The sequence below is a fragment of the Proteiniclasticum sediminis genome, assembly GCF_018128025.1.
In the GTDB taxonomy this organism is placed as follows: Bacteria; Bacillota; Clostridia; order Clostridiales; family Clostridiaceae; genus Proteiniclasticum; species Proteiniclasticum sediminis.
Genome location: NZ_JAGSCS010000001.1, coordinates 292,268 through 347,418 on the forward strand (window position 1 = coordinate 292,268; position 55,151 = coordinate 347,418).

A 55,151-nucleotide genomic window follows, 5' to 3' on the forward strand; every position below is an offset into this window, starting at 1 on the left:
GTGGGCATCAAGGAGATTCCGGTCACGGATAAAGATGTATACACCTTTGAAGTCAAAGGCTTCTAGCCTTTCCGTCTGGGACATTGTCCTCATTCCGCTCTTAAGCGCCACCCTCACCTCGGGAAAGATGATCCTTTCCTTCATCCCCAATGTGGAAATCGTCACCCTGCTCTTCATGGTCTATACCGTGGTCTTCGGCCCACGACGGACATTTCTCATCGCTGTGATTTTTTCCACGACGGAAATCTTCTTTTATGGGGTGCACACGTGGCTCTTGGTCTACTATGTCATCTGGCCGCTGCTCATCCTGCTCACCACCCTGCTCATGAAAACCCGCACATCGGAATGGGCTTTTGCCCTTCTGGCACTGGTTTACGGCCTCTCCTTTGGTCTGGTCTTTGCGGTCTTCGAGTCCTTTTTCTACGGCATCGCCTACGGCGTCGTGTACTGGGTCCGCGGAATCCCCTTTGATCTCATCCATGGCGTGTCCAACTTTGTGGTGGTGCTCTTCCTCTATGCCCCTCTCAAGAAGCTTCTTACGGGGCTTCGGGACAAGTACTTTGCCCATCAGGGGTAATGGAATAACGAAAAAATCCATATACCGCAAGGAGACCGCCCCCAAAAAGGAGCGGTCTCCGTTTTTTAGCCCGTTACGGCAGCATCTGAGGAACGGTCTTAAAGACATAGCCCCGGGCTTTCAGCGTCTCAATCATACGAGGCAGCGCATCCACAGTTTTCTGGAAAGCGACGTGCATGAGCACAATATCCTTGTCCGTGGCACCGCTTAGGACCCGGTCCGTAATGGTGGTGGACGTTACCGGAACACCGCCAGATGTTTCCGCCCAGTCCGCCGTGTCAATGGACCAGAGTACCGTGTAGCGGTAGCCCTGTTCCAGGGCGATGCGGAGTACCCGATCGTCATATTCGCCATAAGGCGGCCGAAAGAGCGTCGGGGTGATGCCCAGCACACTCTGGAAAATCCTGGTGGACTCGGTGAACTCATACCGAATCTGGCTTTCTGTCATGGTCTTCATATGGGGATGGGTCAGCGAATGATTTTGAATGGCGTGACCCCGGCGCTGAATTTCCTTGGCCAGATCTGCGTGATCCCGCACCCAGTAGGCCCGGAGGAAGAACGTGGCTTTAACGCCGTAATGGTCCAGCATATCCAGGAGCGGTCCCACGGTGGAATACTCCCAACCCGCATCAAAGGTAAGGGCAATCTGTTTCGTGCTGGCCGTCAGGATTCCTTTGTACACCTTGGTGGACAGTCCCGTGGTCACCTTGACCAGATAACCCGTGTGGGCATAGCCGGTGAGGGACTGGTAGACCACCTTTGCCCAAACGCCGGAGACGCTGAGCACCTTCACCTGGGCTCCCTTCGGCATCACAGTCAAAATGGAATAGCTGGTGCCCGGACCGCTGCGAAGATTCAGCGTCGTCGTCGTGATCCGCAGATCCTCCACGGGTTGCGTGCTGCCTTTGACGACCAAGTAGCTTCTCGACGCATAGCCGGTCATCGTTCCATAGCGAACCTGAGCCCAGTTACCAGAAATACTTAGCTGAACCACTTCCGTCCCCTTGGGCATGACGGCGATGACCGGGTATGTGGTACCCGGACCGCTGCGCAGATTAAGCGCTGCCGTGGTCACCAGAATCACCGAGGATGGAGCCGTCAGATAGGCCGTATGAACATAACCGGTTTTTCCGCTGTAGGTGACCTTCGCCCAAGATCCGCTGACACTTTGCACCGAAAGCACTGTTCCTTTGGGAATCACAGCAAGAATGGCATAACCCGTACCCGGTCCGCTGCGCAGATTGAGGTTCGCCGTGGTGGTCCGAAGATCCTCCAGGGCCTCCACCTGCAGCACATCTTCCTGCATCCCGGTAAGCGGGTTTAAAACTAACCCATGGAATACCATCGAAAAGAGCATCACAAACGCTGCGACGATCACAGAAGGACGAAGCCATCTTCTTCTCATGATCTTCCCCTCCTTAAAGAGAAGTCGCAAAATGAATATCCTTGCATCCTGAGTATACGGCGGCTTAACCCGAAGAGGATTTCAACCCGTATACAAAACGGAAAAGAATTGATGACAAGGCGCGACGCTTGTGAACTGGAGATTTCCATGATGGCTAAATGGTGTATAATCTACACAAAACGATGAATGTACTGGGAGGTATCCGATGATTCCCTTAACGTTGAAGCTCCATTCTCCCCGCTATGCTGTGGTGCAGCTTGACCCGAAGGCTGCCATTCCCCCCTGGGCTTTTCAGGGAGAGTTCTTCTCCCTCACCGTCACCCCTGAGGAAATGTCCCTCATCGCCGAGGAGACACTCCTGCCCGCCGATCTTCCCGCAGAACGGAACTGGCGAATCCTCCAGGTGGTGGGCCCCCTGGATTTCGCCCTGATTGGGATCCTGTCCTCCTTAAGCACGACCCTGGCGAATCGAAAGATCAGCATTTTTGCCGTATCCACCTACGACACGGACTATCTTCTGGTGAAAGAGGATAAGCTTCCCCTTGCGCTGGAGGCGCTCACCGAGGAAGGCCATGAGATCCTTCAGCCCTAAACAAAAAAACTGCCGGAGAAGCCTTGAAAGGCCCATCGGCAGTTTTTTTCCGTTTCTAGGAATTCCTCCTAAGGAACTTCTTTACCGCGAAGCCAGGTAATCCCGGAGATCCTGCTGACTTCGATGGGGATAGTTTTCCTGGAGCCCCTCCTGGAGGATACTCAGATAACGGTAGCCCGAAGGATTTTTGGCCAGCACCCGGCCATTGGTCACCGTCATCCAGGGAATGCCATGAAGGGTGCCCAGACTCACCTGATGACTGTACCAGGAGGAACCTGGAGAGGGGATCCTCCCCCCGTTTTCTTCCCGCCACAGGTGGTCAAATTGCTCCCGGGTGATGAGGTAGGCCACACCATAGGCTTTCCCCGGTTTTGTCCCATCCAGAAATGCCACGCCACGCCCTTCCCAGGAAGAAGAAGTCTGGGCAAAATAGACGTCATGGGGGATCCGGCAAAGCATCTTTGCCCGGGGTATAGAAGGATCGCTGCAGGACTCAGGGGCTCTTCCCTGGCCGCGAAAGGCCGTGCCCTGAAGATAACAGAGAAAGCGCTCTTCCAGGAGATTGGAGCCATAGGCAGCATACCAGACGAGATTCTCCCGCTCCTGCCGAGGTCTTCCCCAGGGCTGATCCGCCAAACTTACTCGGCGGCTTTCCTCCACCCCTTTGGCATACTCGTAAACCCCCACCTCCGGTAAAAGATGCCCCAAGGAAAGCACCGCCCTTTTCCGGTAATGGTAGAGCTCCCCTTCCCCTTCCAGGCCATGGATCCGCTGCAGGGTTTCGTCATCCACCCCATAGATCTCCCCCATGACCTTCCCTCCCGGGCAAGGCTTCACCCCGGGATAGGACCCCAGATCATACAGGGCATAGTCTGGTAAAATCCCGTCCCCCAGATAGGTGCTCCCCTGGAGATAGTGTTCATGATTCCGGTTGCCCTGGAGCAGGGTGCCATAGACAAAGATCTGGTGTTTCCATGGGCTCTTCTGCAAAAGGGCCTGGACGGCTTCTGCCTGGCGGGTGTAGTCTTCCCTCCATTCATTCTGAACTTTCCTCCGGGCCAGCAGGGTGTCCAGCTCTTCCATAGACGCCTGAAGAAGATCCGTGAAGGTTCTGCAAAAGTCCGGATACTGCCGGCAAAATTCCGGAAGCCCCCCCTGGGCAAAGATTTCCAGGGCCTGCAGGCGCCCGTCCAGAGTATCGGCACCAGCGCCCAGGAAGCTTCGTCCCGTGGCCCCATGAAGACCCTTTTTCAGCGTCTCTTCCAGTCCGGGAAGAGTCTGGAGCAAGGAAGGATCCCGAAGAACCCCCAAGGCCAGAATCGCCACCGCCAGATAGGTGGGCCGATAGAAGTAGCGCACCCGACCGTCGGCGGGCATGGTGTCCGGCTCCGCAATTCCCCAGAAAACCCGCTGAGGGTCCTTGGGAAACGGCTTCCCCTCGTCCAGAAGATTTTGGAACAGTTCTTTCTGGGCTTCAGGCGAAAGATTTCCCTGCGCCAGCTCCTCCAGCGCATCCCGAAGATCCCGCAGGATTTTGTCGAGGACGGGAAAGTCCCACAGTTCCGGCCGATAAAATGTCTTGGTCATGATTTATCCCTCCGCATCATTTTGTTTGATGATGCTTTCAGCATACCCCACCGGAAGGAGCGGATCCATGAAGCCGGGTTTCAATCTACAGGAGCTCCTCTGCAAAGTAGGCGCTGCGAAGGATCCGCTTAAGGTTCAGGGTCTTCCTTCCCTGATCGGAGAAGACCTCCACCGTCTCCCCCCTGTATGACTGGGGAATAAACCGGCACTGGGTGTAGAAGGCCACCGTGTCATCCTCTTCCAGGTATTCCACCAGGCAGGCTTTCTCATTCTTTATGCAGTCCATGAGGACGCCAGCCCCTTCTCGGCGGCTGTAATCCCGCTCCGTTTGAAAGAGAGCCCCCGAGAGTTCCTCCAGGCTCCGATACCAGGAGCTGTCCTCGGCAAGAAGATGTTCCGTGACATGGAGGATCCGGTTCTTTCCATAGGGGGTCAGCTGCTCCCAAAGGGCGGCGGCGCTGCCTTCAGCATAGGCCGTGAGGGCAGGATCCTTGGCCATGTGCTTCAGTCCTTTCAGCAGGGTCAGGACCTGGGTGAGATTGAAAGTGAGAAAGAAGGGATGCACCGTGGAGGCAAAGTGAAACCGCCCGTCCACCCGGGTGGTTTCCGGAACCACAAAGGGCTTTCCGCAGATTTGGATGGGATCCTCCGTCATGCCCCGAAGTCGGGCCAAGTCCTCCTCCAGGGTCCGCTCGCTGATCCACAGCTCCTCGGACAGGTCTTTCACCGTGACCTCAGACTCCTGGAGGGTTTTGGCCAAATACATCTGCCGTTCAAAGGAACTGCTGCTGTCCACGGGAGGAAATGCCACCTGGGGGAAAAATCCGTAGGCCTTCCCCAGAAACTCCAGGAACTTTCGAAGAATCGCCAGGGCACTTTTTTTACTGCTTTTATAGGCCATGACGGCAGACTTCATGGCTTCCGCCATCTCGTCCTCCTCCCAGTCCAGGGCATGATAATTTTCCTCTAGGAGCTTCAGGAGATTGGCCACCGTGGCCAAGGAATAGGCCCGATCGGGAAAGGTTTGCTGAAAGGTCTTCGCTGACAAAAATTCGGCGATGGCACGACGTAGTTGATCCATGAGTCCTCCCCTTGATCCCCCATAGGGAGATCGATTTTTCGGAAAGCTTTTCTTCCCGGTTTTCTCCAGTATAGCGGATCCTTCGAAGAAAATGGGACGATTTTCCAAAATAACAGTGTCAAAAGCACCTTCCTAGGCGGTATTCCCGCCCCTTTGGAGACTTCGACGCACGATAATTTCGAGCATAAAAAACCCCTTGGAAAAAGCGCATTGCGCTTTCGCCAAGGGGTTTCCTCATGATTTAGCTGTCTTTCTTCTTTTCCCGGTATTCGATTTTCAGACCCGTCCCTTCGAAATCAAAGGAATCCCGGAGCTGATTTTCAATGTAGCGGGAGTAGGAGAAGTGGAGTGCTTCCGTATCATTGATAAAGAAGACGAAGGTGGGAGGCTTTACGCCGGTCTGGGTTCCATAGTAAACCTTCAGCCGTCTTGTGCCCACCATGGGGGGCTCCTTCTGGAGAAGGGCCTTGCCGATGACGTCGTTCAGGACGCCAGTCCCAATCTTCTTGTTGTAGTTGTCATAACACTTGCGAACCAGGGACAGTACCTTGTGGGTACGCTGTCCGGTTTTCGCCGAGATGAAGAGGAACGGTGCATACTGGAGGAACTTCAGGCTCATCTTCAGTTCCTTCAGATACTTGTCCATGGTCTTGTCATCTTTCTCGATGAGGTCCCACTTGTTCACAATCACCATGATAGCTTTGTTCATCTCATGGGCATAGCCGATGATCTTCTCATCCTGTTCGGCGATGCCTTCCTCGGCATCCAGCATGAGGACCACCACATCGGCCCGTTCAATGGCCGTGAGGGTTCGAACCACGGAATAGCGTTCGATTTCTGCCTTCACCTTGGATTTTCGGCGAAGTCCGGCGGTATCCACCAGCACGAACTTTCCTTCTTCCGTTTCCAGATAGCTGTCCACCGCATCCCGGGTGGTGCCCGGAATATCGGAAACGATGGAGCGCTCTTCGCCCAGGAGTCGGTTAATCAGAGACGATTTTCCCACGTTGGGCCGACCTACGAAGGCCACCCGGATAAACTCGTCTTCTTCTTCCACGTCGTAATCGGTGAAATGGCTCACCACTTCATCGAGGAGATCCCCCAGTCCCAGCCCCTGTCCGGCAGAGATGGCGATGGGATCGCCAATGCCTAAGTTGTAGAACTCATAGGCGTTGGGTTCATCCTTGAAATTATCCACTTTATTCACCGCCAGGACCACGGGCTTCTTGCTGACGCGCAGCATATTGGCCACTTCGTGATCGGAGTCGGTGAGTCCTTGTTTTCCATCCACCAGGAAGATAATGACATCGGCGGTATCGATGGCGATCTGTGCCTGACGCTTCATCTGCGCCAATATGATGTCATCGGATTTGGGCTCAATGCCCCCGGTGTCGATGAGTTTGAAATCATATTTGAGCCATTCGGCATCGGCATATATGCGGTCTCTCGTTACGCCCGGTGTATCTTCCACGATGGCAATTCTGTGTCCGGCAAGTTTATTAAACAAAGTTGACTTCCCCACATTGGGTCGGCCGACAATGGCGACAATCGGTTTTGCCATACTTTCACCTCTATTTCTTCACATTTGCATTTCTGTACATCATAACAGTTTACTGGAAAAACTCCAGAGTGTCAAATGATTTCTCCCCGCGGCAACAGGCATGGCGCCGGGAAACCGGAAGCATTTCCTGCCCTTAACCGTTTTGTTTTTCTTTTCCTGTCTGATCCCGTATAATAAGGATAGCAACAAAAGACACGAAAGGAAACACCATGAGAAGAAAACGACGAAGAACGAAATCTAAAGGCTGGATCGCCCTACTGCTCCTGATCCTCCTTCCGCTGATCTTTTACGGATGTCAGGCTTTGTATCTCCTCTGGAACGCGGATCCCTCGCCCATAGGCGAAGTTCCGGAAACCCCCGTGGCCACCCCCGCCGAAACTCCAGCAGAGACTCCCGTGGAGACCCCCCAGGAACCCGTGGATACTTCCGTGACCTTCGTGGCGGCGGGCGATGTCATGGTCCATCAGACCCAGTATCTGGCCCAGCGCGTGGGCGACGGCACCTATGACTTTGCGAATAATTTTATTCATGTGAAAGATATCGTTTCCCAGGCAGACTTTGCCCTGGCCAATCTGGAGACGGTGATTCTCCCCGGGAAGGCCCTTTCTGCCTATCCCCGGTTCAATTCCCCGGCAGAGATCCTCGATGGGTTAACCTACGCGGGATTTGACATCCTCTCCACCATCAACAATCACTCCCTGGATCAGGGAAAAAATGGTGTCCTTTCCACCTTAAAAGAACTGGAGGACCGAAAACTCCAGGTCTTGGGCACCTACAAGACCCCGGAAGAACCCAAATACGTCATCAAGGAAGTCAATGGCATCCGCATCGGCATGACGGCCTTTGCCTCCGGGGTGATCACCGGAACAGAAGCCTCCCTCAACGGCCTCCCCTCCAACGGCATCGGCACCCAGCTCAATGTCATGGAGATGACCGATGTGAGTAAAGCCTTCTCTGCCATGAAGGTACAGCTGGATGCCCTGAAGGAAGCCGGTGCGGAATATCTCCTGGTCTTCCTCCACTGGGGCAACGAATATCAGTTCACCCCCAGCACCTTCCAGACCAAACTGGCGCAGCTTCTGGTGGATGAAGGGGTAGACCTCATTTTAGGTTCTCACCCCCATGTGGTTCAGCCCGTGGAGTATCTCTCCTCCACTGACGGAACCCGGGAAGCCCTGGTCGTTTACTCCATGGGAAACTTCCTCTCCAATCAGCGCCGGGAGATTCTGAACAAAACCCACACCGAGGATGGCCTCATGGTGGAAATCACCATCGATCGCACATCCGGCGGGGAGGTGAAGCTCACCAAAGCCACCGTCATTCCCACCTGGGTGAACCTCTACAAGAAAGATGGCAAGGACACTTACGAGATCGTCCCCATTGGACCGGATCCCAAGGCCTCGGCCTTGAAGTATCAGGCTCCGGAAGGACGCCTCACCGAGTCGCTGAAGCGAACGAAAACCATCATCACCGAACCTCGACTCGCCTGGTTCTCCGGCGAATAAGAAAAACCGATTTCCCCTGGCTACTCCCCGAAAAAGGGAAAAGGCCGGCGGAAACCGGTTTATTTCATTTCATCCCCTACCCTACGATTCCCTAGAAACGCGCTGCCAAGTCCTCCACGAGACGGTTGATCTTTTTCTCCCGGCCAAAACCCTTCCAGTCCACAATTCCCGTGGCCACGACCTGGGCGCCTTTGGCTTCCACCGCAGCGCGCATTTGGCGGATGGCCGATTCTCCACCTAAGAAAGAGAATGGGAAGAAGTGCGTGACAAAAAGGATCATCTTTCGCCCCTTCAGGGACTCCACATGGGAAACATAGGCCTTCAGCACGGGCGACATGGAAAATCCCCGTACGGGTCCCGCCAGGACGACGTTGTCAAACCCCTGAAGATCCAAGGCTGGACGCAGGACAATCTTTGTGGGGTCCACCATATTTTTGTCTTCCCCGCCCACGGGTTCCAGCTTCTCCAGCGCAACCTCATGGCCTTTTGCCTGGAGCTGATCCTTCAGCTTCTGGGCCACATAGAGTGTATTTCCCGTCATGGAATGAACAAGAATTGCAGTTTTCATCTTTCCCTCCTCAGGGCCCGGTGAGGGCCTCTTCTATGGCTTTCAAAATCACGATGCTGCTGTAGGTGGCCCCGGACACCAGATCCACCTGAAGGCTCTGGCCCTCCACCACTTTTTGCGGAAGGGCTTCCGCCGCTTTCCCCTGGCCGTTTCGGTGTTCCAGAAGAATAATCTTAGTGATCTGGTGATCCTTGATCTCCACACGGACCTTTGCACTGACGATTTTCGCATCGAAATCCCCTTCATAGGAACCATCTTCCAAAGCAAGAAGATCCGGCTCCTGAAGCACTTCCTGCCGGAGCCCCTCCAGTTCCTTATTCAGGGCCAGATACACGCCCACCAGCCCCATGAGGGCCAGGAGGACCACTCCAGCTACGATTTGCCATCCCCTTCTTTTCTTCACGGACTTCCCTCCTCTGAGGCCTACCTCGCGAAAACTTTTATGCTCTTTCCGCACCATATCAGCTTTATTATACGCTTTTGATATTCCCTCACAAGTCCTGGGTTAAAATTTACTGAATATTCCAATTCTCCCATGAAGAAATAACAGAGCGTCAAAATAGAATGGATTTCTCCCTTCCATGCTCATAAACTGTCAATATCACGCAAAAACAAAAGCAAAAGATCACCCCTCCAAGGGATGACCTTTGCTTTTGTATGTCAAGGATATTACTCTGCCACAACGAACTCTTCCTTTGGTGCCCCGCAAATGGGGCAGGCCCAGTCCTCCGGCAGATCTTCGAATCGGGTGGGCGGATGAATGGCATTTTCAGGATCCCCCACCTCCGGATCATAGATATAACCACAAACAGAGCAGATATAACGGATCATCGGATGGCCTCCTTCCCACAGTCGTCATGTTTTCTTGAGTATACGCCATCACGGACTCCTGCTCAAGGGAAGTGCCTGTAAATTCTTAAAAATGCCTCATTGGTTAAAAAAGGTTCATGTTTTCTAGTTCAGTTCCTTGAACTGACCTGTGACAATATACACGGTCCATTCGCAGATGTTGGTGGCATGGTCGCCATTGCGCTCCAGATACTTCAGTACAAACTGCAGCTGGCCGGCCCAGCGCAGAAGCTCCGGATTGTCGCTGGCCTTTTCGTAGAGTTTCAGGATAGATTCCTTCGTCATCTTGTCGATCTCATCGTCTAAAGCGGTGAGCTCCAGGGCGGTCTCCTGATCCTTGGCCACAAAGGAGTCAATGGCTTTGCCGATGAAGGCGACGACCAGCTCCGTCATCTTCAAGAGATCCCCATTGATGAGATCCGTATTGATCTCGTTGTTCTTCAACGCGATGGTGGCGATATCCTTGGCATGATCCCCCATGCGCTCCAAATCCGTGACGATCTTGATGATGGTGAAGATGTTCCGTAAATCTGAAGCCACAGGCCCCTGAGTTGCAATCAGGCGAATGGCCTCATCTTCAATGACTCGCATGAGGTTGTTGATCTGGATGTCCTCCTGGAGCACAAACTGTGCCAGCTCCAGGTCCTTGTTCACCAGGGCTTTGATGGACCGCTTGATTTGGGTTTCCACCAGGAAGCCCATACGAAGAAGGTTGTTGTTCATATGCTTGATCGTGATCTCGATGTTGTTCATCGTCATGACGTTTTCCTCCTTTTAGCCGAATCGTCCGGTGATATAGTCTTCTGTCCGCTTATCCCGGGGTGCATGGAATATTTCCTTCGTGTCCCCCACTTCGATGAGATCGCCCAGCAGGAAGAAGGCGGTTTTGTCCGAAATTCGGGCAGCCTGCTGCATGGAATGGGTGACGATGATGATGGTGTACTCATTCTTCAGCTCTTCAATGAGTTCCTCCACCTTGGCCGTGGCAATGGGATCCAGTGCAGAAGTCGGTTCATCCAGAAGAATCACTTCCGGATCCAGGGCAATGGCCCGGGCGATGCAAAGACGCTGCTGCTGGCCGCCGGAAAGCTTCAGGGCATTGCTGTTTAACCGGTCCTTCACTTCTTCATAGAGCGCAGCTTTCTTCAGGGAGGTGATGACCACGTCATCCAGGATCTTCTTGTCCTTGATGCCCTGGCAGCGAAGGCCATAGGCCACATTGTCATAGATGCTCATGGGGAAAGGATTGGGTTTCTGGAACACCATGCCCACCTTGGTCCGAAGATCCACCACGTCCACATCGTTGTCGTAGATGTTCTTTCCTTCAAAGGTCATGGTTCCCTCGATCTTCACATCCTCAATGAGATCGTTCATCCGGTTGAAACAGCGGATGAAGGTGGACTTGCCGCAGCCGGAGGGTCCGATAAATGCGGTGACTTTATTCTTTTCAATAGTAATGTTGATCTTCTTCAGGGCCTGGACCTTTCCGTAGTAAAGATTCAGGTCCTTTACTTCAAATGCACTCATATTCTTATACGCTCCATTTTCGATTTAGACGGCTGCTGACTAGCTTGACGCCGATGTTGAGAATCAGGACAATGACGAGAACAATGATGGAAATGGCACTGGCCAGTTCAAAATTCGGCTGTTCTCCGCTCATGACGGACCAGATCTGCACCGCCAGTGAGGTGGCGCCCTGCTTCAGGGAGGGATTGTCATTGACAAAGGTTCCCATGGTGTAGATGAGGGCGGCCGATTCTCCGATGATTCGGGAAACGGAAAGCAAGGTGGCGGAGAGAATTCCCGGCAGTGCGCTGGGAAGGATCACCTTGAAGATGGTCTGGGTCTCCGTGGCGCCCAGGGAAAGGCTCGCCGAGCGAAGTCCCATGGGCACCACGATGAGGGCCTCTTCCGTCTGGCGGATGATCACGGGCAAAAGAATCACCGACAGGGTCATGGCACCCAGAAGGATGCTGGGGCCCGTGGCCCCCATAAGCGCCGTGATGGGGAAAAATACCGTCATGCCCATGAGACCGAAGATGATGCTGGGAACGCCCGACAGCATTTCGATGGAAGAGCGAACAAGGCCGGTTAACGCATTCTTCTTGGCGATCTCATTGAGATAAATGGCGGCAAAGATGCCCACGGGAAGAGCAATGACGAGGGACATGCCGATGAGCATGAAGGTGGCTTTCAGGGAACCAAAGACGCCGCCGCCGGCGGTTTTGTAGTACACCCCCGCCAGACGCACAGCACTGGTATCCACGGTCTTCACCATGGTTTCGGCATCCATGTTCACAATGACCCCAGCGCTTCGTTTCACGGCTTTGGCATTGAGAAACTCAAACTTCTGAATCTCCGAACCCACTTCCACGGGATGGGGCTTGTGAAAATCTGCCCCTGCAGTTTCAATGATGGCGGAGCGCAAAGGTGACTTCTCGTCTACATAGGTGATGAGGATCTGCTTGGCTTTATCGTGGCTTAGGGCATCCTTCGCCGCAAAGCCGAACTTTTCACTGAAGTACTCCCCTTCCGGCAAGGTTCCTGGGTAGGTAAAACTTCCTGCTTCCGTTTCCTGGAAAGTCAGGTTGTAGTTCTTTGCCCAGTAATCACTTTTCACCATGTCCCAGCTCAGGGTGGAAGCCCCTTTCTGGAAGACATAGATGAAGATGGAAAGGAGGACTAGAACGGCGATGGCCGTGCTGAGGTAGGTTAAACTGTTTTTGATTCCGTCTTCAAGACGTCGTTTTCTATTCATTGGTTACACTTCCAATTCTGCGCTTGACGTAGTGGATAAGAAAATTCGTGGCAAAGATGACCAGCATGAGGACAATGCCGACACTGAAACGAATATCATAATCCAGCCCCGTGGTTTCCTTTAAACCGGAAAGCATGGTCGATGTCAGCGTTCGGGTAATATCAAAGAGATTGGTGGTGGGGCCATAAAACTTGTTGCCCGCCACCATGGAAACCGCGGTGGCTTCGCCGAAGGCCCGACCTAACCCCAGGATCAGTCCGGCGAATATTCCGGACTTGGCCGAGGCCAGCACCACTTTGAAATTCGTCTGGGTCTTGGACGCCCCCAAAGCCAGGGATCCCAGCTCAATCTCCGTTTCCACGGACTCGATGGCCACGATGGCGATGGAGGTCATGGTGGGGAAGATCATGATGGCCAGAAGGATAATCACCGCCAGCAGAGAGTTTCCGCCGAAGGTATCAGCGCCAACAAGGGCGGCAATCCGTTCTACCCCTTTGACAATAACCCCCGCGGCAAAGACACCATAGACCACGGAGGGTATGGCGGCCAGAAGCTCCACCACGGTGGTGAAGAACACCTTCAGTTTCTTCGGGGCGATCTTCACTACAAACAGTGCCGTAAGCACCGAGACGGGGAAGGACAAGATGGCTGCTCCCACGGCAGAGACCAGGGTATTGATCACAATAAAGAGTACCCCATACTTCTGCTGATCCTGACGCCACACGAGGCCTGTGAGGAATTCTTTCAGACTGACCTGGCCAAACTCGTAGTTGGGTAAAAAGACCCGAACCCCCTTCAAGGCAATGAACACAAAAATCAAGACAATTAGGGATGCCGAAATAACTCCGGCAGCCCTAAACAGCATCTTTCCTATGGTGTCCAAGATTTTCTTGCGTTTTTGATAATCTTTGGAAATGTTTGATCGTATGGACACTGTTTTTCTCCTTCCAAAGGGCACCCTCGCGGGCGCCCTCTGTTGGCTATTGTAATCTTATTTCTACTTCAGGTCTTCCCAGTTTTTGATCTCACCCTTGAAGATGCTGGCTACCTGAGCCTGGGTCAGATCGGTTACTGCCGTGTTAGCCTTATTGACGACCACGACCACAGCATCCTTGGCATAGACGCCGGAGAGCATTCCAGCAGATACGGTCTCTTCTGCCTTGAAGGCACGGGAGGCGAATCCGATGTCAGCCTTGTTGGCGCCATCCTTCTCGGATCCCAGAACACGCTTGAATCCATCTCCGGATCCGGTGTGGTTCATGTTGATCTTGAAGTTTCCAGCCATGGGCACGAAGGATTCCAGCGCAGCCTTCAGGGTCTTCTCCACGGAAGTGGATCCGCCGGTGTAGAGGGTAATGCCGCTGTTGTCCTTATCCACGATGGGGTGATTCTTCTTCAGTTCATCCCATGGAGTTCCAGCGTCCACATCCACGATGCCATGGGCACCCAGGACCACTTCACGGCCTTCCACGGAATTTTCCATGTAGTCGATGAATGCGGCCACCAGTTCTTCCTTCTCCTTGGAATCGAAGTCTCCGGCTGCACGGGTCACATAGCTGAAGGGACGGTTCAGTTTGTAGGTTCCATCCACAACGGTTTCGATGGTGGCTTCTACGCCTTCATATTTTACGGGGATCAGATTGTTGGCTTCAAAATCGGTGGTCAGGGATGCATAGCCGATACCATTCTTTTCAGCACCAACTTTGGTCGCCATGTCGCCATTGGAGGAAACTTCAAAGGCGTCGTTGGACAGCTCATCGGCAAATCCGACGATGGATTCGAAAGCTTCACGAGTTCCGGATGTGGCATCACGGGTAAATATTTTGATGGGACCGGTTAATCCTTCTGCAGGGGTCTCGACGGGGGTCTCTGTGGGAGTCTCGGCCGGGGTTTCTGCGGGAGCTTTGGTACCGCATGCTGCGAGCATGGCCACCATGACGAGGGATGATACGAGTCCAATTAATTTCTTGTTCATTTCTTCCTCCTAATTGAGTAGATCTTCTTTTCTTATTTTGTCTACATTACGAATTATAGAGAGAGTTTGTTTAAACAAGATTGCGGGAATGTTATGTCCGTGTTAACTTGAAAAACCCATGTAAACGTTGGGAAACCCTGAAAGATCCACAGGTTCAAGGCTCTTTCCAAACCTACGATGAAACACCCAATGATGCATTTCATCGGTTCAATGTCATCATAGCACCAAAACCCCCGGAGAAGTTCCGTTCCAGGGAAGTGTCACAGAACATTTACGATCAGGATAAATAACAGATTTGAATCTTCTATAATTTAGATTTTTTCGCTTTGTCTTCTCCCCAGCCGGAATGTCACCGCCAGATTTTCATGAGCCTGGCTCAAATTGGCCACAGCTCAGGAATCGATACCCTCAATGGCCTCCTGTTTGGCTTAACCTGCTGGCTGGAAATCGCCCATCCCTCTTCACGATAAAAAGAAGAGATCATCTGCTGCACTAAGCGTACAGCGAGATGATCTCTTTTAGCGTTTCCACATATTTTTCCTTCACATGGTCCGGTGACACCACCCGTACCTTGTCCCCGTACATGGCCAGCCAGGAAAAGAAGGTTCCGCTGATGGTCACCACCGTGCGGATTTTGAAGGTCTGCTCGTCGGCTCTTTCCAGAACCGTCTCTGAACCAAATCGGTCCAGCACCTGATTTACCAGGCTATTGTCGAACTGGAGGTTCACCACTTCGTCCTCTCCGCCGAACATGTTGAAGGTTTTCTTCGTATAGTCCGCCACATCAAAGCGCTGATCCTCCGGAAGAGCATCCCGCAGCTGATCCAGCACCTCAATGTCACTCATGCGGTCGACCCGGTAATGGACAAAGTTATCATACTTCCCGTAGTAGACGATGAGGTAGTAGTTCTCGTCATCCCAGGAGAGGGCATAGGGGCTTCCGTAGTAGATCTCCCCTTTTTTTCGAAAGACCTTCTCTTTTTGCACATTATAATCAAAATACTTGAAGGCCACCTTTTTGTTTTGCGCAATCGCCGTATGGAGCTTGTCCACATTATAGTAGATACTCTCATTGACGGACTTCACCCGATTGGCCACATACACCTGACGCTGCAGGGACAAGGCCTGCTTCTTGCTGGCTAACCCCTCCAGTTTCTTGATCAGTTCGTGACTCTTGCGATGGGTGACAAACTTGGAACATTGTATGGCATCCACGAGAAGCTTCAGCTCCGCCAGCTCAAAGTCCCGACTCGCCAGATAGTACTCCGTTCCCCGGGTCTTCTTCACCCCAATGTCGAGACCGAAGGTCTTCAAAGTCTCGATGTCATGGTAAAGGGATTTCCGTTCCGAACTGATGCCATAGCGCTCCAGCTCCATCTGCATATCCGCGATGGTGATGCTGTGCTCCTCGTCAGTCTGTTCCAAAAAAAAGCGCATGAGATAGAGAATTTTCAGCTTCTGATTAGGTTTCCTGGCCATGGATTCCTCCTAAGACACTTATTTGCCTAAAATGCAGTCCCGGGAATGATCATCTTCCCATAGTGTTCATCTATCTTCCTATTATAGCATCAGAAATTAGCTTTGGGCATGGATCAGGGGAATTTCCTCCTGATGCTCAAGGTTTTTCCTTCCCGAGGCGACGACGCAGTTTTTCCCGCTGCGCTTGGCCTCATAGAGGGCATCGTCCACCCGCTGATACCATCGGGTAAAGCTTTCCCCTTCAGCCATCTGGGCCACGCCAAAACTGGCCGTGACCACTCCTGCCACAGGATGGGGGGTGGTCTCCAGTTTCCTGCGGATTATCTCCGCCAGGGCCACGGCCCCTTCCTCCCCGGTCCGTGGCAGAAGAATGGCGAACTCCTCTCCCCCAAAGCGGACCAGGACATCGGATTCCCGGATCATGAGGGACGCCAGCTCCGCCGCCAGATGAAGCACCTCATCCCCCGTATAGTGCCCAAAGCGGTCATTGACGCTCTTAAAGCTGTCCAAATCAAATAGAACCATGGAGAGCGGCTGCTTTCCCCGGCTGGCCGTGCGCATCTCATCCTCCAGGATATGGTCGAAGTAATGTCGGTTGTAGACACCCGTGAGCCGATCCCGGATGGCGATATTCTCCAGGGTCTTCGCCCGAAGGACTTCCTCCGTCACGTCCCGGGCTGAGGAAAATAAGAACTTTTCCCCTGTGGGCTCCGAGTTCCACTCCAGATACCGGTATTCACCGTTCTTGGTTCGGTAGCGGTTGATGTAGTTGTGGACGGCTTCGCCGTCTTTCAGCGCCTGCCGTTTTTCAAGGGTGGCGCCCACGTCATCCGGATGGATTAACTCCAGATAGGGCCTTCCCTGAAGCTCTTCACTGTCATAGCCCAGGACGGACTCAAACCGGTGATTCACCTTGTAGAAGCGTCCCTCTTCATCGGTGACACAGAGCATATCCAGATTCATGCGGAGAAATCCACGGATTTCCCGGTCCTGAAGAAGTTCCCGGGTAATGTCCTTAAAGGACAGGAGAACGCCCCCGGGCACTTGACCCCGAGGGAGAATCGGATTGGCGCTGAGGGAGAAAAACGTCTCTTCTCCTTGGGAACTTCTGCGCACAAAGGTTTCTTCCGGATTATAGACCCGTTCCCCCGTGAGCTCTCTTTCCAGAATTTTCCCCAGGGGTTCCTGGGTGGAAATCGTATGGAAAAGACAAACCTCATACAGCGGTTTAGCCAAAGCTACTTCAGTCGATAAGTTGAGATATTTTGCTGCTGCCGGGTTCATGAGGGTGATCTTCAGGTTCTCATCGGTGACCACGATTCCCTCATTCATGGATTGCAGGGTCGTTTCCAGAAGCTGCATGGTCCTTCGCTGCTCCTCCAGTGCCCTGTCCTTGGCTTCATGGGCTTTCTCCAGCTCCTCCCGGATGATCTGCTGCTCTTTCTCATAGGCCATTCTCCGGTTTACCCGAAGGGCCATGGTGTTGATGAGTCGCTGACCATTTTCCATGAAGGACATGCCGCTGAGCAGCACCGGAATCCGGGTCCCGTCGGTATGGGAGAACTCCAGATAGAGTTCTTCCACTTGGCTTTCCGTCTGGAGGGGCTGAAGAAAGTAGCTGTGAAAAATTATCTTGTTCACCCGGTCGAGAAGCACCTCCACCGGGCTTCCCACCAGTTTTTCTTCCGGGTAGCCCGTATAGGCACAAAGCATGGTGTTAACTTCCCTCACCATCCCCCGGTGATCCAGCTGGAGATAGGCGCAGGGGGCATTCTTTAGTCGAAGATCCATGATTTTTTCTCCTCTCCCGTGGACAACTCCACGTGCTTCAAATATTGCCGGATCACCGCTGCCGTTTGCTCCGGGGCCACCAGATGGGGATAATGACCGGTCACTGGCAAATGAACCAGCTGACTTCCCGCTAAATGGGCATGAAGGTATTCCCCCACTTCCCGGGGAACCACGCTATCCTCCGCACACTGCAGGATCAGGGCCGGAACCGGGCACCGGGATAGATCCTTCCGATGGTCGGAGAAGAAAGTAGCTTCTGCAAATTGCCGCATGAGCCGGGGATCCTCACGCAGAAATACGCCCCGCAGATGTTCCTCTTCTGCCGGAAAATTCGGCTGGTTTAGAAAGACTCCCGCATGGGCCGTGGCCCATCCGGTAAAGTTCATCTCCATCATCCGCAGAAGCCCATGGATCTCCTCTTCCTCAAAGCCGCCGAAATAATCCCCATCATTGAGATACCGAGGCGAAGGACCGATCATGACCAACGACTTGAACCGTTCCGGCAGGTCCACGGCGGCCAAAAGGCCAATCATGGCACTGACGGAGTGCCCCACGAAGGTAATGTCCCAGAGGTCAAGGGTTTCAATGAGAAGCTTCAGATCCTCCCCATGACCCTGGAGCGTTTTGTACCTTTTAAGATCATATGCTCCATGGTCCGATAGCCCGGAACCCACATAATCAAAAAGGACCATCCGGTACTCTTCTTCGAAGTAGGGGAGGATTCTTGACCATATCCTCTGGTCACATGCCAGTCCATGCCCGAACACCAGGATTTTATCTCCCTTTCCCCGAATGGTAATATTGTGTTTCTTCCCGTTCTCCATCATTCGCTTCCTCCGCCACTGCATGCTTAATCTTCTTCTCTATCGGCAGATTTCCATTGATTTCTAGTGCCGCAGATACCCAAAGCAAAATAAAAGACCATGCATCAGCACAGTCTTCTCAACGGTTCCGCTTATTTTAGTTTGTTGTCCGATTCTCCCATGACCGTTAACCCGAAACATACCGTTTAAGTCGAGTAAAGGGACGCCACCGGGAAGTGTTCAATCCCGTCACCCGGCTATTCGTCGGAAAGAGATCTGCCCCTTCCCCCTTGAAACGAACGTCTTTCTTTCGCAATTCCTGCCAGAGAGGCAGCTCCTCACGGGGAGAAAAGGAAAGTAGCCAATCCTCCTCCAAAGGGAGCAGCATGGCTTTCCACTGCTCCGGGATCTGGGGAATGCCATAATAGAGGGCAGCTAATCCTCCCGCCAGGCTACCCGTATCCACCGTATTCCCGCCTAAATTCACGACTTTCAGCACGCAGGATTCAAAATCCGTGGTGTTGACGAGACACCAAAGGGCAGCTTCCAGGGTTTCCACCACATCGCCATTACTGCGAATCTCGGTTTCCGGAAGGTCCAAAAAAGACTCCTGACTGAGCCGATGAAACCGGTGAAGCGCCTGACGGTAAGCCCGATGGGGCGCATAATGGGCCATGGCCCGAGATACGCCCAAGGCGATGGTTTCCTGTAAAGGGAGCCTTTCCGGGAGGAGCGCTGCTGTACAGAGAAGAACACCCGCCGCCAGTTCCTGGAGGGGATCCCCCAAAGGCTGCGGCAAAAACTCGCCGATGCGCTGAAAGGCCTCTTTGCGCTGAGAAAAATCCTCCCCGAAGCGAAGCCGAAGATCCAGTACCAGGGGGAGAAGCACGGCCAAAGCCATCCCCATATCTCCGAAGCTCGATGCTTTGCGATGATTTTCTCCCCGCAGAGCCCATTCTTGGCTCCAGCTCACTCTTCGGCTTTCTGCGAGTAGCCCAAACCAAGGCAGCTCCTTCACCCAGGCTTCCTGAAGTTCCAAGGTAAGGGCCCGCTGTCTTTCCGAAACTTCTCCATGAAGGAACTCTTTCTGAATTGTCTCCACGGGATCCAGCCTTCGGCTCATGCGGGATTCCAGCTGTACCGGCTTCCCCAGAGCTTCTCCCACAGCGGTCCCCCAATAAATATTGCGTAAGATCATAAACACCGTCTTCCCTCCTCCCTGCTCCATGGACAGCATCCACGGCGATTCGTCAGCTTTAGGACAAGCATAACAAGGGAGATGTCCCATAAACCGGACAACAAAAAGCGCTGACCGAAATCAGCGCTTTTTCTGGAGCAAGTAAAGGGAATCGAACCCTCAATGTCTGGTTGGGAACCAGATGTTATACCATTTAACTATACCTGCAGGGGACTTCATTGAACTTCAGGTACCTAAACCCTACGTTAAAATCATACCACCTTTCAGAAAAGAGTCAACCTACTTTTCAGGAAAAAAACCTTGGTAAGCCTTAATTGGCGTCACTTTTCGCAGAATGTCCCCTCCATTCCGACCGCCGGAGGCGATAAACGATTTCTTCCACCGCTTCATCCTCAAGGAGTACCTCCTCCATCGGGCGGAACCCTAACTTTTGGAGAAGTTTCCGGGACCTGACATTTTGCGGATCCGTCGAGGCAACCAGTGACTGAAGACCCTGGTGAAGAAACAGGTAGTCCACCATGGCGCATACGGCCTCCCAGGCGAAGCCCTGCCTCTGCGATGAAGGACTGATCGTATACCCCATCTCGGCTTCTTCCCCGGTTTCCAGAAAATGAATCCCCAGATCTCCAATGAGTTCTCCCGTATCGATCTTGAAGATCCCCAGCTGGAACCACGTACCCCGTTCTCCAAAATCTTTCGGAAGCTCCGCGATAAAGGCCTCGGCATCCCGGAGATCTCGAAATCGGAGGGACTGGAACTGTTCCACAAGAGGATGCGTCCGATAGCAAAATAATGCTTCGGCATCCTTCAATGCCAGTGGTGCAAGAAAAATTCTGGAACAGAAAATCGGTGTAAACTCAGCCATGGCGTACTCCTTCCCTATTCATCAGCAAAGCGATACCCAATGCCGACTTCCGTAAAAACGTAGCGGGGTTTCGTGGGATCTTTTTCCAGTTTTCTCCGGATGTTGGCCATGAAGACCCGTACAGACTGCAGGTCGCTTTCAAACTCCGATCCCCAGACTTCCTTCAGGATAAACTTATGCGTCAGGACTTTCCCGGGGTTTTGGACCAGCAAGCTCACGATATCAAACTCCATGGGGGTTAAGTGGATCTCTTTCCCCTCCAGGGTCACCCGGTGTTTATCCAAATCCAGCTCCAGGTCACCCACTTGCCGAATCCTCGCCTTATCCTCCGGCTGAAAGGTTTGATGGCGCAAGACCACACGAATTCTCGCCAGGAGCTCTTTCATGCTGAAAGGTTTGGTCAGGTAATCATCGGCCCCCATATCCAGGGCCTCCACCTTATCCCGATCCTGATCATGGGCAGAGACGACAATGATGGGCACTGCAGAGAATCCGCGGACTTTTTTGATGATCTCCAGCCCGTGGAGATCGGGAAGACCCAAGTCCAAAATGATCGCCGACAAGGCGTTCATGGCGATCTGGGCCATGGCTTCCTTCCCCGTTTCGGCCTCAATACAGCCATAGCCTTGAGATTTCAGCGCGAAGCTGATGAAATTGCGAATTTGCGCATCATCTTCCACGACTAAGATTTCCGTGTTCATCCTCATCCCTCCTGGTTTTTTAGATAAAACTTCACCATGGCGCCCCCCTCTGCCCGATTCCCTGCCATGATTTCTCCCCCGTGAAATTCCACGATGGCTTTACAGATGGCTAATCCCAGCCCTAGTCCATGCCGGGTGGTGGGACGTGACTCCTGGGAAGTGAAAAACAGATCGAAGATTCTCGGGAGGTCCTGGGGCACAAAACCGGAGCCTTGGTCATCCATTTCAAACCAGATTTTATCCCCTTCCAGCCACACATGAAGGACAATTTCGCTTTGCTCCGGGCTATGCTCCGCGGCATTTCCCGCCAAGTTAATGAGAACCTGTTCCATGAGCTTGCCGTTCATGGGGATAAAGAGGACCTCATCGGGGATAAGGATTCGAAACTGATGTTTCGGAAAATACTTTCCCATATAGTCCACTACGGCAGAAAGCACCTCATCGACGGCCTCCAGCTGGATCTTGATGGCCAGATTCCCTTCGTGGACGCGGGTAAAGCTGAGGATGTTTTCCACCAGCCGGGTGAGCCAGTCGGCGTCCTCATGGATTCCCTGAATCACTTCTTTCCACTGGGGATCATCGATCCCCTGGAGGAGCATTTCCGAGGTCCCCATGATCCGCGTCAAGGGGGTCCTTATATCATGGGAAATCGCCCGGAGAAGATTGCTCTTAAAACGCTCCAGTTCCACCTCTGCCCGGGCATTCTCCTTATCCCGGATGAGGAGTACCCTTTCCATGGATATGGTCACCTGCATCAGGATGGAATAAAGAAGAAATTTCCGATCCTTGTCCATGTCCGCTGCTTCCTTGGGAAAGCAAAAATGACACAGAACATGCCCCTTCACTTCCACCGGAATGGTGTAGGACTGGGCGATAAAAAAATCCCGATGCTCCAGAGGCACCTGCGGAATGACTTTGGAAACCTGACCTTTACTGCTGACTCGAATCTGCGCCATGTTCCCATCTTCTTCCATAAAAAAGCATGTCACATCACAGTCCATGAAGTTGGACAGCCATTCTGCCGAAACCACAGCCGTTTCACTGATCTCGCTGGTTTTTGCCAAACTTCCCGTGATTTTCGCCAGAAGATGAGACTGCTTCTCCCGTTCCATGGACAGGGTATGGGATTTTAAAAGCTTGCTGGTCAGGGCGCTGGTGAACATTGCGGAGATAAACATGATGATGAACGTAAAAATATACGACGTATCATCCACTTTAAAGTTATACAAAGGTTCCGTGAAGAAAAAGTTAAAGGAAAGGATGGATAAGCCCGAGGCGAAGATGCCATAGCCATACCCCTTGGTGAATCGGGAGGTGACCAGGACTGAGAGAATGTACATCACCACAATATTCACTTCGGTGAATCCCCAGTGCCGGATGAGAAAGGAAATTCCTGTGGTCAGAAGATTGAGCCCCAGGGTCAGTCCCAGCTGTCTGGCCACTTCCCGGACTCGGATCCGCTCATTCTCTTTCTTCATCTTTCCTCCCCTCCTTATGTATCCTTTACCCCTTGCGTTTTAAGTTCATTCTACTCATTTCAAGGCTTTCCCGCAATGGCTGCGGGATTTCCCCAGGGAATATTAATACGATCTTTATCCCCGGTCTGGAATTCTTAACCCCGTCTTTATCGGAATCGGAGTAGGATATGGACTGTAAAGAAAGTCACTCACCCGACTATTCCTGGAGGTAACAGTCATGAACAACTCGGAATCCCTAAAAAAATCCTATGAAATGAAGGTCAGGATCGCCATCAATGCCCTAAAGTCCGGGGACTTTGATATGGCCATGATCAGCACGCTCCAAGCCGTTTTGGACAATCAGGATTTGCCGGAATACCATAATCTTCTTGGGCTCATCGCCGAACACCATAAAGATTACCCTTTAGCCTGCCGGCACTATCGTGCATCCTATGCTTTGGATCCTTCCTATAAACCCGCCCTTCACAATCTGGAACGGCTGACCAATCAGAAGTTCGGCAGCACATCCGATCACGTGGACTTCGGGGATGTGATCGAGGTGGAAGAACCCCATAGCTCCATTTTCCTATATGAACTTCTCAACCACCGAAAAGCGAAAAGACGCTGAAAAGAAAGAAGGCTAAAGCCATGTTTATTGTAATTATCGGCTGCGGAAGACTCGGCAGCACCTTAGCCAGCGAACTCGCCGACGAAGGCCATATGGTATCCATCGTCGACCGCGACGGGGAAAAGCTCCGCTCTCTGGGATCCGGGTTTAATGGACAACGGATTACGGGAATTGAGTTTGATCATGACAAACTCCTGGAGGCCGGAATTCAGGAAGCGGATGCTCTCTTGGCCGTAACCAATGATGATAATGTAAATCTGACCGTTTCCCTCATCGCCAAGGATATCCATAAAGTCCCCAAAATCCTTGCCCGGGTAAACGCACCGGGCAAAAGCTTTGTCTATGATCTTCTCTCCATTGAAACCATTAATCCTGTACAATCGGGAATCGAAGTCCTGAAGCGAAAACTCATGACGGATCACTTCGAGGTTTTGACCTCCGTCGATGAGGCTTATGACATCATTGAGCTCCTGGTCAATCGTGATGTTCACACCACCGTGGAAGAGATCGAAGAAACCTGTCACTGCCGGATCGGAGGTATCACCCATAGTACCTTGTTCTCCCTGCCGGAACGTCATGAACCCATATCCCTGGGGGACCGAATCATTTGCACCGTCAGTCAATCCCAAAAGAATAAGCTCTTTCAGCGGCTTTGCAAGGAGATGCTCCTATGAAAACAATCATTGTCGGTGGTGGAAAAGTCGGCTATTATCTCTTAAAAACCTTATATGAACATGGCCATGATGTGGCCCTCATCGAGCGTGATCAGGATGTCTGTCAGCGCATCGCAGAGAGTATTCCCGTGGATGTGATCCATGGGGATGGAACCGATCTGGATGTGCTCCGGGATGCCGGAATTGAAGATGCGGATATCGTCGCTGCCGTCACGGGAACCGATGAAGAGAACCTCATCATCTGCAAAATCGCCAAACTGCAGTATCAGATCAGCCGGACAATCTCTCGGGTCAACAACCCTAAAAACATGGAGATGTTCAAGGTTCTGGGCATTGACAACACCGTGTGCAGCACCGCTGTCATCGCGAATCTCATTGAATCTGAAGTGGATCATCCCCAGGTGAAGATCCTGAACACCTTTGACCGCGGATCCATGGTCTTGGCCGAAATCATCATCACTTCTGAGCTCACCTGGTCCGGAAAACGCATTGCCGATATTCCCTTTCCTGTGGAATGCGTCATCGTTTCGGTTTTCCGTAACGATGCCATCATCTACCCCAAGGGAGATACGCAGTTCCAGGAAGGGGACAAAGTACTGCTGGTGACCAGCCCGTCGGAGCTCCAGGAGTTCGCCCAAACCATGAATAAAGGGAGGAAAAAACGATGGAATTTAACAAAGATGAATTGAAGGGGATACTATCGGAACTGGGGCTTGTCCTCACCTTCATCGCGGTAATTACTGCGGTAACGATGGTACTGATGGCATAAAGCGATGAAAACGCAGCGTCACGCCACCAGCTTGGAAATCATTTGCTTTTATACCGGGTTTGTCGTCTACTGCATGTCCCTCTTGATGATCATCCCCCTCCTCACGGCCATCGTCTATCAGGAATGGAATCCCGCCCTGGACTTCCTCGTGGGGATTTCCGGATCGCTGATCTTTGGCCTTACGCTGATGATCTTTGGTCATGGGGTCCAGGGGTCAAAATCAGATTTTCACTGGAAACACGGGTTTGCTGTGGCTGCCCTTTCCTGGCTCTTTCTCACCTTTCTCTGTGCCATTCCCTATCGCCTCAGCGGTCACAATCCCTCCTGGCTGAACTCCGTGTTTGATGTCATGAGCGGTTTCACCACCACCGGTCTCGTATTAACCCAGGATCTGGACCATTTGTCCAACGCCCTGAACATGTGGCGGCATATGCTGACCTTCATCGGCGGACAGGGTATGGTGGTCTTGGCCCTGACCTTCTTGGTTAAAGAAGCCCGGGGAGCATACAAGATGTATGTGGGGGAAGGCAAGGATATTGAACTCTTGCCCAGTATGAAAGGCACCGCCGGACAAATCTGGAAAATCAGTCTGATCTATCTGGTCCTGGGGACAGCCCTCTTATGGGTCACCGGGATCGCCATCGGTCTTCGTCCCGATTCCGCCTTCCTGCACGCCCTCTATATCTTCGAGTCCGCCTGGAGCACCGGAGGTTTTGCCCCCAATACGCAAAACATCATGTATTACCATAGTGTGGTCTATGAAACTATCACCATCCTCATTTTCATCTTGGGCTCCTTCAACTTTGGACTCCACTACGCCATGTGGCATAAAAACCGACGGGAGCTGATCAAAAATATCGAAACCCGAAGCTTCTTCATCACCTCTTCCCTCATCAGCGTTCTGGCTGTACTGGGTCTCTCGAAGCTCTCGGTTTACCCCGATGCCCTGTCGGCATTTCGACGGATCGTCTACAACGTGCTTTCGGCCCATACCACCACAGGATTTGGTTCCATTTATGCCCGCCAGTTTGCCCGGGAATGGGGAGACTTCGGAATCTTCCTCATGGTCATTGCCATGCTCATCGGGGGCTCGGCCTGCTCCACAGCAGGAGGCTTCAAGGGGCTTCGCGTGGGAATTGTCTTCAAAGGTCTCCTCATGGATATCAAAAAACTGCTGTCTCCGGAGCGGAATCTGCGCAGCTACACCTATCACCACATCAAAAATCAGGTCCTGGATGATGCGGTGATCAAGTCTTCTGCACTGATCATCCTGTGCTATGTGGTTCTCATGACCATCGGTACGCTTCTTGGCGCCTATTACGGCTACCCCCTCAGTGAATCTGCCTTCGAATCCGCATCCGTTGCTGGAAATGTGGGACTGAGTATCGGGGTCACCACTCCAGATATGCCCACATTGATGAAGATATACTATATCTTTGCCATGTACCTGGGACGCCTTGAGTTCTTATCGGTCTTTTCACTTCTGGGTTCCATCGGAGGAGGGTTACGTCATCTATGGAAAAGAACCTCAAAACTATCCTACTCTGCATAACTTTTCTGATGCTCTTTACTGTTCCGGTGGCTGCCTCTCCTCTTCGTCTCAATGACCTGGTGGAAAACGCTGCCGACTGGAATAACCAGTCTGTAGTCATTTCTGCCGAAGCCATCGGAGAACCTCTGGAGCGAGCGGAGGGGACGTGGATCAATGTCTCCGATGGCAGCAACGCCATAGGGATTTGGATGTCCGCCGAAGAAGCTCGCCGTATCAAAGTGTTCGGACAGTACGAAACCCTCGGGGACCAGCTTCTTCTCACCGGGAAGTTCCAACGGGCTTGTCCCGAGCATGGAGGCGAAGCGGATATTCATCTCTCCTCCATGAGCATTACTTCTCCGGGGGAACGGATCAAGACTCCCGTCTCCACGACAAAAGGGCTTACGGCCATGGGGATGTTCATCCTCGCTGCAGTTCTCTCTGTGTATTACCTTTCCCTCAGGTTCCGGAAACGAACCCAGGCATAAGCACCATGAGAAAGAGCAGTTCATCGGAACTGCTCTTTCTTGCTGTACATCCATGTTAGTCAGCGCGGTATCTCGGAAACCAGAAAATCCCGGAGGAGCTTCGCCTCCTCATCGGAAAGGGTAATCCCCTTTGCCATTTTCTGATGTTCCGCATCCCATTCCCGAAGATCATACCGGGGAGGACGCCCGTTCCAACTGACGAGATTCAGCTCCTTGCTCCAGCCTTTGGGGCTGGTGGAGAGGACCCCGATTTGCTTCACGATGTCAAAGGTTACTTCTGCCATCTAGACATCACACTCCTTTCTTTCTCCATTATACGCAGATCGGAGGACCCTAATCATCCTCTCCCCCACAGGATTGCCCTGGAAAAGCCAAGAAATGATCGCTGTTTTCCCCATGTCGATGACGTTCAAAAAAAATTCATGATTTTAGTGTAAATCTTTACATCTTCCTTATATCTTCTGCCTATGATTGGAGTGTAACCAAAATGTAATCAAAGAATAGGATATGATCGGAGAACACCATGAAGAATTTCAAGTTGAAAGTCCTTGCGGGCGTCCTTGCTAGCACAACCCTATTCGGAGCATTTGCTCCCGTCCTGGCCACCCCGGTGTCCGTTGACACCCCTCCGCCCTTAAGCCAGCAGCAGGCGGAGTATCTTGCCATTGAGGAAAAAATCACCGCACTTCATCTGGAAATGGATGTCCTATTAGATGAAATCACCGATCTGGTGGTCAAAATCGAAGAGACTGACGGAAAGATCGCCGAAGCCGATGCACGGGTTCAGGCGAAAGAGGTGGAAATTCGCGAAACCGCCCAAAGGCTGGATCAGAAGATCGAAGAGTACGGTCAGCGGCTCCGGGCCATGTATATGCAGGGCAGCGGAGGAATACTCAGCGCATTTTTAGGTGCCGATAGTCTGGCCGATCTCATCGCCCGGGCAGATGCCATTATCCAAATGGCCAAAATCGACCGGCAGCTGCTCAGCGAAATCGAAGCGATGAAAGCCGAGCTCGACGAGCAAAAAGCTGAGCTTCAAGCCGAAGTGGATGCCCTTCAGGCGCTGAATGCCGCGAACAAAGCAGACCTTCTCCTTCTGGAAGAGAAGAAAACCGAAACTGAAGCCACCAACGCCGCCATGGAAACGGAAATGGCAAAAATTGCCAAGGATTTGGTTACCTCTGAGAAAGATCTCATGAATCATGGGAAGACGGTGATCAATGACAGCGCTTCCACCGATGAGCAGATCAGCGCCGCCATCACCGAGCTTCGAAACATCCGTAACCAAATCATCACGGAAGCCGCCGACGAGGAAGTGGTGGAACTCATCGAAAAAGGCAAGCGGATCCTCAGCGAACGGAAGCTTGCCCGGGAACGCAGTGCTGCCCAGGCGCCCAAGGCGCCAACGGCCCCAGCAGCGCCCTCCTACTCCAGCAGTGCGGTTCTCAATGAAGCCTACAAATACATTGGCGTCCCCTATGTTTGGGGCGGTTCCAGCCCCAGTGGCTTTGACTGTTCGGGATTTACCCAGTATGTCTTCGGCAAAGTAGGCGTCTCTCTCCCCCGGGTATCCCGGGAACAGGCCAAAACCGGCACCTATGTGCCCATCAGCCAGGCCCAGCCCGGTGACCTCTTGTACTTTGGAAACTCCTCCGTTTCCCATGTGGCCATCTATGTGGGCAACAACATGATGATCCACGCCCCGGCTCCCGGAAAAACCATCAAGGTCCAGGATATGACCTGGCACCTGAAGAACTACCGAATCCTGGGTGCCCGAAGATTCTAGTCCACTCCTGGCAACGCTAAACAGAATGATCGCCTGCCCGGCTACACGGGCAGGCTTTTTCCTGTCCTCTTCAAAAACCCGGGACAATGTACCTGTCTCAATAAAAAGTTCCGGATAAACTCACTTTTCACAATTCCACGAAAACTCCTTGATTTTCAAGGCTTAACGCCTTCTTTTCCCACTTCCTCTGCTGCATTCTACCATTTCTTCATAACTTCACCACATCTTCCCCTTATACTGAGCCTTGTGAAAAGTTAGGATCAATCGAAAAGGGGTACACCATGAAGAAAATCAGAATGAAAGTGATCGCCGCCCTCGTGGCCGGCTTAACCTTCTCCGGAACTGTCCAGATGGCCTATGCCTCGCCGGTGTCCGGTGAAACCTTAACCAATATTGAAACGCAGCAGGATCAGTATTATGCCATTCAGGAACGGATCAATGCCCTGCATAAGGATATGGATGTCATCTTGGATGATATTACCTACATTACTTCACTCATCGATGAGGCCAATGCCCGCATCGCCGAGATTGAAGCCAATAAAGCCCAGGTGGAAGCCGAAATTGTCACCACCCAGGCTACCCTTCTGGAGAAAGAAACGGAATACGGGGAGCGTCTCCGGGCCATGTACAAGCAGGGCAACGGCGGAATCCTCAGCGCCCTTCTCGGAGCCGAAAGCATCGCTGACTTTGTGGCACGCACCGATGCCGTGATCAAAATCGCGAAAATCGATCGACAGATGCTCCAGGAGATCGAAGATCTGAAAAATGAGCTGCAGGCGAAAAACGATGCCCTGCAGAAAAACATCGATGAAGAAAATGCCCTGAATGAAGAAAATAAAGCCAATCTTGCCCAGGTGGAAGTGAAGAAATCCGAAAGCGATGCCAAAATGGCCGAGCTGAAGGCTGAAGAGGACAAGATCATGAGCGATCTGTCCATGATGGAAGTCTACCTGGTGGGGAGCAATGAAGCGATCATCAACGCTTCCGGTAGCTCCGATGCCCAGCTCCAGGCCGCCATCAATGATCTGCGGGAAATCCGCACCCATATTATCACGGAATCCGCCGACCAGAAGGTCGTGAACCTCATTGAAAAGGCCAAGTCCATCCTTGCTGCCCGAAAAGCCCAGCGAGACCGGGAAGCCGCTCTGGCTGCCCAGAAGACGAGCTCCTCCTCCGTGAACACCGGCGGAAGCGTGGTCTCCTCCTCCGCCACTGGCGCGGAAATCGTGGCTTACGCCAAAAACTTCCTGGGAATTCCCTATGTCTGGGGTGGAAACACCACCGCAGGTCTCGACTGCTCCGGATTCACCCGGATTGTCTTCTCCCACTTTGGCGTGAATCTTCCCCGAGTCTCCCGAGATCAGGCGAAGATCGGCAAGTATGTGCCCATTTCCCAGGCTCAGCCTGGCGATCTCCTCTACTTTGGCGAGTCCCGGGTCACCCATGTGGCCATCTACGTGGGCAACGGCATGATGATCCATGCGCCTAAGCCCGGCGATGTGGTGCGAATTTCCTCCATCACCTGGCACGTGAACAACTACAGTATTGTCGGTGCCCGAAGAATCATCGGAAACTAAAAATATCCCGCCAAGCAGAGTGCTTTCTGCCGGCGGGATTCTTTTTTATATTCAGCGCTGCGGTCTCCCTGTTGGGGGCCACAGCGCTTTTCCTCTGCTTTAAGAGGAATCCTCTTTCTTACTGCAAGAGCTGGAGAATAATCGGGGTCAGAAGGACGGTGATGAGACCGGCAATGCCGATGGAAAGACCGCTCATGGCCCCTTCCACCTCACCCGTTTCCATGGCCTTGGTGGTCCCCAGGGCATGGGACGCTGTTCCAAAGGCAACGCCTTTGGCCACGGGATCCTCCACCTTGAAGACTTTGAAGATCCAGGGTCCGGCAATGACGCCTGTGATCCCGGACACCACAATGGCCGCGATGGTGATCTGGGGAATTCCCCCAAGGGTCTGGGAAAGTTCCACCCCGATGGCCGTGGTGACGGATTTGGGGAGCAGAGAAAGCATGAGGGGTTCCTCGATCTTCAAGGCCTTGGACAGAAAGAAAACGCTGAGGATATTGACCAGGGATCCTGCCCCGATACCCACGAGAATCGGCAGGGCATTTTTCTTCAGCAGTTCAAAGTTGCGGTAGAGGGGCACCGCCAGCACCACCGTGGCGGGAACGATGAAGAAGGTCAAAAGACTCCCGCCCAGGACAAAGTCCTCATAGGGAATTCCCGTGAGCCGGAGAAGAAAAATGATTCCGGCCATGGAAAGAAGGAGCGGATTGAGAAGCGGTGAACGAAAACGCCGCTGAAGGAGCAGACTCAGTTCAAAAACAACGATGGAAAGCAGGAACCCAAAAAGAGGCTGCGCGGTGAGATTCTTCATGATGTCTTCCTCCTTAAAGCCTTGACCGTAAGCGCCGTGACGGTGAGGACCAGAAGGGTGGTGAAGATACTCAGCAGCAGTAGAACCAGCCAGTTTTTCGCCAGAGCTCCCGCCACCGTCATGAGCCCCACGCCCGCCGGCACAAAAAATAGGGTTAGATGGGACAGGAGAAAACCGGAGACCTCTTCCACCTGTGTAAGCTTTACGATCCCCGTAAGGAGAAAGCCCAAGAGGAGCAAGAGACCCAACACACTTCCCGGCAGCGGTATCCCCACAACCTTATTTAAAACTTCCCCGATGAACGCCATAAAGAGGATCAACCCCATCTGCCGCACATATTTCATCTCGTTTACCTCCTCAAATCAAGGAAACCGGAGGGGACCCCCAGCATTTGCCAGGTGTCCCCTCCCCCATTTCCCAAAACTAGTTTTCATTTTATCACGGGAGGACAAACCCCACAAGGGTTATTCTTCCCGAACAAGGACCACCATGAGGTCATTGACATTGGTTCCCGTGGAACCGGTGACCAGAAGATCCCCGATACTCTTTAGCGCATGGTAGGAATCATTCTCGTCGAGATGCACCTCGGGAAGCTTCCCTGCATGGCGCATCCGCTGGACACTGGATCCATCCACCATACCCCCAGCAGCGTCCGTGGGACCATCGGTGCCATCGGAGCCCACGGAAAAGATCACCACATCATTAAGACCAGCAATGCCCAGGGCTGCCGATAAAGCCAGTTCCTGGTTCCGTCCGCCCTTTCCCGTTCCCTTGATCCGAACTACGGTTTCTCCCCCGGCAATGAGGGCACAAGGGGGCTTTAGGGTGGAAGTTCCCCGGCGGATCTCCCGGGCCAGGGCGGCCAGGAATCGGCCCACTTCCCGGGCTTCCCCATCCACGGTGGAGGACAGGAGATAGGGTTCATAGCCCAACGCGGAGGCGGCCTTGGCGGCGGCCTTGCAGAGCTCGCTGACGCTGCCGGTGATGACCGTTTCGCAGTTTTCCACCACCTTGGGGGTCTCGATCATCAGCACCTGCCGAACTTCTTCGGAAAGCTGCAGATTGTACCGGTCCGCGATGAGGAGCGCCTCCTCTGAAGTGGAACTGTCCGGATATGCCGGTCCCGAGGCGATGGAGTCCAGGCGGTCTCCGATGACATCGGAAAGGACGATGGTAAAGATCTTGGCTTTTCCGCACTGGGAGGCAAATTTACCGCCCTTCACCGCGGACAGATGCTTGCGTACGGTGTTGATCTCCACGATGTCTGCGCCGCTTTTCAGGAGCTGATCCGTCACATCCATGATGTCCTCCAGGAGCACCCCCTTCATGGGTTTCTCAAAGAGGGCGGATCCTCCACCGGAGACCAGAAAGACCACCGTATCCTCCGACCCCAGATCCCGCACCAGCTCCAGGGCCTTGGAGGCCCCGAGGACGGAGTTTTCATCGGCAATGGGATGTCCGGCTTCAATGATCTCAAAGCCGGCAATATCCCCACGGGAATGATCGTATTTCGTCACAACTACGCCCTTTTCCAGACGGTCGCCCAGTGTGTCCTTGGCCGCTTTGGCCATATTCCAGGCAGCTTTGCCGATGGCCACTGCCACGACCTTTCCGGGAAAGGTCTTTTCCTGGAGGGCTTTGATCACCGCCGCTTCCGGGAGCACTTCTTTGATGGATTCAGCGATGATGGTTTGGGCATCTTCCCGTAAGGTTCCCATTACGCTTCCTCCTTCGGAAGGAGATTGAGGTCCGCCAAAACATTTCGGAGGGCTTCCAGACGTTCTGGCGTGCAGGAGGTGATGGGCCGAACGGGGCTTCCCACGGGAATTCCCATGACATTGAGACAGTCCTTCATGACCACGGGGAAACTGCCGTAGTCATAGGTATTGCGCAGGGGAATCAGCCGCATCTGGGCTTCCAGGGCACCGGCGTGATCCCCAGCCATGAACTTTTCGTAGATTTCCGTCACCAGGGCCGGCGCCACATTGGCCGTACCGGCCACGCAGCCCGAGCCGCCATAGGCTAACGTGGCATAGATATAGTAGTCGATGCCGCTGAGCACTTTAAAGTTCGGGATCTCCCGGGTGACCCGGAGATATTCCACCGTCTGGGCAAAATCCATGCTGGTGTTTTTGATGCCCACGATGTTGTCGATGTGAGCCAGTCTTTCCAGCAGTTTTACGGAAATGTTATTCGTGGTCTTTCCGGGATTGTTATAGATGAGAATGGGCAGTGCCGTGGACGCGGCAATGGCGGCAAAGTGCCCATACATTTCCTCCTCATTGGGCTTAATGAACATGGGGGTCAGTACCGTCAGGGCATCGGCCCCCAGTTCCTCGAAACTTTGCGCTGCCCGAATGGCGGCCTTGGTGGTGATGGCGCCAATCCCCGCATAAACCGGGACCCGTCCCCCCACCGCATCCACCGTGATGGCCACGGCCCGCCGCTGGTTTTCCTCATCCATGGCATAAAACTCACCATTGCTGCCCATGACGAATACGCCATGGACGCCGCCGGCCAAGACATGTTCAATGACCGCCCGGAGGCCCTTTTCATCCACATTTTCCTGGTCATCCACCGGGGTGATGATGGGCGGAATGACGCCCTTGAGATCTTCCATTTTCAGCATGTCGTACTCCTTCTCCAAAGAGCCCCCGCTCTTTGGGGTTATTCATTCTACCTGTATCGTATCATAGCCCGCAGTTTAGGTCACGGGAGCCGGATTGAAAAGACAGAGGGCATTCTCAATCCCCCACTGATCCGCCCAGGTCTTTTTCTCCCCGCTGGCCACCGCCAGAATGTAGTGGAACAGATCCGTGCCCACGGACTCGATGGTGGCCTCCCCCGTGGCAATGGTTCCGGCATTGATGTCGATGAGATCATGCCACTTGGTGGCCAGTTCAGTCCGGGTGGAAACCTTGATGACCGGGGCCATGGCCAGGCCATAGGGCGTTCCCCGTCCCGTGCTGAAGACCTGCAGGGTGATGCCGGAAGCCAGCTGACAGGTGCCGCAGACGAAGTCGCTGGCTGGAGTAGCCGCAAAGGTCAGTCCTTTTTTCCGAACTTTTTCACCGGCGGAAAGCACATCCACAATGGGACTGGTGCCGGATTTGGCGATGGAGCCCAGACTTTTCTCCACCACATTGGCCAGCCCACCCTTCTTGTTGCCCGGGGTGGGATTGGCATCGCGATCCACGGAGCCCAGATCCAGATAATGGTCATACCAGGCCATTTCATCCTTCATCTTCTGGCCCACCTCCGCGCTGATGGTTCGGGGGGTCAGAAGATGCACGCCGTCTCTCACTTCCGAGACTTCCGAGAAAAGCACCGTCGCTCCGGCGCGGACCAAAAGATCTGCCGCATAGCCCAAGGCCGGATTAGCCGTCACACCGGAGAAGGCGTCACTGCCGCCGCACTGAAGTCCCACGACCAGATCCGATGCGGGACACACTTCCCGTCTTCTGGTATTGAGCCGCTCCAAAATCTTCACCGCCTTCGCCTTGATTTCCTCCACCATGGGCCGAAAGCCCATGCTTTCCTGAAGAAGCACCAGGTTATCCTGGGGAATGTCCAGGAAGAGCCGTTCCGGAACGAGCTTTTCGCAGCCCAACCCCACCATGAGGAGTTCGCCGCCCAAATTGGGGTTCTCCGCCAGATTTTTAATCGTCCGAATGGGAATCACCGCGTCAGGGGCGTTGATGGCCACCCCGCAGCCATAGCTGTGGTACATGGGGATGATGCCATCCACATGGGGATACCGGGGCAGAAGCGCTTTAAGCTCCTCCACGGCGATGCGCAGAACCCCTTCCACACACTGCACGGTGGTGGTGATGCCCAGCATGTTCTTTGTGCCCACGGTGCCATCGGGATTTTTATACCCCTGGAAGGTGTATCCCAAAAGGGGTGACTGCTCTGCCGGAATCCTAGTGGCCACGGGGAGGGCTTCCAGTTCGGGAGCCTGGGGCAGACGAACTTTATGCTCATCGATCCAGCTTCCTTTGGCGATGGGCTCCTTGGCGTAGCCGATGACCTCACCATAACGGATGATCTCTTCTTCGGCGGCAAAGTCTTTCAAGGCAATTTTATGGCTCTGGGGAATATGCTCCCGGGCCACCAGCTGGTCATGGATCAGGGTTCCTGCAGGGATTCCCTTCTCATTGACCACGATCTCCACGTTATCCTGGGGATGGACGCGGATTAGAATTGGTTTTTCTATTCTTTTTTCCATACGATCTCCTTTATTCTAAACCCATGAGGCTCCCAAGAAGCGAAAGGACATCCTGCCCAAAATCAAACCTGATTTTTCGGAAGGATGTCCTGGGATCTTAGGCCTCTATTGCTTCCTTAGTTTTTTCGGCCAGCATTTTCTGCTGTTTGCTGTAGCGTCGGTTGTCATAGAAGGCATAGGCCAGGGAAGCCAGGATCAGAACCCAGATCCAGTTTCCGATGGGGCGGGAGAAGAATACGGAAAGACTTCCGCCGGATCCCTTCAGGGAGTCGATGAAATACTTCTCCAGGTCACGGCCCAGGATAAACCCAATGAGGAACGTGGTCACCGGAACGCCCAGTTTGGCAAAGATATACCCCACGATACCGAAGATCAGCAGCGTGATGACATCCACGAGATTTCCGCTTCGTGTGGAGAATGCTCCCACCACACAGAGAAGGATGATCGCCGGGTAAAGACGGGCTTTGGGAATCTTGATGATGTTCGCCAGGTACTTGATGGGATAGAACATGACAAGGAACATGAGGATGTTCGCCAGGAACAGGGCAAAGAGGATGGTGTTCCAGAGTACTGGATTCTGGGTGATGAAGAGGGGGCCCACCTGAACGCCCTGGAGCATAAAGGCGCCCACAAGAACGGCGGTGGTGCTGTCTCCGGGGATACCCAGGGAAAGAAGCGGAACCAGGGCTCCGCCGGTGAGTCCGTTGTTGGAGGATTCACTGGCCACCAGGCCTTCTACCGCTCCGGTACCCAGTTTCTCCGGCTCCTTGGACCAGGTTTTCGCCTGGGAGTATGCCAGAAGTGATGCAGCGCTTCCGCCGATGCCCGGAAGAATTCCCATGAAGGTGCCAATGCTCGAGGAACGGAACACATTCACCAGCTGCCCCTTGAAATCCCGGATATGGAATTTTTTCGTTTGCTCTCCGCGAAGCACATTTTCGCCCATAATAGCTTGTTTCATCCCGAGTTCGGATTCTTCAAAGAGTTGGGAGAAGGCGAAGAGCCCAATGAGCACCGGAAGAAGCTGGAATCCATCTCTTAGGCCGGTGCGGAACATCGTCGGAACCATACGGATGGTCTGGTTATCCGGGAAGATGCCCATGAGGGAGATAAAGACCCCCAGAAAACCCGCGAAGATGCCCAGGGTCATCTTTCCCTTGGACAATGCGGCGATGATGGTCAGGGAGAAGAGGATGATGAGGAACTTCTCCACGGCAGAGAACTTAATGGCCAAATCCGCTAAGATGGGGGTAAACAAGGCCAGCACGATCAAACTGATGATGCCGCCCATGAGCGAAGCCGTAATCCCGATTCTTAAGGCCCGAACGCCTTCTCCTCGCTTGGCCATGGGGTGACCGTCAAATCCGGTGGTAACCGAAGATGGAGTTCCGGGAATATTGATGAGGATGGCCGGAACAAGACCTCCGCTGATGCCGCCCACATAGAGGCCTAAGAGAAGATACATGGAGGTACCCAGATCATAGGCATAGGTCAAGGGCAGGAAGATGGCCACGGCCATGGTGGCCGTCATGCCGGGGAGTGCCCCGAAGATAATTCCGATGACCACACCCAGGAGGGAGACTAGTACTTGGACAATTCCGAATTCAAACATTTTCGTTCGTAACCTCCTTTTAAGGCAGTGTGATACTGAAGATATAGCCAAAAACAAACCAGACCAGGAGCGTCTCCACGGCGGAAATGCCGAAGGAAACCAGAAGGTCTTTTTTCCCAAACTTTCCATCATACAGAATGTTGAAAAGTCCAATGAAGAGGATGCTGGCCAGGATGAAGCCCAGGACATTCATGAGCACCAGGTAGAGGACCAGCAGCACCAATGTGCCGAATAATTTCACTTTATCGTAATTTTCCTCAAAGAAATGCTTTCCTTTGAAGTCAAAGAGCTTTCGATTTTCCTTCTTGGCTTTCAGTACCGTCTGAATGACAATGACACAAGCCAGGATGACCAGGATCCAGAAGACGATTTTGGGGAAAACCGTATGGGACTGGGAATGGACGATTTTCAATTTGATGTCCGGCATTTTCTTGCTCCTTTGCACATTAATGGAAAATGGGGGCCATGGTTCACAGCCCCCATGAGTTTTAGGGTTTACTTCACGGTCAGGTCATCCAGGGAAGGTGCTGCCTGAATGAGAGCATCCAGGGAATCACGCTTGGCCTTGATGTAGGTATCGGTTTCAGAAGAGGGCTTGAAGGCCACCTTGTACTCCAGTTTGCCCATGGCTTCGATAAACTCGGGGTTCTTGGAGATTTCTTCTGCTGCCTTGTCCAGCTCAGCAACGAGGGCTGGATCGGTTCCCTTGGGCAGGTAGATGATGAAATCCTTGGAGAAGGAGAAGGGCTCGCCATTGAGGGTAACGCCCATGCTCTTGAAGGTCGGCATATCGACGCCGTCGATTTCATCCAGAGCGCCCACAAACTTCATCTTCAACTTGGCATCCACGCCATCGGCGGTGTACTGAAGGAGGGAGCTGTAGTCGGCGAAGATCACGTCCGTGTTGCCATCCCAGAGCATCTGGGACTTTTCAGCGGTGGATCCGCCCACAACCACCTGAATGCGGTCTGCCACATCCTGGCCGTACTCTTCCACAACCCACTCATAGTAGGAGATGAATCCGATATGGGAAACGCCGCCGGCTTCTACAGCAACTCTTGCGATCTCTGCAGGGTTAGCCTTCAGGTAGTCCGCCATTTCCTTCATGTCGTCATAGGGTGCAGTGGAAAGGGCTGCAAACAGGGATCCGGGGTTGGTCCCGATACGGGGTCCGACCACCATGTTTTCCAGGGCATATTTGTCTTCGAAAGCACCGAAGGAAATGCCCAGGTAGGTCATGTCATGGAACATCATGATGGTGGTTCCATCGGCCTTGGCCGTGGAGATAGCTTCAAAAGCAGGGCCTGCGCCTACGGCGTCAACTTTGGTATTGGCCGCAATGGCTTTGGCCAGATAACGCATAGCGGTGTCTGCAATGAGGTAGGAGTCGCCCGTGGTGGATGTGGATCCAATGACCACGCGGACATTCTTCCCCTTGAAGGAGTTCTCCACCGTCTTTTTGCATCCAGCGAAGGCCCCCAGGGACACCATGATCAGCAAGGTCAGGACGAACAGTTTCTTCATCGTCTTTTTCATTCTTTTTTTCCCCCTAAATAATCTTTCCTCTATACACTTGGTTGCCCAAGACAAAAGGTGAATGTGTGCTTAGCGGACGAGACACGGCCGCTTGGCGTCAAATTTCCAGCCTGGAATCAGATACTGCATGCCGATGGCATCATTTCGCGCCCCGAGGCAGTTGTCCAGGTAGAGCTGATGGGCTTTCAGGACCTGATCCCGGTCCACTTCGATGCCGAGACCCGGTGTTTTGGGGATCTCAATGCAGCCGTTGACGATTTCCATGGGCTTCACTGTGAGGCGTTCCAGCCCTTCCTGCCAGATCCAGTGGGTATCGATGGCATTGATTTCTCCAGGCACTGCCGCAGCCGTATGGGCCACCATGGCCAAGGAGATATCGAAATGGTTGTTGGAATGGCATCCCCAGGTGAGGCCGAACTCATGGCACATCTGCCCTACCCGGACAGAACCGGACATGGTCCAGAAGTGTGGATCCGCCAAGGGAATGTCCACGGACTGCAGGGCTACGGAATGGGCCATTTCCCGCCAGTCGGTGGCGATCATGTTCGTCGCCGTGGGTAGCCCCGTGGCTCGCCGAAACTCCGCCAGAATCTCCCGTCCGGAGAAGACACCTTCTGCACCGCAGGGATCCTCACAGTAGGTAAGAATGCCATGCATTCCCTTGCAAAGTTCCACCGCGTCCTTGAGGAGCCATCCGCCGTTGGGATCCAGGGTGATTCTCGCTTCCGGATAGGCTTCTTTCAGAGCCCTGACGGCCTTCATCTCTTCCTTCCCGGCCATGACTCCGCCTTTTAGCTTGAAGTCGAGGAATCCATATTTCTCCTTGGTTGCCTTGGCCAGAGCCACTATGGCTTCCGGAGTCATGGCTTCCTCATGGCGAAGCCGGTACCAGTCGGTCTCCTCTTCCGGATGGCTGTCATAGGGAAGATCGGTTTTCGTCCGGTCTCCGATGTAGAAGAGATAGGAGAGCATCCGTACGCTTTCCCGCTGCTGGCCTTCGCCCAGAAGCGAGGCCACGGGAACACCCAGGTGCTTGCCCAGAAGATCCAGGAGCGGGGCTTCGATGGCGGTGACCACATGGACTCCGGTGCGCAGATCAAAGGTCTGGGCTCCCCGCACGTCGTCCTCTTTGCCCTGGAGGCTTTCTTTTACTTTGAGCAGCGTGTTCTTATAGTCGCCCACGGAGGTGCCGATGACCAGAGCCTTGGCCCCTTCCAGCGCCTTCGTGATCTTTTCCCCTCCGGGAACTTCGCCCACGCCGGTCTTTCCTTCACTGTCCGTGAGAATGACGATGTTTCGGGTAAAGTAAGGGGAATGGGCTCCGCTGAGATTAAGAAGCATACTGTCTTTTCCCGCCACGGGGAAGACTTCCATCTTTGTTATCGTTGGTGTCATCATTTCCTCCTTCTGCTTTCCGGTGATTCCGAAGAATTACCGGGTCAGCTCCACATTGGACAGTTTTTCATAATACTTCAGAATGCTGGAATGATCTTCCTTCTGATAGCCATGGGCCTTCAGCGTCTGCATGATTTCCATGGCCTGTCCCGTCAGGGGAAGGGCAGCGGAAACGGCATGGCCCGCATTCAGGGCGTTGTTCAGGTCCTTGATGTGCAGTTCGATGCGGAATCCCGGATCAAACTTGCGGTCCATCATGAGGGGGGCCTTGGCATCCAGCACGGTGGAACCGGCTAAGCCTCCGCGAATTGCCTGGTACACCAGATCAGCACTGGCCCCGGCCTTTTGGGCGAAGGTCAGCGCTTCGGCCACGGCGGAGATATTGAGAGCCACGATGATCTGGTTTGCCAGTTTGGCGATGTTCCCCGCCCCCAGTTCGCCCACATAGACCACGGAGCCTGCCATGACCTTCAGCAGTTCGTAATAGGTGTCAAAATCAGCTCGCTCGCCGCCCACCATGACAGACAGGGTGCCATCGATGGCCTTGGGTTCTCCGCCGGAAACCGGTGCATCCAGCATGCGGATCCCCTTCTTCTTCAGCGCAGCGCCAATGGCCTGGCTTTCCGTGGGATCGATGGAACTCATGTCGATGAGGATCGTTCCCTCTTTTGCTGCGTCGAGGATTCCATTCTCACCAAGAGCCACGGTGCGTACATGGGGGGAGTTGGGCAGCATGGTGATGATCACATCACACTGGGCAGCTACTTCTGCCCCATTTTTTGCGGAAGTGGCGCCCAGGGCCACAAGTTCTTCCACCGATGAGGCATTGAAGTCACAGACCACCAGTTTATGGCCCGCCTTCACCAAATTCTTGCTCATGGGCTTTCCCATGATGCCCAGACCGATAAATCCTAATTTCATCTCTTCGTCTCCTTTGTCACGTTCTCTTGTCAAGCCTCAAACAATCTCCAGGAATGTTAAGCTTTACATTGGACAGTTTTCATTATACGGGACCGATTTCAAAAAGGACATGTGACGGGGATATTAAAAAAAAAGCAAATCGTTGTATTCCGAGTACAACAATTTGCTTGTTTGTGAAATATTGTCATTCCAAGGGTGTAAACCATCTCAATCCGGTCCAGTTTTGGCCCTTGGGGAGATGCTCTCCAAGAGTTTTGCCCTTCATTTCCGAATTGTGAAGGATTTAGCGCTTATTCTTGAAGTAGTAGGCCAGTTCGTTGAAAAACTCCCGGTCCTCGGCTTTCTGCACGGGGTCTAGATTGAGGATCTCTTTCAGCTTGTTCAGGCGAAACAGCATGGTGTTGCGATGGATGAACAGCTCCTTGGCACTGTAGACGATGTTGTAGTTGTTATTTCGAAGGGCTTCCACAATCTCCACCATCTGCTTCTTCTCTTCTTCGGAGAGGAGTCCCTCATAGGCATTGAACACCTCGTTATAGGCTTTGATGTTGGCTAGGCTCCGGTAATAGTTCAGTACATGGTCATTGAAGTAGCAGATCCCCTGCTTTTCCTTCACCTGAAGGCTGAGCTCCTGGGCATGGAGAAAGGATTTACGGTAATGGAGAAAGCGATTCTGCAGCGATCCCACATAGAACCGGAAATTCTCCCGGGAACACCCTTCGGGCAGATCGGAAAGGAAGCTTTCCACATAGGCTTCGATTTTCTCCTTGTAGTCCCGAATGGCTTCTCCGGGATCTGCCCTCAGGGATTTCAGGAGAATAATGTCCTCATTCCGGGCGGTGGTCAGAAGATCATGGTGCGAATGCCCTTCTGCCTTTTGGAGCCCATCCAGAATCCGGTGACTCTTTAAGGCGGGATCCCATTTGATGACCATACAGACCCTCGTCATAGCCTGGTCCACATCGAGCTTTTCCGCCATATTGGCGGCTATGCCTTCATCCGATGCCTCGTCAAAAAGGAGATAATAAAGAAACTGCTCCGTCTTGTCCTTCATCTTCCGTTCATTCTGCATCTGGATCTCATACTCCAGCATGGCTTCCATGGACGTTTTCACCAGATTGGCGAAGGAATGGACATTTTCCGGATTTCCCGTGACGCAGATGACTCCCACATGGCGGTTCTTATAGTCGATGAAAAGATTCACCCCGGGCTTTGTGCCCAGGTAGAGCTGATCCTCTTTCACCACCCCGCTGTCCCGGGTTCCCTCCAGCATCCGAAAAGCCACCTCATGGAAATTCCCCACGCGGGTGGCATCTTTACTGGCGATGATGATCCCCTTGTCATTCATGATATTGATATTATATTCCAGATGTTTTGCGGTTTTATCGATAAATTTCTGCGCCAGCGCCGGTTCTAAAATGGACAATGGCCTAGCCTCCTCAAATGGTTCAGTGAGTACGTTCAACTAGATTTACTTTATCGGCAAACCCCGCTTTTGTCAAACCTTAAACAGCGAAAAAACCTTTACACATACCCCAGGAGGCGGAAGACAAAGATGAAGAGCGTCATGCTGAAATTGGCCAAAATCGTGGTGAAGAGGATGATATTGGAGGCCAAATCCCCATCCCCGTGCATGGCCGTGGTGATGACAAAGGTGGTGGTGGCGGTGGGCACCCCAAAGATGATATAGATGAGGAGAAGGTCCTCAGGAGAAAAGCCCAGATATACGCCCCCCAGAACGGCAAGGCCGGGCAAGAGGAAAAGTTTCACAAAACTTGCCAACAGGCCAAGGCCCCAGTTTCGGGCAAGGCCCTGCCGCCGGAAGGAGGCTCCTATGGCGATGAGGGCTAAGGGGGTGGCTAAATTCGAAAAATACGTGAAGGTCCGGGTGAGGATCACCGGCAGATGTCCTCCGGTGAGGGAAAAGACCATGCCCAAGGCTACGGCCACAATGAAGGGATTGGTGATAATCTTCCGAAGGATCTCCCCCAGGTTTACCTTCTGTTCCCGATGGGTGTCCAGGAGGGACAGCACCACCACCCCCAGAATATTGTAGAGGGGAATGATGAAGGCAATGGCCAGGGGGGTTTTCAGCCCCATGCGTCCCGTGACATTTTCCATGAGGGACAGGCCCACATAGAGGAAGTTCCCCCGGAAAGTGCCATGGACGAATGCCCCCAGTTGAACATGATCCTTCACCGCCAGCCGTCCAACGCCATAGGCAACCCCGGCGCTGAGGATGGTGCCCAGGACAATATACAGCAGAAACTTCAGGTCAAAATACTCGCCGATGGCGTTGGTGGATACATCCATGAACAGTTTCAGGGGAAGCGCCACCAGGAAGACCACCTGATTGCCCTTACGCACAAATCCGTCATCGATGATGTTCCAGCGTTTCATGCCGAAGCCTGCCAGCATCACCAGAAAAATGGGCAGCGCACTGCTGGCGCTGAAGACAAAATTCTCAAGCATACTCGTTCTCCTTAAGCTGATATTCCCATTATACTTGATTTTCTCGCCCTTGTTTCCCCCCAGGATGTCTAAAGATGAAACGGTTTTCTGTGCAGGAAATACAAAGGACGGGCAAAAGCCCGTCCAAACGTCCTGGAATCCTCTGAAGAAATCAGCGCATCCAGTCGGGAGAGGCCGGATTCGCCATGAAAATCTCCAGACGCCGCTGATCATCACCACTAATTCGTCTGCTCTCCCGGGCTGCCTGAAGAAGCTCAGGGTATGTCGCCAGGGACACCAGTTTCACGGAGTGTTCCGCCATGGCCCGATTTGCTTTCTCCATGCCGTAGGTGAAGATGGCGGCAATGCCCAGCACCTCACAGCCCGCATCCTCCAGGGCTTTCACCGCGTCCAGGGAGGAACCTCCCGTGGAGATGAGATCTTCGATGACCACCACTTTCATCCCCGGGGCCACCCTTCCTTCGATGCGGTTTTCCTTCCCATGGTCCTTGGCTTTTCCCCGGACAAACCCGCCGGGAAGATTCATGGTGTAGGCGCAGACAGAGGCATGGGGAATCCCCGCTGTGGCCGTGCCCATGAGACACTGGGCGTCGGGAAACTCCTTTTCCAACACCTCAATCATGGCGGCAATGACCTTTTTCCAGGTGGCCGGAGTGCTAAGGAGGAGACGGTTGTCACAATAAATGGGGGATTGGATCCCCGACGCCCAGGTGAAGGGCTTGTCCACAGACAAGGCTACAGCGCCGATATCGAGCAGTCCCTCAGCAATTTCTCTCATTCTTACACCTCTCCTAAAAAATCCTTTTTGATCGATTGGTATGCTGCCACGGGGTCTTTTGCCTGGGTGATGGGCCTGCCCACCACGATATAGTCCGAACCCAGTTCCCGGGCCATGGCCGGGGTCACCACCCGGGCCTGGTCTCCTGCATCCTCTGAAAGAGGGCGAATCCCCGGCGTCACCGTAAGAAACGCCTTGCCCAGACGGGACTTCACCTTGGGGACCTCCAGGGGAGAACAGACCACGCCGGCAAGGCCGGAACTCTGGGTCAGCGTGGCCAGCCGTAGCACCGCCTCCTCCAGGGGTTCCTCCACCATGAGCTCCTCCCGGAGAGTCTCCTCCGAAATGGAGGTGAGGATGGTCACCGCCAGAAGAATAGGTTTTTGGGGAAGATCCTGCAGCATTTTCGCGGCGGCTTCCATCATACGCCGTCCCCCTGTGGCATGGACATTGAGCATATCCACATCCAGGGAAAGGCAGCTCTTCACCGCTCCCGCCACGGTGTTTGGAATATCATGGAACTTGAGATCGAGAAAGATCTTGTGCCCCATGGCTTTGATTTCTCGGACCAGGTCCGGCCCCTCGGCATAGAAGAGCTCCATGCCAATCTTCACATAAAGAGGTTCGGAAAAGTTCTGGAGAAAAGCCAGGGCCTCCTCACGACTTGCATGATCCAGGGCAATAATAACATCGTTCATTCAACATCCTCACTTTCTTCTGTGGCTGTAGCCCACCGCTTCAGCGGCGGTGGCAAAGCCATACTTCTTCAGCACTTCCGGCAGTTCCTCGATGATCCTCGGACAGGCATAGGGATCGGAAAAGTTTGCTGTGCCCACGGCCACCGCCGAGGCTCCAGCGTAGAGAAACTCCAGCACATCCTCTGCCGAGGAAATGCCGCCCATGCCGATGATGGGAATCTTCACCGTGCGGTAAACCTCATGGATCATCCGGATGGCCACAGGTTTCACCGCAGGTCCAGAAAGTCCCCCCGTACCGTTGGCCAGGATGGGCATTCCCGTCCGAAGATCCAGCCGCATGCCCACTAAAGTGTTGATCATGGTGATGCCGTCCGCACCTCCTTCTTCCACCGCCCGGGCCATGAGCCGAATGTCGGTGACATTGGGCGACAGCTTCATGTAGACGGGCTTTTCGGACACTGCCTTGATTTTCATTGTCAGCTCCTTTGCCACCTGGGGATCCTGTCCAAAGGCAATGCCCCCTTCTTTGACATTGGGGCAGGAGATGTTGATCTCCAGGGCATGGACATTGGGCACTTGAGAAATCCGTCTGGCCACTGCCACATACTCCTCTACACTGTAACCGGCCACATTGGCGATGATGGGCAGATCAAACTGTTCCAGCCAGACCAGCTCCTTCTCCACGCCGGCAATGCCGGGATTTTGGAGCCCAATGGCGTTGAGCATGCCCGCCGGCGTTTCCGCCAACCGGGGCATGGCATTGCCCCTACGGGGTTCCCAGGTCACGGCCTTCACCATGAGAGCTCCCAGGCGGCTCAAATCGTAGTACTCCCCATACTCCTGGCCAAAGCCGAAGCAGCCGGAAGCCGGCATCACCGGATTTTTCAAATCCAGACCCGGCAGGGTCATCTTTAATGGATTAATCACCATACTGCACCTCCCCCATGGCAAACACCGGGCCATCCTTGCAGACCCTCTTAAGGCCTTCCTTCGTTTCCGTCATGCACCCATAGCAGGCGCCGATGCCGCAGGCCATCCGCTCCTCGAAGGAGAGATACCCATTTTTCGTTTCCTGGTATGCCTGATCCAGGGCTTTTAGCATCACCTGGGGTCCGCAGGCATACAGGGTGTCGAACGCCACCTCATGCTCCCGGATGGCGTCGGTGACGAAACCTTGGGTGCCCAGGGTTCCGTCCTCCGTGGCCACATAAACTGGACCTAACGTGGAGAATTCCTCCAGGGCGAAGGCCTGTCCCGCTCCCCGGAATCCCAGGACCGTGACGATTTCAGCCCCCTGGGCCTGAAGTCTTTTGCCCAGCTCATAGAGGGGCGGAACCCCGATTCCGCCACCCACCAGAAGAACTTTTCCGGCCTCGCCCTGGATGGGGAATCCCGTTCCCAGGGGACCGTGAACATTGAGGAGATCTCCGGGGACCAGCCCTGTCATGAGTTTTGTCCCCCAGCCCAGCACTTTGTAGATAAGAGTCAGCGTCTGCTTAACCTCATCCGCATCAAAGACGGAGATGGGCCGGCGCAGCAGGGGGGCTCCCCCCTTATCGATCTTCAGCTGGAAAAAGGTTCCCGGTGCTGGAAAGTCCTCGCCCAAAGATGAGCCATCCAAAGTCAGTTTGAAGGTATCCTCGGCGATACTTTTATTCTCCAGCACCTTTAGCTCATGGATTTTTTTCATGCTTTCCCCTCCTCGTAGGCTTCGATGCTGAAGTTCATGGACTCCAGGACCCGCAATATGGCCGCTGCCGTATCCAAGGAGGTCAGGCAGGGAATATTATTCTCCACGGCCTCCCGGCGGATGAGAAACCCGTCGGAGAGGTGGTCTTTCCGAAGTTCCGTGAAGGTGTTCACCACAAACTGCACTTCCCGGCGCCGGATCACGTCCAGCACGGTTTTCCCGCCTCCGCCGATTTTTCCCACCCCCTGGGCAGGAATCCCATTTTTCTCCAGGAAGGTCTTGGTGCCTTCCGTGGCCATGATGCCGTAACCGATGGCGTTGAACCGCCTGGCCAGCCGGAGGGCTTCCTTCTTGTCCCGGTCGCCGATGGTGAAGAGCACCTTGCCGTATTCTCCCATGGTAAAGCCCGCAGCCACCAGGGCTTTGTACAGGGCTTTTTCCAGGTTCTTGTCCCGGCCGATGACCTCCCCGGTGGATTTCATCTCTGGCCCCAGGGCGATGTCGACTTTTCGAAGTTTGGAGAAGGAGAACACCGGCATTTTCACCGCATACCCTTCGATTTTCGGTAGAATTCCCGTGGGAAGCTGCTGCTTTGCTAGGGATTCCCCCAGAATCGACCGGGTGGCGGCATCGGCCATATTGACCCCGGTGATTTTGCTCAGGAAAGGCACCGTGCGGGAACTGCGGGGATTCACTTCCAGAACATAGACCTTCTGGGACTGATCCACGACAAACTGGATGTTATAGAGACCCACAATGCCTAAGCCCAGGCCAATCCGCTCCGTGTAGTCCACCAAGGTACGTTCTACGTCCCGGGAGAGGGACACGGGGGGATACACCGCCATGGAGTCTCCGGAATGCACCCCTGCCCTTTCGATATGTTCCATGATCCCCGGGATGAGGACAGCCTTCCCGTCGGAGAGGGCATCCACCTCACACTCCAGGCCCTGGAGGTACTTGTCCACCAGCACCGGGGCAGGTCCCTCTTCCTGGAAAATTCGCTCCATGTAGGCCGAGAGCTCCTCTTCCGTATGGATGATCTCCATGTTTCGTCCGCCCAGGACGAAGGAGGGTCGAAGAAGCACCGGATACCCTACTTTTTTCGCCTGAATCCTCGCCTCTTCCACACTGGAGACCACATCCCCCTCGGGCATGGGGATCCCCAGTTCCCGAAGCTTCTGCTCAAACCGGTCCCGGTCCTCGGCCAGGAGAATGCTGTCCAGGCTGGTTCCCAGGATCTTCACCCCCCGCTCCTCCAGTCCCGGAGCCAGATTGATGGCCGTTTGTCCGCCAAACTGAACGATGACTCCTTCCGGTTTCTCCAGCTCGATGACGTTCATCACATCTTCCAGGGTCAGGGGTTCAAAGTAGAGCTTGTCGGAGATGGAGAAGTCCGTGGAGACCGTCTCCGGGTTGTTGTTGATGATGATGGCTTCATAGCCCATCTTCTTGATGGACCAGACGCCGTGGACCGTGGCATAGTCAAACTCCACTCCCTGGCCGATGCGGATGGGCCCGGAGCCCAGAACCACAATCTTTTTCTTGGCGGAAGGGAGAGACTCGTTCTCTTCCTCATAGGTGGAGTAGAAATAGGGCGTGGCGGAGGCGAACTCGCCGGCGCAGGTATCCACCATTTTGTAGACCGGCCGGATACCCAGGGTTTTCTTCATGTGAAGAAGCTCCTCCAGGGGCGTTTTTGTGCTCCGACAGAGGTAGGTATCTGAAAAGCCCAGCCGCTTGGCAGCCGGAAGCACCGTCGCCAGGGGTTCCTTTTTCAGCCGTTCCTCCATGTGGATGATGTTCTGGAACTTATGGAGGAAGAACCGGTCCATGCCCGTTTTTTCATGGATGGCGGCCAAGGGGTAACCCCGGCGAAGTAGGGCCATGATGACGAAGACCCGTTCATCCTCCGCCCTTAGGAGCAGCTGGAGGAGACTCTCCTCGTCCAGGGCTTCGTACCGAGGAAGCTCCAGATGATCGGCTTTGGTTTCCAGGGAGCGGACCGCCTTCAGCATGGCTTCTTCAAAGCTTCGGCCCAGGGACATGACCTCCCCCGTGGCTTTCATCTGGGTACCCAGTTTGCGGTTGGCACTTCGGAACTTGTCAAAGGCAAACCGGGGTAGTTTCACGGCGATGTAGTCGATGGCCGGTTCAAAGCTGCAGAAGGATTCCTGGGTCACGGGATTGCGCATCTCGTCCAGGTGAAGCCCCAGGGCAATCTTCGCCGCGATTTTCGCAATGGGATAGCCTGTGGCCTTGGAAGCCAAGGCGGAGGAGCGGGATACCCGGGGATTCACCTCGATGACGCAGTAGTCAAAGCTTTCGGGATGTAGCGCCAGCTGGACATTGCACCCGCCTTTGATCTTCAGCGCCCGGATGATTTTCAGGGACGCATCCCGAAGCATCTGCATCTCCCGGTCCGTGAGGGTCTGGCAGGGGGCCACCACCATGGAATCTCCGGTGTGGATCCCCACCGGATCCAGGTTCTCCATGGAACAGACCACGATGGCGGTGTCATTGGCATCACGCATGACTTCAAACTCGATTTCCTTCCATCCGGCGATGGACCGCTCCACGAGACACTGATGCACGGGGGACAGGGTGAGTCCGTTGCCCACCACCGCCCGAAGTTCCTCCTCCCCATGGACGATACCGCCTCCAGTGCCGCCCATGGTGAAGGCGGGACGGACGATGAGGGGGTATCCTTCCTGGGCGGCAAACGCCAGGGCTGTATCCACATCTTCGGCGATGACCGAAGGCGGCACCGGTTCGCCGATTTCTCCCATGAGGCTGCGGAAGGCTTCCCGGTCTTCTGCCTGACGAATGGCCACCAGATCGGTGCCCAGCACTTCGATGCCAAGTTCCGCCAAAATCCCGTCCTCATGGAGCTCCATGGCCAGATTGAGGCCCGTCTGTCCCCCCAGGGAGGGAAGCAGGGCATCGGGTTTCTCCTTCCGCAGGATCTTCTTGAGAAACTCCTTGGTCAGAGGTTCCATGTAGACCTTGTCGGCCATTTCCTTGTCCGTCATGATGGTGGCCGGATTGGAGTTGACGAGAACCACGCTGATTCCCTCTTCCCGCAGGGCCTGGCAGGCTTGGGTTCCCGCATAGTCAAACTCCGCTGCCTGACCGATGATGATGGGGCCGGAACCGATGACGATAATCTTCTTCAAGTCTGTACGTTTAGGCATCCTGTTTCCTCCTGTTCTCCATGAGCTGGGCAAATTCTTCAAAGATCCGTTGGGCATCGTGGGGTCCGGGGGCACTTTCCGGATGGAACTGCACGGAGAAGGCCTGGAGGGCAGGCAGCGCCAACCCTTCCACAGAGCCGTCATTGACGCAGCGGTAGGTGACCTCAAGACCGGTGCCGGCTAAAGAGTCTTCCTCCACCTCATAGCCGTGGTTCTGGCTGGTGATGAGCACGCGGCCGCTGCGAAGATCCTTCACCGCCTGGTTGGCTCCCCGGTGTCCGAATTTCATTTTCCGGGTTTTGGCACCACCGGCCAAGGCCAGGAGCTGATGCCCCATGCAGATCCCGAAGAGGGGAACCTGCCCCAAGAGCTGCCGGATAGTTTCCAGGGGCTTCACGGCATCCATGGGATCCCCAGGACCGTTGGAGAGAAGCACCCCGTCGGGCTGGTATTCCAGGATGGTCTGGGCATCAGTGTCATGGGGCACCACCGTCACATGATAGCCTGCCTTGTTCAGGGCCTTCAGGATGCTTCCCTTCATGCCAAAGTCCATGAGGACCACCCGTTTTCCGGAAGCCGGCATGACATAGGGATTTTTGGTGGAGGCCTGGGCGATGGCATCGGTTCGCCAGGGATGGTTCTTGATCCGAAGGAGACCTTCCTCCGTGGAGACTTCCGCGGGAAGGATCGCCCCTTTCACCGCGCCCTTTTCCCGGATATGCCGGGTCAGGCGGCGCGTATCGATGCCTGCCAGTCCCGGTATCCCGTATTTGGTGAGATAGGCTTCCAGGGTTCGGTTCATGCGGAAGTTCGAAGGTTCCGGGCAGTGTTCCCGGACAATGAGGGCACTGAGATAAGGTCCCATGGCTTCGTAATCATCCCGATTGATGCCGTAGTTGCCCATGAGGGGGTAGGTCATGGTGAGGATCTGCCCGGAGAACGAGGGATCCGTCAGGAGCTCCTGATACCCGGACATGGCCGTGGTGAAGACCACTTCCCCGTAGACATCCTGGAGGCTCCCAAAGGCTTCTCCGATAAACGCTGTGCCGTCTTCCAATAACAGTTTCTTAATCAATGATCTGTCCTCCTTGCATGACGATCTGGCCCTTGGCCAGCACCGTGTGTACCTGTCCTTTGACGCTGTAGCCTTCAAAGGGGGTGTTTTTTCCTTTGGACTCAAAGTTCTTCTTTTCGATATTCCAGGTTTTTTCCAGGTCGAGGAGAACCAGATCCGCGGGACTGCCCACCTCCAGCCGTCCTGTCTCGAGGCCCATGACCTTTGCCGGCCCCGAGGTCAGGGCATCCAGAAGCCGTTTCAGGGGCAGTTCTCCTGGGAGCACCAAGTGCGTGTACAGAAGCGGAAAGGCCGTTTCCAGGCCTACGACGCCGAAGGCGGAGCCTTCCAGCCCCCGGGATTTTGATTCCTCATCGTGGGGCGCGTGGTCCGTGGCTATGGCATCGATGATGCCGTCTCTCAGCCCCTGAATCAGGGCCTGACGGTCCCTTTCGCTCCGCAGGGGCGGATTCATCTTGTAATCTCCGTCCTCCTGAAGATCCTTTTCCGTCAGGAGCAGATGATGCGGGGTGACCTCTCCCGTGACGGGAACGGAAAATTTTTTGGCTTCCCCCAGCATGCTAACCCCTTTGGATGTGCTCATGTGGCAGATATGATATGGGCATTGGGTGGCCTCCGACAGGGCGATATCCCGCTGAATCTGGAGATCCTCCACCAGAGGATGAATCCCCCGGTGTCCATGGGCTTTACTGTACTCCCCCTGATGGATGTATCCACCGAAGAGGAGGGAATCTTCTTCACAGTGGGCAGCCAGGACTTTCCCTAATTTCTGGGCATTGAGCATCGCCCGGTACATCATCCCTGCAGACTGAACGCCTTTTCCGTCATCACTAAAGGCTGCCGCGCCGGCATGGCTGAGGACTTCCAGATCCACCAGCTCCTCCCCTTTTTCTCCCTTGGTGATGGGGGCGTAGAAGCCAATGGTGATGGGAGCGTCTTTTCTTGCCCGTTCCTGGAGATCCCGAAGCCGCTCCGGGGTGTCCGGGGTGGGCTGGGTATTGGGCATGGCGAAGATCTGGGTGAACCCTCCTCGAAGCGCCGCCCGCGCCCCCGTTCGGATGGTTTCCTTCCCTTCTCCTCCAGGTTCCCGAAGATGGACATGGAGATCAATGAATCCGGGAGTAAGGACCAATCCTTTGGCATCGATGATGACGGTATTCGCATCCTTCTCCCATGACCCGTTTATCCCCGCAATGATTCCCTCCTCCACCAAAAGGGAGCAAGGGACCATTTCGCTGTTTTCATTAACGCGCACAGCGTTTTCTATGACAATTCTCTTCATCGCAGGGCCCTCTCCAGCACAGCCATGCGAACATACACGCCGTTCTCCATCTGTTTGAAAATCCGGGATCGGGAGCATTCCACCACATCGGAGGTGATTTCCCAGCCTCGATTGAAGGGCGCCGGGTGCATGATGATGGCATGCTTCTGCATGGTCGCCACCCGGTCTCTGTTCAGCCCGAACTGCCGATTGTAGGCCACGGAATCCTGATCAAAGGCATTTTCATGGCGCTCATGCTGAACCCGCAGGAGCATGACAATGTCCATGCCTTGGAGAACGCCATCCAGAGAACAGTATCCGACACCGGACCGTTTGAACTCCTCCGGGGCTGAGAGGCACACCGTCATCCCCAGTCTTCGCATGACCTCCACATTGGTGGCCGCCACCCGGGAGTGCCGGATATCGCCCACGATGAGGATCTTCAGGTCTTTGAACCGGCCAAATTCTTCCTGAATGGTGAGCAGGTCCAGGAGGCTTTGGGTGGGATGATCTCCACTGCCATCTCCGCCGTTGAGCACCGGAATGGAAATCCTCCCAACCAGTTCTTCATAGTAACGGTCTTCCTTGGCTCGGATCACCACGGCATCGGCACCGATGGCTTCGAAGGTCTTCACCGTGTCGTAGAGGGACTCCCCTTTCTGGAGACTGCTGATCTCCGGAATGAGGTTCAGTTCTTCCATCCCCAGCCGCTTTTCGGCCATGAGGAAGGACTGATGGGTTCGGGTGCTGGGTTCGAAGAAGAGATTGGCCACAACCTTACCGGGAAACTGAGCCTTGGCTCCCGCTTTGAACTCTGCCGCCCGTTTCAGAATCCGGTGGATTTCGGTGATATCCAGGTCCCGCAGGTTCAGCATGTGCCGATGGTCCAACCTGACCGCTTCTTGTATTTTTTCCATGAAAAAAACCTCCCTTTACCCGTGGGTAAAAAGAGGTTCAGCTACCTGTGTCAAAATACGGCGTGGTTATCCCACACCCTATCTGAAGTCAGTTTTCATCTTCCCTTTTCAGCCTCACAGGACTGATTTAAAGCATCATAGAAAGTTTACGGCTTTTGCCTCCAATTGTCAACGGGCTAGCGTTCCCCCGTTTCTTCGTAAAATCGGCTGATTTTCAGTCTTTTCCCGGTTTTTAGCAGGAAAGGCACAGGAAAAAAACAGGAAATTGTTCCGTTTTTCACATTTGTCCGGAGATAAAATAGAAAACAAAATCAAAAAACCCCATTGACAGGTTGTATCAAATCCATTATGATGAATGTGTATTAAATTTGACCAAAATAGTCGGATTACGATGAAGAGAAGAGTACGTCATAGAAGAAGTTCACAGAGAAGAAGCTCCCTGGCTGAAAGAGTTTCCGAACCGAACCTGACCGAATTGCATCTCTGAGTACTGGATCGAAGCCTTCGGTGGTAGACTCCAGCGGGTATGCCCGTTATCGCATTGAGGTATGTCATGTACCAAAAAAATGAGTGACACCGGTTTCTTTTGGAAACGGGTGAAACAGAGTGGAACCGTGGAAGTTGACTTCTGCCTCTGTATGGGGGCAGGAGTCTTTTTATTTTCCGGCCGGAATAAAAGCCTTCCCCTGCGGCTCCCTGCCATCATCGTCTTTCATCGGGTTTTAATACGAATAATGAACAGGAGGAATTCACGATGAATTCAACAGTATACACCCTACTAAATCTGATCGTGCTCGCAGCCATCATCTATGGACTCTATCTCATGCAGAAAAAGCATTACTCCTTCACCGCCCGCGTCCTCACCGCCCTGGGGGCTGGGATCATCCTTGGCGGAGCCCTGCAACTTATCTATGGAGCCGGCGCACCCGTCATCGGATCCACCAACACCTGGCTGGGCATCCTCAGCAATGGCTATGTCCGTCTCTTGAACATGATTGTCATTCCTTTGGTCTTTGTGGCCATCACCACCTCCATTGTCAATCAGGAGTCTTCTGCACTGAAAAAGAGTGCCGTATCCATCATTGCTGTTCTGCTCCTCACCACCGCCATTTCCGCGGGCATCGGTGCTGCCGTATCCGGCGCCTTTGGTCTTGATTCCAGCAAGCTCACCGCCGGACAGGCGGAAACGGACCGCGCCCAGGCGCTGGACAAGACTTTGGCGGAGTTCCAGTCCAAGAGCATTCCGGAACAGATCACCGAGATTATCCCCCGCAATGTGTTCTATGCCATGACGGGACAAGGTTCCTCCGCCACCCTTTCTGTGGTCTTCTTCGCTGCATTCCTGGGCATAGCTACGGTGGGAATTCGCAAGAAGAAGCCAGAAAGCGCAGAGGCCTTCAAGAAGTTCCTCAATATGCTCCATGATGTGGTCATGCGGATGGTCACCATTGTCCTCCGCTTTACCCCCTACGGCGTCTTTGCTCTCATGGTTCGCTTTGTCGCCACCTCCAACTTCAGTGAAATCACCCGACTGATCCAGTTCTCTCTGGCAAACTATGTGGCCATTCTCATCATGTTTGCCATTCACCTGGTGATCCTCTCCTTCTACAAGCTGAATCCTGTGACCTATCTGAAGAAAGCCAGCATTCCCCTATCCTTTGCCTTCTCTTCCCGAAGCAGCGCAGGAACCCTTCCCCTCAATGTGGAGACCCAGACCGAGAAGTTCGGGGTATCCAATGGTATCGCCAACTTGTCCGCTTCCCTGGGCACCAGCATCGGCCAGAACGGTTGCGCTGGAATTTATCCGGCCATGCTGGCCGTCATGATCGCCACAGGTACCGGCGTTCCCATGGATGTCACCTTCTTTGTGAAGCTCATCGTCATCACCGCCATCAGTTCCTTCGGTATTGCCGGTGTGGGCGGTGGAGCCACCTTCGCGGCCCTGACGGTCCTCTCCTCCATGGGTCTTCCCGTGGGCCTTGTGGGACTGCTCATCGCCATTGAACCCCTCATTGACATGGCCAGAACCGCCCTCAATGTTTCCGGTTCCATGGTGGCCGGACTAGTCACCTCTAAGCGTCTGGGCGAAATTAACCTGGAGACCTACAACCAGGATTTCTCCGACCTGGAAGAAGTCAGCCGCTAATCCCGCAGAAATCTACATTTCCCTTCAACAGAATCAGCCAGAGTTCGCTCTGTTTCTCAAAGAACCTCCTTTACGGCAATGTCATTAAGTTAATATGAAACTCTATAAACTGCCGGAGTCTGGATTGATTAGTTTTTTGATTCTGGCAGTTTTTGTTCAGCAATGTCTCTTCATTGCTTGTTTTTCGGCATAGCAAACAAGCGGGTTTACACCGC

The 55,151-nt window shown here is 53.8% G+C and carries 53 protein-coding genes and 1 tRNA gene (1 of these 54 cut by a window edge); 13 read left to right on the forward strand and 41 right to left on the reverse strand.

What is annotated here, in order from left to right; translation table 11 throughout:
* Together KCG48_RS01350 and KCG48_RS01355 are read left to right on the forward strand one after the other, a co-directional pair.
* Positions 1–66: the 3' portion of a hypothetical protein gene (locus KCG48_RS01350; RefSeq protein ID WP_211799486.1), read on the forward strand. It extends 327 nt beyond the left edge of the window; only the last 66 of its 393 coding nucleotides appear in the window; the start codon falls outside the window, past its left edge; the stop codon is at positions 64–66.
* Positions 47–577 (forward strand): hypothetical protein, encoded by a 531-nt coding sequence (locus tag KCG48_RS01355; protein ID WP_211799487.1) that lies wholly within the window; start codon positions 47–49, stop codon positions 575–577. Before KCG48_RS01350 ends, KCG48_RS01355 begins: the two co-directional genes overlap by 20 nt.
* Positions 578–650: 73 nt before the next feature.
* Here KCG48_RS01355 and KCG48_RS01360 read toward each other — a convergent pair whose 3' ends face one another.
* The gene (locus KCG48_RS01360; protein ID WP_211799488.1) at positions 651–1,982 is read right to left on the reverse strand and encodes an SH3 domain-containing protein; all 1,332 of its coding nucleotides are present in this window, start codon (positions 1,980–1,982) and stop codon (positions 651–653) included.
* A gap of 205 nt (positions 1,983–2,187) precedes the next feature.
* Here KCG48_RS01360 and KCG48_RS01365 point away from each other — a divergent pair, with 205 nt between their 5' ends.
* Positions 2,188–2,574, forward strand: coding sequence for an ACT domain-containing protein (locus KCG48_RS01365; RefSeq protein WP_211799489.1), 387 nt, complete (start codon positions 2,188–2,190; stop codon positions 2,572–2,574).
* Positions 2,575–2,655: 81 nt separating this feature from the next.
* Here KCG48_RS01365 and KCG48_RS01370 read toward each other — a convergent pair whose 3' ends face one another.
* The 3 genes from KCG48_RS01370 to der all read right to left on the reverse strand — a co-directional run bounded on the left by KCG48_RS01370 (position 2,656) and on the right by der (position 6,803).
* On the reverse strand, positions 2,656–4,161 hold the full coding sequence (locus KCG48_RS01370) for a gamma-glutamylcyclotransferase family protein (RefSeq protein WP_211799490.1): 1,506 nt from the start codon (positions 4,159–4,161) through the stop codon (positions 2,656–2,658).
* Between the two features lie 85 nt (positions 4,162–4,246).
* Complete coding sequence (locus KCG48_RS01375) at positions 4,247–5,242, reverse strand: hypothetical protein (protein ID WP_211799491.1); 996 nt, start codon at positions 5,240–5,242, stop codon at positions 4,247–4,249.
* A 241-nt stretch (positions 5,243–5,483) separates the two neighbouring features.
* Positions 5,484–6,803, reverse strand: a complete 1,320-nt coding sequence (gene der / locus KCG48_RS01380; RefSeq protein ID WP_211799492.1) for a ribosome biogenesis GTPase Der — start codon at positions 6,801–6,803, stop codon at positions 5,484–5,486.
* A gap of 209 nt (positions 6,804–7,012) precedes the next feature.
* On the opposite strand from der, the gene KCG48_RS01385 reads away from it, so the two are divergent.
* A complete protein-coding gene (locus KCG48_RS01385) occupies positions 7,013–8,308 on the forward strand; it encodes a CapA family protein (protein ID WP_211799493.1) in 1,296 nt (431 codons plus the stop codon).
* Between the two features lie 91 nt (positions 8,309–8,399).
* On the opposite strand, the gene KCG48_RS01390 is transcribed toward KCG48_RS01385, so the two are convergent.
* The 8 genes from KCG48_RS01390 to KCG48_RS01425 form a co-directional block, all read right to left on the reverse strand.
* A complete protein-coding gene (locus tag KCG48_RS01390) occupies positions 8,400–8,876 on the reverse strand; it encodes a flavodoxin family protein (RefSeq protein ID WP_211799494.1) in 477 nt (158 codons plus the stop codon).
* Between the two features lie 10 nt (positions 8,877–8,886).
* Positions 8,887–9,279, reverse strand: coding sequence for an FMN-binding protein (locus KCG48_RS01395; RefSeq protein WP_331000363.1), 393 nt, complete (start codon positions 9,277–9,279; stop codon positions 8,887–8,889).
* Positions 9,280–9,545: 266 nt separating this feature from the next.
* A complete protein-coding gene (rd, locus tag KCG48_RS01400; protein ID WP_211799496.1) occupies positions 9,546–9,707 on the reverse strand; it encodes a rubredoxin in 162 nt (53 codons plus the stop codon).
* A gap of 123 nt (positions 9,708–9,830) precedes the next feature.
* Positions 9,831–10,484, reverse strand: coding sequence for a phosphate signaling complex protein PhoU (phoU, locus tag KCG48_RS01405; RefSeq protein WP_211799497.1), 654 nt, complete (start codon positions 10,482–10,484; stop codon positions 9,831–9,833).
* Positions 10,485–10,499: 15 nt separating this feature from the next.
* Complete coding sequence (gene pstB, locus KCG48_RS01410) at positions 10,500–11,252, reverse strand: phosphate ABC transporter ATP-binding protein PstB (protein ID WP_211799498.1); 753 nt, start codon at positions 11,250–11,252, stop codon at positions 10,500–10,502.
* A gap of 4 nt (positions 11,253–11,256) precedes the next feature.
* Positions 11,257–12,483: a phosphate ABC transporter permease PstA gene (pstA, locus tag KCG48_RS01415; RefSeq protein WP_211799499.1), complete on the reverse strand. Its 1,227-nt coding sequence runs from the start codon at positions 12,481–12,483 to the stop codon at positions 11,257–11,259.
* A complete protein-coding gene (gene pstC / locus KCG48_RS01420; RefSeq protein ID WP_211799500.1) occupies positions 12,476–13,366 on the reverse strand; it encodes a phosphate ABC transporter permease subunit PstC in 891 nt (296 codons plus the stop codon). Before pstC ends, pstA begins: the two co-directional genes overlap by 8 nt.
* 114 nt (positions 13,367–13,480) lie before the next feature.
* A complete protein-coding gene (locus KCG48_RS01425) occupies positions 13,481–14,458 on the reverse strand; it encodes a substrate-binding domain-containing protein (RefSeq protein WP_211799501.1) in 978 nt (325 codons plus the stop codon).
* A gap of 365 nt (positions 14,459–14,823) precedes the next feature.
* Here KCG48_RS01425 and KCG48_RS14670 point away from each other — a divergent pair, with 365 nt between their 5' ends.
* Positions 14,824–14,928 (forward strand): DUF2877 domain-containing protein, encoded by a 105-nt coding sequence (locus tag KCG48_RS14670; protein ID WP_230976935.1) that lies wholly within the window; start codon positions 14,824–14,826, stop codon positions 14,926–14,928.
* A gap of 22 nt (positions 14,929–14,950) precedes the next feature.
* On the opposite strand, the gene KCG48_RS01430 is transcribed toward KCG48_RS14670, so the two are convergent.
* From KCG48_RS01430 to KCG48_RS01465, 8 genes are all read right to left on the reverse strand, one after another.
* Positions 14,951–15,937, reverse strand: a complete 987-nt coding sequence (locus KCG48_RS01430; RefSeq protein WP_211799502.1) for a helix-turn-helix transcriptional regulator — start codon at positions 15,935–15,937, stop codon at positions 14,951–14,953.
* A 96-nt stretch (positions 15,938–16,033) separates the two neighbouring features.
* Positions 16,034–17,728, reverse strand: a complete 1,695-nt coding sequence (locus KCG48_RS01435; RefSeq protein ID WP_211799503.1) for a diguanylate cyclase — start codon at positions 17,726–17,728, stop codon at positions 16,034–16,036.
* A complete protein-coding gene (locus tag KCG48_RS01440; protein ID WP_211799504.1) occupies positions 17,713–18,555 on the reverse strand; it encodes an alpha/beta fold hydrolase in 843 nt (280 codons plus the stop codon). The genes KCG48_RS01435 and KCG48_RS01440 overlap by 16 nt, the downstream gene beginning before the upstream one ends.
* Before the next feature lie 163 nt (positions 18,556–18,718).
* Complete coding sequence (locus KCG48_RS01445; RefSeq protein WP_230976951.1) at positions 18,719–19,729, reverse strand: ADP-ribosylglycohydrolase family protein; 1,011 nt, start codon at positions 19,727–19,729, stop codon at positions 18,719–18,721.
* Between the two features lie 133 nt (positions 19,730–19,862).
* Positions 19,863–19,936, reverse strand: a tRNA-Gly gene (locus tag KCG48_RS01450).
* 103 nt (positions 19,937–20,039) lie between these two features.
* Complete coding sequence (locus KCG48_RS01455) at positions 20,040–20,594, reverse strand: GNAT family N-acetyltransferase (protein ID WP_211799506.1); 555 nt, start codon at positions 20,592–20,594, stop codon at positions 20,040–20,042.
* Between the two features lie 14 nt (positions 20,595–20,608).
* Positions 20,609–21,301 (reverse strand): response regulator, encoded by a 693-nt coding sequence (locus KCG48_RS01460; protein WP_211799507.1) that lies wholly within the window; start codon positions 21,299–21,301, stop codon positions 20,609–20,611.
* Complete coding sequence (locus KCG48_RS01465) at positions 21,298–22,773, reverse strand: sensor histidine kinase (protein WP_211799508.1); 1,476 nt, start codon at positions 22,771–22,773, stop codon at positions 21,298–21,300. The genes KCG48_RS01460 and KCG48_RS01465 overlap by 4 nt, the downstream gene beginning before the upstream one ends.
* 217 nt (positions 22,774–22,990) lie before the next feature.
* On the opposite strand from KCG48_RS01465, the gene KCG48_RS01470 reads away from it, so the two are divergent.
* From KCG48_RS01470 to KCG48_RS01490, 5 genes are all read left to right on the forward strand, one after another.
* Positions 22,991–23,380 carry a hypothetical protein gene (locus tag KCG48_RS01470; protein ID WP_211799509.1) on the forward strand — a complete coding sequence of 130 codons (390 nt, stop codon included), beginning with the start codon at positions 22,991–22,993 and terminating at the stop codon, positions 23,378–23,380.
* 20 nt (positions 23,381–23,400) lie between these two features.
* A complete protein-coding gene (locus KCG48_RS01475) occupies positions 23,401–24,054 on the forward strand; it encodes a potassium channel family protein (RefSeq protein ID WP_211799510.1) in 654 nt (217 codons plus the stop codon).
* Entirely contained in the window at positions 24,051–24,743 is a 693-nt protein-coding gene (locus KCG48_RS01480; protein ID WP_211799511.1) for a potassium channel family protein, read from the forward strand. The genes KCG48_RS01475 and KCG48_RS01480 overlap by 4 nt, the downstream gene beginning before the upstream one ends.
* 165 nt (positions 24,744–24,908) lie before the next feature.
* On the forward strand, positions 24,909–26,375 hold the full coding sequence (locus tag KCG48_RS01485) for a TrkH family potassium uptake protein (RefSeq protein WP_230976952.1): 1,467 nt from the start codon (positions 24,909–24,911) through the stop codon (positions 26,373–26,375).
* Positions 26,376–26,383: 8 nt separating this feature from the next.
* Complete coding sequence (locus KCG48_RS01490; RefSeq protein ID WP_211799513.1) at positions 26,384–26,842, forward strand: hypothetical protein; 459 nt, start codon at positions 26,384–26,386, stop codon at positions 26,840–26,842.
* Positions 26,843–26,901: 59 nt separating this feature from the next.
* Here KCG48_RS01490 and KCG48_RS01495 read toward each other — a convergent pair whose 3' ends face one another.
* Positions 26,902–27,126: a YdbC family protein gene (locus KCG48_RS01495; RefSeq protein ID WP_211799514.1), complete on the reverse strand. Its 225-nt coding sequence runs from the start codon at positions 27,124–27,126 to the stop codon at positions 26,902–26,904.
* Between the two features lie 239 nt (positions 27,127–27,365).
* On the opposite strand from KCG48_RS01495, the gene KCG48_RS01500 reads away from it, so the two are divergent.
* Entirely contained in the window at positions 27,366–28,628 is a 1,263-nt protein-coding gene (locus KCG48_RS01500) for a C40 family peptidase (protein WP_211799515.1), read from the forward strand.
* Positions 28,629–28,909: 281 nt separating this feature from the next.
* Complete coding sequence (locus KCG48_RS01505) at positions 28,910–30,205, forward strand: C40 family peptidase (protein WP_211799516.1); 1,296 nt, start codon at positions 28,910–28,912, stop codon at positions 30,203–30,205.
* Between the two features lie 118 nt (positions 30,206–30,323).
* Here the strand turns inward: KCG48_RS01505 and KCG48_RS01510 are convergent, their stop codons facing one another.
* From KCG48_RS01510 to KCG48_RS01605, 20 genes are all read right to left on the reverse strand, one after another.
* Positions 30,324–31,016 (reverse strand): LrgB family protein, encoded by a 693-nt coding sequence (locus tag KCG48_RS01510; RefSeq protein WP_211799517.1) that lies wholly within the window; start codon positions 31,014–31,016, stop codon positions 30,324–30,326.
* Positions 31,013–31,360, reverse strand: coding sequence for a CidA/LrgA family protein (locus KCG48_RS01515; protein WP_211799518.1), 348 nt, complete (start codon positions 31,358–31,360; stop codon positions 31,013–31,015). The genes KCG48_RS01510 and KCG48_RS01515 overlap by 4 nt, the downstream gene beginning before the upstream one ends.
* A 120-nt stretch (positions 31,361–31,480) precedes the next feature.
* Entirely contained in the window at positions 31,481–32,734 is a 1,254-nt protein-coding gene (locus KCG48_RS01520; RefSeq protein ID WP_211799519.1) for a glycerate kinase type-2 family protein, read from the reverse strand.
* Positions 32,734–33,645, reverse strand: coding sequence for a 4-hydroxy-tetrahydrodipicolinate synthase (gene dapA / locus KCG48_RS01525; RefSeq protein ID WP_211799520.1), 912 nt, complete (start codon positions 33,643–33,645; stop codon positions 32,734–32,736). The genes KCG48_RS01520 and dapA overlap by 1 nt, the downstream gene beginning before the upstream one ends.
* 75 nt (positions 33,646–33,720) lie before the next feature.
* Complete coding sequence (garD, locus tag KCG48_RS01530) at positions 33,721–35,244, reverse strand: galactarate dehydratase (protein WP_230976936.1); 1,524 nt, start codon at positions 35,242–35,244, stop codon at positions 33,721–33,723.
* Positions 35,245–35,341: 97 nt separating this feature from the next.
* Positions 35,342–36,856, reverse strand: a complete 1,515-nt coding sequence (locus tag KCG48_RS01535; RefSeq protein ID WP_211799521.1) for a tripartite tricarboxylate transporter permease — start codon at positions 36,854–36,856, stop codon at positions 35,342–35,344.
* Between the two features lie 19 nt (positions 36,857–36,875).
* A complete protein-coding gene (locus KCG48_RS01540; RefSeq protein WP_211799522.1) occupies positions 36,876–37,283 on the reverse strand; it encodes a tripartite tricarboxylate transporter TctB family protein in 408 nt (135 codons plus the stop codon).
* 68 nt (positions 37,284–37,351) lie between these two features.
* Positions 37,352–38,392: a tripartite tricarboxylate transporter substrate-binding protein gene (locus KCG48_RS01545; RefSeq protein ID WP_211799523.1), complete on the reverse strand. Its 1,041-nt coding sequence runs from the start codon at positions 38,390–38,392 to the stop codon at positions 37,352–37,354.
* Positions 38,393–38,461: 69 nt separating this feature from the next.
* Positions 38,462–39,790 carry an enolase C-terminal domain-like protein gene (locus KCG48_RS01550; RefSeq protein WP_211799524.1) on the reverse strand — a complete coding sequence of 443 codons (1,329 nt, stop codon included), beginning with the start codon at positions 39,788–39,790 and terminating at the stop codon, positions 38,462–38,464.
* A 33-nt stretch (positions 39,791–39,823) separates the two neighbouring features.
* The gene (gene garR, locus KCG48_RS01555; RefSeq protein WP_211799525.1) at positions 39,824–40,708 is read right to left on the reverse strand and encodes a 2-hydroxy-3-oxopropionate reductase; all 885 of its coding nucleotides are present in this window, start codon (positions 40,706–40,708) and stop codon (positions 39,824–39,826) included.
* 283 nt (positions 40,709–40,991) lie between these two features.
* Positions 40,992–42,134 carry a CdaR family transcriptional regulator gene (locus KCG48_RS01560; RefSeq protein ID WP_211799526.1) on the reverse strand — a complete coding sequence of 381 codons (1,143 nt, stop codon included), beginning with the start codon at positions 42,132–42,134 and terminating at the stop codon, positions 40,992–40,994.
* A 98-nt stretch (positions 42,135–42,232) separates the two neighbouring features.
* Positions 42,233–43,180, reverse strand: coding sequence for an AEC family transporter (locus KCG48_RS01565; protein ID WP_211799527.1), 948 nt, complete (start codon positions 43,178–43,180; stop codon positions 42,233–42,235).
* Between the two features lie 151 nt (positions 43,181–43,331).
* Positions 43,332–43,958: an orotate phosphoribosyltransferase gene (gene pyrE / locus KCG48_RS01570; protein WP_211799528.1), complete on the reverse strand. Its 627-nt coding sequence runs from the start codon at positions 43,956–43,958 to the stop codon at positions 43,332–43,334.
* A gap of 2 nt (positions 43,959–43,960) precedes the next feature.
* Positions 43,961–44,656, reverse strand: coding sequence for an orotidine-5'-phosphate decarboxylase (gene pyrF, locus KCG48_RS01575; protein WP_211799529.1), 696 nt, complete (start codon positions 44,654–44,656; stop codon positions 43,961–43,963).
* 9 nt (positions 44,657–44,665) lie between these two features.
* Positions 44,666–45,586 (reverse strand): dihydroorotate dehydrogenase, encoded by a 921-nt coding sequence (locus KCG48_RS01580; protein WP_230976937.1) that lies wholly within the window; start codon positions 45,584–45,586, stop codon positions 44,666–44,668.
* Positions 45,576–46,346, reverse strand: a complete 771-nt coding sequence (locus tag KCG48_RS01585) for a dihydroorotate dehydrogenase electron transfer subunit (protein ID WP_211799530.1) — start codon at positions 46,344–46,346, stop codon at positions 45,576–45,578. The genes KCG48_RS01580 and KCG48_RS01585 overlap by 11 nt, the downstream gene beginning before the upstream one ends.
* Complete coding sequence (gene carB / locus KCG48_RS01590; protein ID WP_211799531.1) at positions 46,343–49,537, reverse strand: carbamoyl-phosphate synthase large subunit; 3,195 nt, start codon at positions 49,535–49,537, stop codon at positions 46,343–46,345. The genes KCG48_RS01585 and carB overlap by 4 nt, the downstream gene beginning before the upstream one ends.
* On the reverse strand, positions 49,530–50,612 hold the full coding sequence (locus KCG48_RS01595) for a carbamoyl phosphate synthase small subunit (RefSeq protein WP_211799532.1): 1,083 nt from the start codon (positions 50,610–50,612) through the stop codon (positions 49,530–49,532). The genes carB and KCG48_RS01595 overlap by 8 nt, the downstream gene beginning before the upstream one ends.
* The gene (locus tag KCG48_RS01600) at positions 50,605–51,894 is read right to left on the reverse strand and encodes a dihydroorotase (protein WP_211799533.1); all 1,290 of its coding nucleotides are present in this window, start codon (positions 51,892–51,894) and stop codon (positions 50,605–50,607) included. Before KCG48_RS01600 ends, KCG48_RS01595 begins: the two co-directional genes overlap by 8 nt.
* Positions 51,891–52,790: an aspartate carbamoyltransferase catalytic subunit gene (locus tag KCG48_RS01605; RefSeq protein WP_211799534.1), complete on the reverse strand. Its 900-nt coding sequence runs from the start codon at positions 52,788–52,790 to the stop codon at positions 51,891–51,893. The genes KCG48_RS01600 and KCG48_RS01605 overlap by 4 nt, the downstream gene beginning before the upstream one ends.
* A gap of 754 nt (positions 52,791–53,544) precedes the next feature.
* On the opposite strand from KCG48_RS01605, the gene KCG48_RS01610 reads away from it, so the two are divergent.
* Entirely contained in the window at positions 53,545–54,936 is a 1,392-nt protein-coding gene (locus tag KCG48_RS01610; protein ID WP_211799535.1) for an L-cystine transporter, read from the forward strand.
* Positions 54,937–55,151: the final 215 nt, after the last annotated feature.

Coding starts and splice junctions, on each gene's coding strand:
- KCG48_RS01480 (WP_211799511.1), top strand. CDS start 24,051: ATGAAAACAATCATTGTCGGTGGTGGAAAAGTCGGCTATTATCTCTTA.
- KCG48_RS01545 (WP_211799523.1), bottom strand. CDS start 38,392: ATGAAAAAGACGATGAAGAAACTGTTCGTCCTGACCTTGCTGATCATG.
- KCG48_RS01460 (WP_211799507.1), bottom strand. CDS start 21,301: ATGAGGATGAACACGGAAATCTTAGTCGTGGAAGATGATGCGCAAATT.
- KCG48_RS01465 (WP_211799508.1), bottom strand. CDS start 22,773: ATGAAGAAAGAGAATGAGCGGATCCGAGTCCGGGAAGTGGCCAGACAG.
- dapA (WP_211799520.1), bottom strand. CDS start 33,645: ATGCTGAAAATGGAAGATCTCAAGGGCGTCATTCCGCCCATCATCACC.
- KCG48_RS01485 (WP_230976952.1), top strand. CDS start 24,909: ATGATCATCCCCCTCCTCACGGCCATCGTCTATCAGGAATGGAATCCC.
- KCG48_RS01550 (WP_211799524.1), bottom strand. CDS start 39,790: ATGATGACACCAACGATAACAAAGATGGAAGTCTTCCCCGTGGCGGGA.
- carB (WP_211799531.1), bottom strand. CDS start 49,537: ATGCCTAAACGTACAGACTTGAAGAAGATTATCGTCATCGGTTCCGGC.
- rd (WP_211799496.1), bottom strand. CDS start 9,707: ATGATCCGTTATATCTGCTCTGTTTGTGGTTATATCTATGATCCGGAG.
- garR (WP_211799525.1), bottom strand. CDS start 40,708: ATGAAATTAGGATTTATCGGTCTGGGCATCATGGGAAAGCCCATGAGC.
- KCG48_RS01365 (WP_211799489.1), top strand. CDS start 2,188: ATGATTCCCTTAACGTTGAAGCTCCATTCTCCCCGCTATGCTGTGGTG.
- garD (WP_230976936.1), bottom strand. CDS start 35,244: ATGGAAAAAAGAATAGAAAAACCAATTCTAATCCGCGTCCATCCCCAG.
- pstB (WP_211799498.1), bottom strand. CDS start 11,252: ATGAGTGCATTTGAAGTAAAGGACCTGAATCTTTACTACGGAAAGGTC.
- KCG48_RS01565 (WP_211799527.1), bottom strand. CDS start 43,180: ATGCTTGAGAATTTTGTCTTCAGCGCCAGCAGTGCGCTGCCCATTTTT.
- KCG48_RS01515 (WP_211799518.1), bottom strand. CDS start 31,360: ATGAAATATGTGCGGCAGATGGGGTTGATCCTCTTTATGGCGTTCATC.
- KCG48_RS01585 (WP_211799530.1), bottom strand. CDS start 46,346: ATGAAAAAAATCCATGAGCTAAAGGTGCTGGAGAATAAAAGTATCGCC.
- KCG48_RS01520 (WP_211799519.1), bottom strand. CDS start 32,734: ATGGGAACCTTACGGGAAGATGCCCAAACCATCATCGCTGAATCCATC.
- KCG48_RS01440 (WP_211799504.1), bottom strand. CDS start 18,555: ATGATGGAGAACGGGAAGAAACACAATATTACCATTCGGGGAAAGGGA.
- KCG48_RS01495 (WP_211799514.1), bottom strand. CDS start 27,126: ATGGCAGAAGTAACCTTTGACATCGTGAAGCAAATCGGGGTCCTCTCC.
- KCG48_RS01540 (WP_211799522.1), bottom strand. CDS start 37,283: ATGCCGGACATCAAATTGAAAATCGTCCATTCCCAGTCCCATACGGTT.
- KCG48_RS01505 (WP_211799516.1), top strand. CDS start 28,910: ATGAAGAAAATCAGAATGAAAGTGATCGCCGCCCTCGTGGCCGGCTTA.
- KCG48_RS01430 (WP_211799502.1), bottom strand. CDS start 15,937: ATGGCCAGGAAACCTAATCAGAAGCTGAAAATTCTCTATCTCATGCGC.
- KCG48_RS01500 (WP_211799515.1), top strand. CDS start 27,366: ATGAAGAATTTCAAGTTGAAAGTCCTTGCGGGCGTCCTTGCTAGCACA.
- KCG48_RS01510 (WP_211799517.1), bottom strand. CDS start 31,016: ATGAAGAATCTCACCGCGCAGCCTCTTTTTGGGTTCCTGCTTTCCATC.
- KCG48_RS01610 (WP_211799535.1), top strand. CDS start 53,545: ATGAATTCAACAGTATACACCCTACTAAATCTGATCGTGCTCGCAGCC.
- KCG48_RS01605 (WP_211799534.1), bottom strand. CDS start 52,790: ATGGAAAAAATACAAGAAGCGGTCAGGTTGGACCATCGGCACATGCTG.
- KCG48_RS01390 (WP_211799494.1), bottom strand. CDS start 8,876: ATGAAAACTGCAATTCTTGTTCATTCCATGACGGGAAATACACTCTAT.
- KCG48_RS01535 (WP_211799521.1), bottom strand. CDS start 36,856: ATGTTTGAATTCGGAATTGTCCAAGTACTAGTCTCCCTCCTGGGTGTG.
- pyrE (WP_211799528.1), bottom strand. CDS start 43,958: ATGAGAGAAATTGCTGAGGGACTGCTCGATATCGGCGCTGTAGCCTTG.
- KCG48_RS14670 (WP_230976935.1), top strand. CDS start 14,824: ATGAGCCTGGCTCAAATTGGCCACAGCTCAGGAATCGATACCCTCAAT.
- phoU (WP_211799497.1), bottom strand. CDS start 10,484: ATGACGATGAACAACATCGAGATCACGATCAAGCATATGAACAACAAC.
- KCG48_RS01455 (WP_211799506.1), bottom strand. CDS start 20,594: ATGGCTGAGTTTACACCGATTTTCTGTTCCAGAATTTTTCTTGCACCA.
- KCG48_RS01445 (WP_230976951.1), bottom strand. CDS start 19,729: ATGATCTTACGCAATATTTATTGGGGGACCGCTGTGGGAGAAGCTCTG.
- KCG48_RS01385 (WP_211799493.1), top strand. CDS start 7,013: ATGAGAAGAAAACGACGAAGAACGAAATCTAAAGGCTGGATCGCCCTA.
- KCG48_RS01475 (WP_211799510.1), top strand. CDS start 23,401: ATGTTTATTGTAATTATCGGCTGCGGAAGACTCGGCAGCACCTTAGCC.
- KCG48_RS01470 (WP_211799509.1), top strand. CDS start 22,991: ATGAACAACTCGGAATCCCTAAAAAAATCCTATGAAATGAAGGTCAGG.
- KCG48_RS01425 (WP_211799501.1), bottom strand. CDS start 14,458: ATGAACAAGAAATTAATTGGACTCGTATCATCCCTCGTCATGGTGGCC.
- KCG48_RS01375 (WP_211799491.1), bottom strand. CDS start 5,242: ATGGATCAACTACGTCGTGCCATCGCCGAATTTTTGTCAGCGAAGACC.
- pyrF (WP_211799529.1), bottom strand. CDS start 44,656: ATGAACGATGTTATTATTGCCCTGGATCATGCAAGTCGTGAGGAGGCC.
- KCG48_RS01490 (WP_211799513.1), top strand. CDS start 26,384: ATGCTCTTTACTGTTCCGGTGGCTGCCTCTCCTCTTCGTCTCAATGAC.
- KCG48_RS01435 (WP_211799503.1), bottom strand. CDS start 17,728: ATGGATCTTCGACTAAAGAATGCCCCCTGCGCCTATCTCCAGCTGGAT.
- KCG48_RS01360 (WP_211799488.1), bottom strand. CDS start 1,982: ATGAGAAGAAGATGGCTTCGTCCTTCTGTGATCGTCGCAGCGTTTGTG.
- der (WP_211799492.1), bottom strand. CDS start 6,803: ATGGCAAAACCGATTGTCGCCATTGTCGGCCGACCCAATGTGGGGAAG.
- KCG48_RS01580 (WP_230976937.1), bottom strand. CDS start 45,586: ATGGTGATTAATCCATTAAAGATGACCCTGCCGGGTCTGGATTTGAAA.
- pstA (WP_211799499.1), bottom strand. CDS start 12,483: ATGAATAGAAAACGACGTCTTGAAGACGGAATCAAAAACAGTTTAACC.
- KCG48_RS01600 (WP_211799533.1), bottom strand. CDS start 51,894: ATGAAGAGAATTGTCATAGAAAACGCTGTGCGCGTTAATGAAAACAGC.
- KCG48_RS01370 (WP_211799490.1), bottom strand. CDS start 4,161: ATGACCAAGACATTTTATCGGCCGGAACTGTGGGACTTTCCCGTCCTC.